The 49429-nt window shown below is 58.7% G+C and carries 48 protein-coding genes and 1 pseudogene; 16 read left to right on the top strand and 33 right to left on the bottom strand.

All coding sequences use genetic code 11. The annotated features are described in order from the left end of the window. Window positions 1–180: 180 nt before the first annotated feature. Both F591_RS28360 and F591_RS0117470 read left to right on the top strand, forming a co-directional pair. Entirely contained in the window at window positions 181–717 is a 537-nt protein-coding gene (locus F591_RS28360) for a transposase (protein ID WP_019535909.1), read from the top strand. 344 nt (window positions 718–1061) lie between these two features. Further along, a complete protein-coding gene (locus F591_RS0117470) occupies window positions 1062–2003 on the top strand; it encodes an SPL family radical SAM protein (RefSeq protein WP_019535910.1) in 942 nt (313 codons plus the stop codon). A 21-nt stretch (window positions 2004–2024) separates the two neighbouring features. Here F591_RS0117470 and F591_RS0117475 read toward each other — a convergent pair whose 3' ends face one another. Continuing rightward, window positions 2025–3434, bottom strand: a complete 1410-nt coding sequence (locus F591_RS0117475; RefSeq protein WP_019535911.1) for an MFS transporter — start codon at window positions 3432–3434, stop codon at window positions 2025–2027. Between the two features lie 136 nt (window positions 3435–3570). On the opposite strand from F591_RS0117475, the gene F591_RS28365 reads away from it, so the two are divergent. Then, the gene (locus F591_RS28365; protein WP_019535912.1) at window positions 3571–4767 is read left to right on the top strand and encodes an MFS transporter; all 1197 of its coding nucleotides are present in this window, start codon (window positions 3571–3573) and stop codon (window positions 4765–4767) included. 290 nt (window positions 4768–5057) lie between these two features. Then, a complete protein-coding gene (locus F591_RS0117485; protein WP_019535913.1) occupies window positions 5058–5828 on the top strand; it encodes a dioxygenase family protein in 771 nt (256 codons plus the stop codon). Window positions 5829–6009: 181 nt separating this feature from the next. On the opposite strand, the gene F591_RS0117490 is transcribed toward F591_RS0117485, so the two are convergent. Next, a complete protein-coding gene (locus tag F591_RS0117490; RefSeq protein WP_019535914.1) occupies window positions 6010–8562 on the bottom strand; it encodes a heavy metal translocating P-type ATPase in 2553 nt (850 codons plus the stop codon). On the opposite strand from F591_RS0117490, the gene F591_RS0117495 reads away from it, so the two are divergent. Then, window positions 8561–8845, top strand: coding sequence for a hypothetical protein (locus F591_RS0117495; RefSeq protein WP_019535915.1), 285 nt, complete (start codon window positions 8561–8563; stop codon window positions 8843–8845). The two genes, F591_RS0117490 and F591_RS0117495, sit on opposite strands and share 2 nt — an antisense overlap. Before the next feature lie 122 nt (window positions 8846–8967). Here F591_RS0117495 and F591_RS0117500 read toward each other — a convergent pair whose 3' ends face one another. From F591_RS0117500 to F591_RS33310, 6 genes and pseudogenes are all read right to left on the bottom strand, one after another. After that, window positions 8968–9330 carry an ArsR/SmtB family transcription factor gene (locus tag F591_RS0117500; protein WP_019535916.1) on the bottom strand — a complete coding sequence of 121 codons (363 nt, stop codon included), beginning with the start codon at window positions 9328–9330 and terminating at the stop codon, window positions 8968–8970. 236 nt (window positions 9331–9566) lie between these two features. Next, window positions 9567–10568 carry an asparaginase gene (locus tag F591_RS0117505; protein WP_019535918.1) on the bottom strand — a complete coding sequence of 334 codons (1002 nt, stop codon included), beginning with the start codon at window positions 10566–10568 and terminating at the stop codon, window positions 9567–9569. Between the two features lie 36 nt (window positions 10569–10604). Continuing rightward, on the bottom strand, window positions 10605–12020 hold the full coding sequence (aspA, locus tag F591_RS0117510; RefSeq protein WP_019535919.1) for an aspartate ammonia-lyase: 1416 nt from the start codon (window positions 12018–12020) through the stop codon (window positions 10605–10607). Between the two features lie 59 nt (window positions 12021–12079). Continuing rightward, window positions 12080–12453: pseudogene (locus F591_RS32920) on the bottom strand (malic enzyme-like NAD(P)-binding protein); the annotation flags it as partial. Between the two features lie 165 nt (window positions 12454–12618). After that, window positions 12619–13350 (bottom strand): AAA family ATPase, encoded by a 732-nt coding sequence (locus F591_RS0117525; RefSeq protein WP_019535920.1) that lies wholly within the window; start codon window positions 13348–13350, stop codon window positions 12619–12621. A 73-nt stretch (window positions 13351–13423) separates the two neighbouring features. Then, window positions 13424–13552 (bottom strand): hypothetical protein, encoded by a 129-nt coding sequence (locus F591_RS33310; protein WP_281166708.1) that lies wholly within the window; start codon window positions 13550–13552, stop codon window positions 13424–13426. A gap of 921 nt (window positions 13553–14473) precedes the next feature. Between F591_RS33310 and F591_RS0117540 the strand changes: the two genes are divergently transcribed. Next, window positions 14474–15496 carry an ABC transporter substrate-binding protein gene (locus F591_RS0117540; protein ID WP_026326695.1) on the top strand — a complete coding sequence of 341 codons (1023 nt, stop codon included), beginning with the start codon at window positions 14474–14476 and terminating at the stop codon, window positions 15494–15496. 366 nt (window positions 15497–15862) lie between these two features. Here F591_RS0117540 and F591_RS0117550 read toward each other — a convergent pair whose 3' ends face one another. Continuing rightward, a complete protein-coding gene (locus tag F591_RS0117550; RefSeq protein ID WP_019535924.1) occupies window positions 15863–16726 on the bottom strand; it encodes a TrmH family RNA methyltransferase in 864 nt (287 codons plus the stop codon). Beyond that, window positions 16723–17391 carry a potassium channel family protein gene (locus tag F591_RS0117555; protein WP_019535925.1) on the bottom strand — a complete coding sequence of 223 codons (669 nt, stop codon included), beginning with the start codon at window positions 17389–17391 and terminating at the stop codon, window positions 16723–16725. The genes F591_RS0117550 and F591_RS0117555 overlap by 4 nt, the downstream gene beginning before the upstream one ends. A 238-nt stretch (window positions 17392–17629) precedes the next feature. Here F591_RS0117555 and sspI point away from each other — a divergent pair, with 238 nt between their 5' ends. Then, window positions 17630–17836 carry a small acid-soluble spore protein SspI gene (sspI, locus tag F591_RS0117565; protein WP_019535927.1) on the top strand — a complete coding sequence of 69 codons (207 nt, stop codon included), beginning with the start codon at window positions 17630–17632 and terminating at the stop codon, window positions 17834–17836. A gap of 149 nt (window positions 17837–17985) precedes the next feature. Here the strand turns inward: sspI and F591_RS0117575 are convergent, their stop codons facing one another. From F591_RS0117575 to F591_RS0117590, 4 genes are read right to left on the bottom strand one after another with little or no spacing between them, the layout of a single operon-like run. Continuing rightward, window positions 17986–19089, bottom strand: a complete 1104-nt coding sequence (locus tag F591_RS0117575; RefSeq protein ID WP_019535929.1) for a Gfo/Idh/MocA family protein — start codon at window positions 19087–19089, stop codon at window positions 17986–17988. A 51-nt stretch (window positions 19090–19140) separates the two neighbouring features. After that, window positions 19141–19872, bottom strand: a complete 732-nt coding sequence (locus F591_RS0117580; RefSeq protein WP_019535930.1) for a ThuA domain-containing protein — start codon at window positions 19870–19872, stop codon at window positions 19141–19143. A 15-nt stretch (window positions 19873–19887) separates the two neighbouring features. After that, window positions 19888–21048, bottom strand: a complete 1161-nt coding sequence (locus F591_RS0117585) for a Gfo/Idh/MocA family protein (RefSeq protein WP_019535931.1) — start codon at window positions 21046–21048, stop codon at window positions 19888–19890. 59 nt (window positions 21049–21107) lie between these two features. Beyond that, window positions 21108–22328, bottom strand: coding sequence for a LacI family DNA-binding transcriptional regulator (locus F591_RS0117590; protein WP_051109215.1), 1221 nt, complete (start codon window positions 22326–22328; stop codon window positions 21108–21110). Window positions 22329–22539: 211 nt separating this feature from the next. Here F591_RS0117590 and F591_RS0117595 point away from each other — a divergent pair, with 211 nt between their 5' ends. Continuing rightward, window positions 22540–23250, top strand: coding sequence for a response regulator transcription factor (locus tag F591_RS0117595; protein ID WP_019535933.1), 711 nt, complete (start codon window positions 22540–22542; stop codon window positions 23248–23250). Between the two features lie 7 nt (window positions 23251–23257). Next, window positions 23258–24787: a sensor histidine kinase gene (locus tag F591_RS0117600; RefSeq protein WP_019535934.1), complete on the top strand. Its 1530-nt coding sequence runs from the start codon at window positions 23258–23260 to the stop codon at window positions 24785–24787. A 330-nt stretch (window positions 24788–25117) separates the two neighbouring features. Here F591_RS0117600 and F591_RS0117605 read toward each other — a convergent pair whose 3' ends face one another. Continuing rightward, a complete protein-coding gene (locus F591_RS0117605; RefSeq protein ID WP_019535935.1) occupies window positions 25118–25873 on the bottom strand; it encodes a YheC/YheD family protein in 756 nt (251 codons plus the stop codon). A 272-nt stretch (window positions 25874–26145) separates the two neighbouring features. After that, window positions 26146–27717 carry a peptide chain release factor 3 gene (locus tag F591_RS0117610; protein WP_156829606.1) on the bottom strand — a complete coding sequence of 524 codons (1572 nt, stop codon included), beginning with the start codon at window positions 27715–27717 and terminating at the stop codon, window positions 26146–26148. Between the two features lie 222 nt (window positions 27718–27939). Between F591_RS0117610 and F591_RS28370 the strand changes: the two genes are divergently transcribed. Further along, window positions 27940–28857 (top strand): hypothetical protein, encoded by a 918-nt coding sequence (locus tag F591_RS28370; protein ID WP_019535937.1) that lies wholly within the window; start codon window positions 27940–27942, stop codon window positions 28855–28857. A 132-nt stretch (window positions 28858–28989) separates the two neighbouring features. On the opposite strand, the gene F591_RS0117620 is transcribed toward F591_RS28370, so the two are convergent. Next, window positions 28990–30060, bottom strand: coding sequence for a metallophosphoesterase family protein (locus tag F591_RS0117620; protein WP_019535938.1), 1071 nt, complete (start codon window positions 30058–30060; stop codon window positions 28990–28992). 296 nt (window positions 30061–30356) lie between these two features. Here F591_RS0117620 and F591_RS0117625 point away from each other — a divergent pair, with 296 nt between their 5' ends. Both F591_RS0117625 and F591_RS0117630 read left to right on the top strand, forming a co-directional pair. Continuing rightward, a complete protein-coding gene (locus F591_RS0117625; protein WP_019535939.1) occupies window positions 30357–30608 on the top strand; it encodes a hypothetical protein in 252 nt (83 codons plus the stop codon). 16 nt (window positions 30609–30624) lie between these two features. Next, window positions 30625–31698: an O-antigen ligase family protein gene (locus tag F591_RS0117630; RefSeq protein WP_156829605.1), complete on the top strand. Its 1074-nt coding sequence runs from the start codon at window positions 30625–30627 to the stop codon at window positions 31696–31698. Between the two features lie 59 nt (window positions 31699–31757). On the opposite strand, the gene zwf is transcribed toward F591_RS0117630, so the two are convergent. Together zwf and F591_RS0117640 are read right to left on the bottom strand one after the other, a co-directional pair. Further along, window positions 31758–33278 carry a glucose-6-phosphate dehydrogenase gene (gene zwf / locus F591_RS0117635; protein ID WP_026326699.1) on the bottom strand — a complete coding sequence of 507 codons (1521 nt, stop codon included), beginning with the start codon at window positions 33276–33278 and terminating at the stop codon, window positions 31758–31760. A gap of 144 nt (window positions 33279–33422) precedes the next feature. Continuing rightward, on the bottom strand, window positions 33423–34235 hold the full coding sequence (locus tag F591_RS0117640; protein ID WP_019535942.1) for a YwmB family TATA-box binding protein: 813 nt from the start codon (window positions 34233–34235) through the stop codon (window positions 33423–33425). Window positions 34236–34421: 186 nt separating this feature from the next. Here F591_RS0117640 and F591_RS0117645 point away from each other — a divergent pair, with 186 nt between their 5' ends. Continuing rightward, on the top strand, window positions 34422–34757 hold the full coding sequence (locus tag F591_RS0117645; RefSeq protein ID WP_019535943.1) for a hypothetical protein: 336 nt from the start codon (window positions 34422–34424) through the stop codon (window positions 34755–34757). A gap of 56 nt (window positions 34758–34813) precedes the next feature. Here F591_RS0117645 and F591_RS0117650 read toward each other — a convergent pair whose 3' ends face one another. The 8 genes from F591_RS0117650 to F591_RS0117690 all read right to left on the bottom strand — a co-directional run bounded on the left by F591_RS0117650 (window position 34814) and on the right by F591_RS0117690 (window position 40582). After that, entirely contained in the window at window positions 34814–35287 is a 474-nt protein-coding gene (locus tag F591_RS0117650) for a GNAT family N-acetyltransferase (protein ID WP_019535944.1), read from the bottom strand. 425 nt (window positions 35288–35712) lie between these two features. Beyond that, window positions 35713–36360 (bottom strand): response regulator, encoded by a 648-nt coding sequence (locus F591_RS0117660; RefSeq protein WP_019535946.1) that lies wholly within the window; start codon window positions 36358–36360, stop codon window positions 35713–35715. Continuing rightward, entirely contained in the window at window positions 36341–37417 is a 1077-nt protein-coding gene (locus F591_RS0117665; RefSeq protein ID WP_019535947.1) for a HAMP domain-containing sensor histidine kinase, read from the bottom strand. Before F591_RS0117665 ends, F591_RS0117660 begins: the two co-directional genes overlap by 20 nt. Window positions 37418–37444: 27 nt before the next feature. After that, window positions 37445–38098, bottom strand: a complete 654-nt coding sequence (gene liaF, locus F591_RS0117670) for a cell wall-active antibiotics response protein LiaF (RefSeq protein WP_019535948.1) — start codon at window positions 38096–38098, stop codon at window positions 37445–37447. A 145-nt stretch (window positions 38099–38243) separates the two neighbouring features. Continuing rightward, window positions 38244–38942, bottom strand: coding sequence for a PspA/IM30 family protein (locus tag F591_RS0117675; protein ID WP_019535949.1), 699 nt, complete (start codon window positions 38940–38942; stop codon window positions 38244–38246). Between the two features lie 78 nt (window positions 38943–39020). Further along, the gene (locus F591_RS0117680) at window positions 39021–39569 is read right to left on the bottom strand and encodes a PspC domain-containing protein (RefSeq protein ID WP_019535950.1); all 549 of its coding nucleotides are present in this window, start codon (window positions 39567–39569) and stop codon (window positions 39021–39023) included. Further along, window positions 39566–40246, bottom strand: a complete 681-nt coding sequence (locus F591_RS0117685; protein WP_019535951.1) for a PspA/IM30 family protein — start codon at window positions 40244–40246, stop codon at window positions 39566–39568. The genes F591_RS0117680 and F591_RS0117685 overlap by 4 nt, the downstream gene beginning before the upstream one ends. A 36-nt stretch (window positions 40247–40282) precedes the next feature. Continuing rightward, on the bottom strand, window positions 40283–40582 hold the full coding sequence (locus F591_RS0117690) for a LiaF transmembrane domain-containing protein (RefSeq protein WP_019535952.1): 300 nt from the start codon (window positions 40580–40582) through the stop codon (window positions 40283–40285). A 312-nt stretch (window positions 40583–40894) separates the two neighbouring features. On the opposite strand from F591_RS0117690, the gene F591_RS0117695 reads away from it, so the two are divergent. Next, entirely contained in the window at window positions 40895–41470 is a 576-nt protein-coding gene (locus F591_RS0117695) for a hypothetical protein (RefSeq protein WP_019535953.1), read from the top strand. Window positions 41471–41577: 107 nt separating this feature from the next. On the opposite strand, the gene F591_RS0117700 is transcribed toward F591_RS0117695, so the two are convergent. Then, window positions 41578–42756, bottom strand: a complete 1179-nt coding sequence (locus tag F591_RS0117700) for a GNAT family N-acetyltransferase (protein ID WP_019535954.1) — start codon at window positions 42754–42756, stop codon at window positions 41578–41580. Between the two features lie 183 nt (window positions 42757–42939). Between F591_RS0117700 and F591_RS30550 the strand changes: the two genes are divergently transcribed. Further along, on the top strand, window positions 42940–43035 hold the full coding sequence (locus tag F591_RS30550) for a hypothetical protein (protein WP_019535955.1): 96 nt from the start codon (window positions 42940–42942) through the stop codon (window positions 43033–43035). A gap of 58 nt (window positions 43036–43093) precedes the next feature. On the opposite strand, the gene F591_RS0117710 is transcribed toward F591_RS30550, so the two are convergent. From F591_RS0117710 to F591_RS0117730, 5 genes are all read right to left on the bottom strand, one after another. Continuing rightward, a complete protein-coding gene (locus F591_RS0117710; protein ID WP_019535956.1) occupies window positions 43094–44353 on the bottom strand; it encodes a molybdopterin molybdotransferase MoeA in 1260 nt (419 codons plus the stop codon). Window positions 44354–44356: 3 nt separating this feature from the next. After that, complete coding sequence (moaA, locus tag F591_RS0117715; protein WP_019535957.1) at window positions 44357–45361, bottom strand: GTP 3',8-cyclase MoaA; 1005 nt, start codon at window positions 45359–45361, stop codon at window positions 44357–44359. Window positions 45362–45452: 91 nt separating this feature from the next. Further along, window positions 45453–46151: a molybdenum cofactor guanylyltransferase gene (mobA, locus tag F591_RS28375; protein WP_019535958.1), complete on the bottom strand. Its 699-nt coding sequence runs from the start codon at window positions 46149–46151 to the stop codon at window positions 45453–45455. Window positions 46152–46309: 158 nt separating this feature from the next. Beyond that, the gene (locus F591_RS0117725) at window positions 46310–47116 is read right to left on the bottom strand and encodes a pyruvate, water dikinase regulatory protein (RefSeq protein WP_019535959.1); all 807 of its coding nucleotides are present in this window, start codon (window positions 47114–47116) and stop codon (window positions 46310–46312) included. A gap of 8 nt (window positions 47117–47124) precedes the next feature. Further along, window positions 47125–47817: a helix-turn-helix transcriptional regulator gene (locus F591_RS0117730; protein WP_019535960.1), complete on the bottom strand. Its 693-nt coding sequence runs from the start codon at window positions 47815–47817 to the stop codon at window positions 47125–47127. A 193-nt stretch (window positions 47818–48010) separates the two neighbouring features. On the opposite strand from F591_RS0117730, the gene glpX reads away from it, so the two are divergent. Further along, window positions 48011–48991 carry a class II fructose-bisphosphatase gene (gene glpX / locus F591_RS0117735; RefSeq protein ID WP_026326700.1) on the top strand — a complete coding sequence of 327 codons (981 nt, stop codon included), beginning with the start codon at window positions 48011–48013 and terminating at the stop codon, window positions 48989–48991. The last annotated feature ends 438 nt before the right edge of the window (window positions 48992–49429 follow it).

Here is a 49429-nt window from a genome sequence, read left to right on the forward strand (position 1 = left end):
CTATGAAAGGGGAGCGATCCGGCGTGAAACTGCATGTATCTCTCCTGGCTGATGAAGGCAAACTCCATCAAGTAACGGAGTCGATAGGCAGAGAGCATGATCTGCCCTTTTGTCAGGATGTGACGGATTCCCAGTTCATTCTGGTGGCGGATCGCGCCTACGGCAAACATAAACAATTTGATGCTTACATGGAAGCAGGACGAGCGCCAGTACTTTGTAATCCGGCTACGGGACAATACGATTTTGCATCAACCCATCCCGAGAGAACGCAAACGCCCATTCAAAGGCACGATCGAGCAAGACGTGACGTGCCAATTGGGAAGCAAAGCCACGCTGACCCAACATCGATTTCGGGTCGTGAAATTGAAGGATCCAGCAGGTCGTCCTGTTGTCCTTGCAACCAATCTGCACAAGCCATCGGCCGAACGTATTGCAGAAATCTATCGGCAACGGTGGCAGGTGGAAGTATTTTTTCGTTGGATCAAGCAACACCTGAATGTGCCCAAGCTTTTCGGCACTACGCCAAACGCGGTTTATGGTCAATTGTACAGCGCTTTAGTGGTATATGTGCTTCTTCAATTTTTGTATGTTCAAGGCAACCAACTCGTTCATCCTTCCGCGCGAATATCTTTTGCGGATTTCGCTCGGCTGATGAACGAAGCAAATTTACCGATCGAATGGATCGTTTATTTGGCTAACCATGTTGCTTTCCCTTGACTAAAATTGGAAAATCAACAGGCCTACACTTTGTACAACATTTCGGGCGCTGTTCCCGGGTTTGAAGTCAATCGTGCCCAAATTATCGCACAAAATACAACATTCCCCTGACTCTAGCACGAAGGATACGAAAAATGTTGTATTTTTTGCAGGATTCGTCGCTTCATGTGCCCGGAGAGGGCAGCGCTAAAGCGGAGGCCGCATGCCAACGCGGAGTCTGCACGCCAATGCGGAGTTCGTGCGCCAATAACTTCCAGTTGTATTTTAGCAAAAGTATGGTAAGCTTAAATAAAAATGCGAACGTATGTTTCCGCAAGAAGATCACAAGCTTGCCGAGGTGTCCTATGCCGAAAAAAACATACGAACCGGTGCGCACGAAGCACACTCTCAACAAGGTCAAAGCGGAGCGCATGCCATTCGACTGGTCGATCAATCCGTACCGGGGCTGCGCTCACGGATGCAGCTTTTGCTACGCGAGGCAGTTTCAGTCGTTTATCGGTATGGGGGCGGAGGATGAGTTCCAGAACCATATTTTGCTGAAAATGAATGCGGCTGAAGCGCTGGAGGCCCAGCTGGCGTCGATGGCGCGGCGCATGGGCTGCAGACCGGAGAACGCAGGGCCGAGGATCGGCGCGGTGGCGATCGGCACGGCGACAGACCCGTACCAGCCGATTGAGGGAAAAGCGGGCATTACCCGCGCATGCTTGAAGGTACTCGCCAAATACCGGGTGCCGACCACGATCACGACCCGTTCCCCGCTCATTTTGCGGGACGCGGACCTGCTCGCGGAGATGCACGTGACCTCGGTGAACATCAGCATCAATACGACGGACGCCGGGCTTACGCGCAAGCTGGAGCCGGCCGCCCCGCCGCCGGCCAGGCGGCTCGCCACCGTCCGGGAGCTCGCGGAGCGGGGCATCCGGGCCGGCGTCTTCATCGCTCCGATCCTCCCGTATTTGACGGATTCGGAGGAGTCGCTGGAAGCGCTCGTGGCCGCGGCTCAAGAGCATCGGGCCGCCTTCGCCATGGCGTCGGTGCTGCGGCTGTCTTCGGACGTCAAGCCGTGGTTCTTCCATACGCTGAACACTTATTTTCCGCAGCTCGTCGGCCCATATGCGAAGCTGTACCGCTCGGCCTACGCCGATCATGAATACATCGAATCGCGGCAGCGGTTAGCCCGGCGCCTGCTGGTCAAGTACGGCTTGGCTGCAGACGTGCCGCAAGCGCCAAAGCAGCCTCCCGCATCGTACTGTCCGGAACCCGTGCAGCTGGCCTTCGAATTTTGACGGGGGACAGGGCGAACCGTTTCAGGAGGCCGATGATTCGCCCGTATGCCGGACTTCTCTCCCGAACTGCATGTAATACAGAACGGCGACAACAACGGCCAGCAGCGCGAGCACGAAGAATATGTTGCTGTAAGTAAACACAGCCGGGTCGTGGACGGCCGGATTCAGATGGAAGCCCGGCTCCCCGAAGTCCAGCAGCTTGCCGATCAGGCTCGTCGCCGTCGCTCCCGATATAAAGTTCAGCATGGAATACATCCCCATCCCGACGCCCGTCTGCTCTTTGGGCAGCGTGCGGGATATCGTATTGGACATCGCAATCTGCATGAACGTCTGGCCCAGGTTGCCGAAGATCAGAAGCAGCACGATCACGAGCGGCGGCACGCCGACGAACGTGGACAGCAGGACGAAGCAGGCGAACAGCAGCAAGGCGGCCAAAATCATCAAATACGAATTCCCCTTCTCGTCGGCCAGCTTGCCTCCCTTGCGGCCCATCAAAGCGGAGGCGAGCGCTCCCGGGAACATGACCAGACCGATCAGCGCAGGCGTGAGATGGTTCACCTTGTCAAGAAACTGTGGCGTAACGAACGGCAGTCCGAAGCTGTTGAACGTCGCCAGAAAAGCGACCGCCAGTCCGAAGGAATAGCTCTTGTTACTGAACAGCGCCGGCTGCACGAACGGTACCGCGGCGGTGCGGATGCGCCAGGCAAAAAGCAGCAGCAAAGCCAGCCCGATGAAAAAGAACAGCGCGCTGCTCTGGGTAATAGCCAGCAGCAGCAGGGCGACGGTTCCGGCCAGCAGCGACCCTCCCAAGTAATCGATGGCGCTGTCTTCCCCCCGCTTGTCGTCCAAATATTTTCGGAAAAACGGCAGTGTCAGGAGAGGAAGCAGCGACAGGAAGAACAGAAAACGCCAATCGGAGAAGCTCGTAATGACTCCGGACACGATCGGACCGAGGGCCGTTCCCAGCGCTAGTCCGATAGCCGAGGTTCCGAGCGCCCGCCCTCTTTTCTCCGGCGCAAAATAGCGGACCGGGATAATCATCGCCGTCGCCGGGATGACTGAAGCTCCGGAAGCCTGAAGCACGCGGCCGAGAATGATCATCCAATATTCGGTGGCCAGCAGTCCGACAACCGAACCCGCCGCAAAAAACAACAGGCCAAACGTAAGCAAATCCTTCAGGCGATATTTGTCCGCCAGCTTGCCGAATGTGACGGAGCCGATCGCGTAAACAATCATATAGGAAGTCAATATCCAGCTTACTTCGGACGGAGATAACCCGAATTCAGCGCTAATGACAGGCAGCACGACATTAAACATCGAGGCGTTCATTACCGAAAAAATGAGCGTAAACACTAATACCTTCAGCAGCTTCTCTGCGTTGCGGTTCTCGTTGTCGATTCCAGTCTCCACCCGGATTCCTTCTTTCTGCATGTATTTTGGTCGGTTCAAGGAATGATTCCTATGGTAGCCTCGACGCTCCGCTTTGGTCAACGCGCCGGTTTTGTCTTGTCAAATTGCCGCTTCTGTACCACAATAAAGAAAACGCCGCGAAAGAAGCGAATATCTCATGCCTGCCAATCTGGCCTATTTCTTATGGTTTTATATCGTTATTTATATGGGTAATGCGGTTTACGGCACGTTTATTCCCGTTTATTTCACCGACATCGGCTTCACCCCGTCGCAAATCGGGACGCTGCTCAGCCTCGGGCCGCTCGTCGCCATATTGGCCCAGCCGGTTTGGGGCGCGCTGAGCGACCGGGCCAGGTCAAAAAACCGGATTTTGCAGCTGATGATCGTCGGCAGCGGAATATGCATGCTGCTGTATCCGATATCCGACCGATTCGTCTATCTGCTCGTCATGATTTGCATCTTCACTTTTTTCCAGACGTCCATCTTCGCCGTCAGCGACGCGATTACACTCGAGACGCTCGACCGGGACAAGCGGAAGGCGGGAACGTTCGGCCTGATCCGCATGGGCGGGACGATCGGCTTCGCCGCGATGTCCATCGGCTTCGGGCTGATCGCCAGGGACAGCATCGGCTCGCTGTTCGTCGTCTACTCGCTGATTATGGCGGCGGCGGTGCTGTTCACCTTGCGCTTTCCCGCTGTGGAAGGCCACCAATCGTCGGGACGAAAGATGCAGGTCTGGGTGCTGTTCAAAAACCGCCGGCTCGTCCTGTTTCTGGCCATCAATTTCGTGCTGCAGGTAACGCTCGGCTATTATTACTCCTTTTTCCCGATTTATTTCAAGGAAATGGGCGGCGACAACGTGCTGCTCGGCTGGTCGATGGTTATCTCCTCGCTCAGCGAAATCCCGTTTTTGCTGCTGTCGGGGTGGATATTAAGCAAAGTCAAGGTGCCGTATATTTTGCTCGGGGCGGCTGCGGCGATGGCGCTGCGCTGGTACTTGTTCTCCGTGATCGACAATCCGTACTGGCTGCTGCCGGCCCAGGCGCTGCACGGCCTGGCGTTCATCGTGCTGGCGGTGACGATGGCCACCTTCATCAACAACGAGGTGCCGAGCGAGCTGAAAGCGAGCGGCCAGACGCTCAACGGCCTGCTCAGCCTCGGCGCCGCCCGGGTCATCGGAAGCTTCGCCGGCGGCGTCGCCACCGAAAGCTTCGGCATGCGCAGCGTCTTCCAGTACAGCGCCGTCGCGGTGCTTGTCTGCATAGCGGTATCGGCCGTTGTGATCCGCACTATGCTGCCGGGCGGCGGGGCGGCTCACGACCGCCCATCGACAGGAGAGTCCGGACGTTCTTGAGACGAAGACGGCGAATAACCGGGCCCGCTGACAAAAATTTTCTATACTTATAGATTAGCACCTTCACGTCATTCGCTGCATGAAGATTAGATGAAGATTGCGCGCTAACAGACGCCTGTGCCGAGCGATTCCTTGGTCATTGGCTGTCACCTGAGGCATGGAATTTTGTCGGCGGGTGCGCCAGCTTGGCTGGCGACGGCTTCGCGCAGAAGCGGGTCTCTTGACATTTATGAGCGCCGATCTTATACTTACTAACAGTAAGTAACTAAATAACAAGGAGGCGTCAGCTTATGATGCCCGCTTTATTTTTGGCGCACGGTTCCCCGATGCTGGCGATCGAGGACACGGAATATACGGCATTCCTCGCACAGTTGGGGACAAGTCTGAAACCGGACGCCATCGTCGTATTCACCGCCCACTGGGAAAGCGAAACGTTGACGATCTCTTCGACCGATAAAATATACGAGACGATCTACGACTTCGGCGGATTCCCGGATGAATTATATGCCGTGCAATACCCTGCCACAGGCTCGACCCGGATCGCTGCCTTTCTGAAAAGCCGTTTCGAGCAGCACGGCATCCCCGTCCGCCTCGATCATACCCGCGGCCTCGACCATGGCTCGTGGACGTTATTGCACCGGCTGTATCCGGCGGCTGACATCCCCGTCGTGCAAATTTCGGTCAATCCGTTTCTTCCGCCACAGGATCAGTACCGGATCGGCGCGGCGCTGCGCGGGCTGGGCGCAAACAATATACTGGTGATCGGCAGCGGCGTGACGGTTCACAATCTGCGCATGCTGAATGGGGGAGCCGCCGCCCCCGAACGCTGGGCCGTCGAATTCGACGACTGGCTTCTTGACCGCATCAAGGAGCGGGACCTTAAGTCTCTGTTCGCTTATGAACGTTTGGCGCCCCATGCGCGGCAGGCTGTCCCGCGGGCGGAGCATTTCGTCCCGATGTTCATCGCCATGGGAGCGGGAGGCGACGAACTGAACGGTCGTGCCATCCACCGCAGCTACCAATACGGAAGCTTGAGCTATCTTTGTCTGCAGTTCGACTGACAGGCCTGTCGGCCGGTGCGAGCATACATCAATGATAAATCCCTGGGAGCGAATGTCCCAGGGATTTGCCGTATTGCTCCTTGTAATTTTTAAGAAGGTTGCGCACGAAGGTAGGCCTAACTTAGACGCCTATGGCTTATGTCAAACGTGCCTTCGTCATCGGTCGTCGCCTTGGCTACGATCATCCGCCGATGGCACTCGTTGAACGATCGGAATCGGCCGACGCCCTTTCCTTGAGCAACCTCATGCCGTTGGCGATAACAAGCAGCGAACTGCCCGTATCGGCCAGCACAGCCATCCACAAGGTTGAATAACCGGCGAAAATCAGCAGCAGAAAGACCGCTTTGACCAGCAAGGAAAAGGCGATATTTTGCTTAATAATCCGCAGCGCCTTGCGGCTGAGCCGGATCGCATACGGCAATTTGCCCAGATCATCGGCCATCAGGGCGACATCCGCCGTTTCCAGCGCCGTATCCGTGCCGGCCGCCCCCATGGCGATGCCGACCGTGGCAGTAGCGAGCGCCGGGGCGTCGTTGACGCCGTCGCCTACCATCACCACCTGGCCGTGGCTTGCCATCAGCTCCTTGACGGCGGCGACCTTATGCTGAGGCAGCAGCTCTGCCCGGTGCTCGATGCCGCCGAGCTTGGCCGCTACCGCTGCGGCCGTGCCGCGGTTATCGCCGGTCAGCATGACCGTGCGGGCGATGCCGGCCCGGCTAAGCTGCCGCAGCAGCTCCGCGCTTTCGGCGCGAACTTCGTCCGACACGGCGAAGACAGCGTACAGCTCCGCCGCGGTGCCTAGCACGACGACCGTTCGCCCTTCCCGCTCCAGCCGCCGAATCGTCTCCAGGGCATCGCTCATCGGCGTACCCAGCTGTTCGAGGAACCACTTGGGACTGCCGATATAAAGCTCCGTACCGTGTACGACTGCCTTGGCCCCTCGGCCCGCAACCGAGGTGAATTCCGAGACGGCAGGAAGTGGCACGGCCCGTTCCTCCGCCCTGCGGACGATCGCCTGCGCGATGGGATGCTCCGAGCGCTTCTCGATCGCCGCGGCGACGGCCAGCACCTCTTCCTCCGTCCGCGATCCGAAGGATCGCAGTTCGGTCAGCTCGGGGACGCCGCGGGTTAACGTGCCCGTCTTGTCGAAGGCGACGACAGATACGGCTCCGAGCCGTTCCAGGTATGCGCCGCCTTTGATCAGCACGCCGTTTTTGGCTGCATTGCCGATCGCCGCAACGATCGCGACCGGCGTCGAGATGACCAGGGCGCACGGACATGACACGACCAGCATCATTAACGCCCGGTAAAACCAGACGTCGAACGGCTGCCCCAGAAAAAGCACGGGAATCACGGCGATGCCGACGGCGACGACAAGCACGGCAGGGGTGTAATATTGGGCGAACACATCGACGAACCGCTGGGACGGCGCTTTCTGCGCCTGCGCTTCTTCAACGAGGTGAATAATTCTGGACAGCGTATTATCCTCGGAGCGGCGCGTGACCTGCACCTCCAGAGCTCCATGCCCGTTCACGGTGCCGGCGAACACCTCGTCCCCAGGCTGCTTCTCAACGGGAACGGACTCTCCGGTAATCGGCGCCTGGTTGACCGCCGATGTGCCGCTTGTAACGATGCCGTCCATGGCGATCTTGGAGCCTGGCTTGATCAGCATCATGTCGCCGATCTCGATGCGGTCGACGCTCAGCGTCAGCTCGCGGTTATCGCGCCGGACAGTCGCTTCCTTGGGGGACAACTCCATCAAGCCGCGAATCGATCTCCGGGTGCGATCCATCGTGAGCGCCTCCAGCGTCTCCCCGAGCGAGAACAGGAAGACGACCGCCGCGCCTTCCTCCCATTCCCCGATCAAAGCTGCTCCGACAGCAGCCACCGTCATCAAAAAATCCATGCCGATCGTTCGGGACTTGAGTCCGTGCAATCCCGTCCAGGCAATGCGGTACCCGCCCGCAATCATTGCCGCAGCGTACAGCGCGTCCGCCATCGGCTGCGGAATCAGCTGCGCGAAGGAGAGCAGCCAGCCTATCGCAAACAGCGCGCCGGAGACGAGTGTCGACAGCGCTTTGCGGTTTTTGCGCCAAAAGCGGGCTTCTTCGGAAGAGGCAGCCGCCGCACCCTTCTCCGGTACGGCCGTATAGCCCGCCTGCCGGACCGCCTGAATAATGGCGCTGTCCGCAATTCCGCTGTGCAGCACCGTCATTTTGGCGGCGCCGTAATTGACGACCGCTTGCTGTACGGCCGGCAGCGCGCCGATTCGCTTTTGCAGCTTCATCGCGCAGTCCGCGCAATCCATGCCGTCGATGCGAAAGACCGACTTGAACGCCGCAGCTCCGTCGGCCCGGCCTGACGCGAATGAATGACTGCCTGCCGCTATCTCGCGCTCAGCCTCGCCATGATCGTGGCCGCAGCCGCACTCGCCATCGTCATGCGGCGCATGCGGCTTAGCTGCCTCATGCTGGGGCCCATGCGCATGCTCGTGGCCGCAGTCGCACTCGCCATCGCCATGCGGCGCATGCGGCTTAGCTGCCTCATGCTGGGGCCCATGCGCATGCTCGTGGCCGCAGTCGCACTCGCCATCGCCATGCGGCGTATGCGGCTTAGCCGCCTCATGCTGGGGCCCATGCGCATGCTCGTGGCCGCAGCCGCACTCGCCATCGCCATGCGGCGGAAGCGGCCCCGTTTCCGCTCCGTCGCTGCGGGAGGAAGATTTCGGCTTCATGCTGGCCCAACCCCCTTTTCGTAAAAATTATCATATGATTAATTATTCATTTATTGATTTTATCATATGCCTCCCGCTGTTTATTGTCAATCGGTCTTTTGCCGCTATCGGCTTGATCTTTCTTATTATGTGTATTGTCGGGCCAAAAGGTACGGAGCGGGCTTTTCGACAGGACATTGGCGATGCGAAGCGGGTGCGGGCAATGGAATCATTTTGGGGGCTGAAAAGGAAGAGAGAGGCGCAAGAGGCAGGTTTCGTTCACCGCAACGGGCGGAATAACTAGAGAAGGAGAATATGAGGCCAGGAAAACGATGGGGCTCCAGCCAGGAGCTAAAGCATGCTGCTTGAGGCGTCCTTAGCTAGGCTTTCGGCCTATAGCATGGCGAGCCCCCACCATCACCGTGTTCAATGATGCTTGACGTGCTGAAGCATTTGCACATAGATCTGCTCGATATGATCGTCGTCGAGCGAATAAAATACGGTCTTTCCCACCTTCCGCCGCTTGACGATCCGCAAATTGCGCAAGTACCTGAGCTGGTGGGAGACCGCGGATTGCCCCATGTCCAGCACGACCGTCAAATCATGCACGCACAGCTCTTTTTGAAGCAGCGAATGAATGATCTTCAGCCTGGTCGGATCGCCGAGCGCTTTGAACACATCGGCCACCCGGACCGCGATATCGTCGGAAATCAACTGATCCTTGACGTCATCGATATGAGCCGTGCCGCCGCACGTTTCGTCGCATTGCTCCTGGATCGTCTTTTCCATCACTGTTCCGCCTTTCGCCATAAATCTTACGATTAGACCTTATTATAGCAGAAAACGCGTTCCGTTGCCGAGCTTTCCGGCGGCGGCCGCGAACGGTGCGGAAAGATAGCAGCACACAATCGGATTGCGGTTTGCCGGCAGGCTGGCGCAACCCCGAAGCAACAGCAGGCCGATGGCAACGGCCCCAGCCGCGCGAAACGCAAGGGCCAGGGCCGCTACTCGCACAGCAGCTCCGGTTAATCCGGTATCGTCATTTCATCCGCCACATTCGTCCCCATAATGCCCTTGACGGTGCCGATCTCGGAGGACTGCCCGATAGCCCACATCAGCTTAGCCACCAGCGCCTCCGTCGTCATGTCGTAGCCGGGAATCGCGCCGGCGGCCAGCGCGCTGCGGCCGACCTCGTAGACGGTAAGGTCCGAGCCTTCGTACAGGCACTGGGTCGTCACCGCCACGCAGATACCGGCCCCGATCAACCGCTCGATTGCGGTTACGAGCCCTTGCTCGCGGTTAGGGACGCCGCCGAGGCCAAAGCCCTCGATGACGACCCCCTTGTATCCGAGCTGCCGGATCGCCTCCAAAATATCCGGCTTGATGCCGGGCACCAGCTTGAGCAGGAACACCTCGGGAGCGAGCCGGTCGCTGTATGGCAGCGGCTTCATGCCGCCGGGAGCGGGGGCGGCGGGATTGCGCTCCAGCCGCCCATCCCGAATGTATCCGAGATCGGGGTAGTTGACGCTTTCGAAGGCGTCGAAGCTCTTCGACCTGACTTTGGTCACGCGGCAGCCCTTCATCACCTTCCCGTGAAACGCCACGAGCACGCCGGCAATATCCCCGCACGCCGCAGCGAAGGCGTCGAGAAGATTTCGGCGCGAGTCGCCGCCGGCGCTGCCGATCGGCTGCTGCGAGCCGGTCAGCACGACCGGCTTGTCCAGGCTTCCCAGCATGAAGCTGAGCGCCGCGGCCGTATACGCCATCGTGTCCGTCCCGTGGGCAACGACGATGCCGTCGTACTGCTTCAGCCCTGCGCGCACGGCCTGGGCAAGCACCGCCCAATGCTCGGGCTGCATATTCGTGCTGTCGACAGACATCAGCGACATCGCTTGGGCGTCGCACAGCCGCTTCACTTCCGGAATTTGCTCAAGCAGATTGGCGGAGCTGAGCGCCGGGACGAGGCCGCTGCCCGACGGCGAGGAGGAGATCGTGCCCCCCGTATTGATCAATAAGATCCGTTTCATGCCGACGTCAACTCCATTAAGAGAAAATGCATTTTGTTATGACTGGGTTAACAAATGGGCGCCAGCGATGCCCGGGCGCGTCATTTCGAACGGATCGAGGATGACGTCAAGCTCCTCTTCCGTCAGCACCTGATACTCCAGGCAGAGCTCGCGGACGGACCGGCCGGTTTCGATCGCTTCGCGGGCGATGCGGGCCGCCGTCTCGTAGCCGAGATGAGGATTGAGCGCGGTGATGATGCCTACGCTGTTATCGACATATTCCCGGCATCTCGCAGCGTCAGCCTCGATCCCGTCGAGCGCGTATATTTTGAACACCTGGAACGCCCGGTTCATCATGCTTATCGACTGCAGCAGATTGAACACGAGCACCGGCTCCATGACGTTCAGCTCCAGCTGCCCGGCTTCGGAGGCCAGAGCAATCGTGTGATCGTTGCCGATGACCTGGAACGCGACCTGGTTCACGACCTCGCACATGACGGGATTGACTTTGCCCGGCATGATCGACGAACCCGGCTGCCTGGACGGCAGCTTGAGTTCGCCAAGCCCCGTCCGCGGTCCGGATGAGAGCAGGCGCAAATCGTTCGCGATCTTGGACATGTTGATCATGCATATTTTCAGCGCCGCGGATACCTCGGTGTAGGCATCCGTATTTTGCGTCGCGTCGACCAGATCGGCCGCCAGGCGAAGCGGAAAACCGCTCAATTCGGCGATCAGCTCGTTCACCCTTTTCATATATCGCGGGTCCGCGTTCAGCCCGGTGCCTACGGCGGTAGCGCCGAGATTCACCTCGTACAGCAGCTCCCGCGAGCGCGAGATCCGGCGGATATCCCGCGACAGCACCGCCGCATACGCGCCGAACTCCTGGCCGAGACGGATCGGTATAGCGTCCTGCAGATGGGTGCGCCCCATCTTGATAATCGCCTCGAACTGCTTCGCCTTGGCCGCGAACGACTGATGCAGCTCCTCCATCGTATGCAGCAGCTCTTCGATCAGCGAAAGGGCGGCGATATGTACCGCGGTGGGAAAAGCGTCGTTCGTCGACTGGGATTTGTTCACATGGGAATTGGGACTGACCTTGAAATAATCCCCTTTCGTCCCGCCCAACAGCTCGATTGCCCGATTGGCGATCACTTCGTTGGCGTTCATATTGATCGAGGTGCCCGCCCCGCCTTGAATCGGATCGACGATAAACTGATCGTGCCACTGGCCGCCTGCGACTTCTTCCGCCGCCTGCACGATGGCGTTGCCCAAGCCCGGGGGAATGAGCCGGATCTCCATATTGGCCATCGCCGCCGCCTTCTTGACGAGAGCCAGGGCGACAATCAGCCGCTCATGTATACGATACCCGGTTATCGGAAAATTTTGCGCCGCCCGCAGCGTCTGGATGCCGTAATAGGCATCGGCCGGCACCTCCATTGAGCCTAAAAAGTCTTTTTCTGTACGGGTTTTCACGTTGTGAACTCCTCCTCCCGGCGTCCGCGTCGAACGTAAACGGCGTCCGAACCGGCTCCTTAGCGAAGATCAGCCGGAATTTTGCCGGCCTCGCCGGGCAAAATCGCCGTTTCAATGATCGCGTGGCGCACTTTTTTGACGACCTGGTCGCTCAACAGGCTGGATATAATGTAATGCTCTTTCAGCTCGTTCTCTGCGATCACCGAAGCGATTCGCCCGCTTGGGCGGCCAGCTTCATCGGCTCGTTGATCCGCTTCGCCCGGCAGTCGGGCGCGCCCCGGAAAATGCCGGGAAAAGCGAGCCCGTTGTTGATCTGGTTCAGGTAATCGCTGCGACCTGTCGTATATACCCTAGCATAAAACAGCCCGTCCCCTGGCGCAATCTCAGGCTCCGGATTAGCCATCGCGAAGACGATGCTGTCCGCGTTCATCCGGCCCCCCTTCGCATAGCCAGGCAGCGGCGGCGGCAATCGCTGAGGGTGGCGGGCGCATCCTCCGCGCCGCCTAGCACGTTGAAGGTCGCGGACGAGGGCGGCCGCCTTATTTGGCCTTTTTGGAGCTATGATTGGACGGCTGCAAGCTAGAGCTGTATTTGCGATTCACCGGCAGCCTTCCTGTTCCTCTTCGTCGCTAAATACCTCTTCCAACACCTTGTCCCGGTTTTCGAGAAAACGCCGCGTTATAATATAATGCATCGTCTGCTCGTAGGCGATCTCCGACACCGGCTGGTCGTCGAAGTTCAATATTTGCGCCTGCGGGTAGCCGAGCAAAATCGGCGAATGCGTCGCAATGATGAACTGGGCTTCCCGTTCCAAATCCTTGATGACGCGCAGCAGCGCCAACTGCCTGGCTGGCGAAAGGGCCGCCTCCGGCTCGTCCAGCAGGTAGATCGCCTTTTTGCCAAAACGGTGCTTGAACAGCGACAGGAACGCTTCGCCGTGCGATTGTTTATGCAACGATCGTCCTCCGTAATAGCGAAGGCTTTCCGGCATCGTATCCAGGTGTGAGGCGAACTGGTAGAACGTCTCCGCTCTCAGAAAGAAGCCGTTCGTAATTTTGGGCAGCCACGACAGCCGAATATGATCGCCCAATACCGCCTGGGAGGCATTCACTTCGTACTGGTTGTTCCGGCTGCCGCCCGCCGTGTTAAACCCGCATTGATAGGCGATCGCCTCCAAAATCGTCGATTTTCCCGAGCCGTTCTCGCCAACGAAAAACGTAACGTTCGTCTTGAACTCCAGGGTGGTCAGCTGCGCGATCGCCGGAATGTTGAACGGATACTTGCCGGGATCCGCCTGCTTTCTCCTAATTTCAAGACTGCGCAAAAACATGTCTCTACCTCCTGCGTCAGTATGACTAGCGCCGCATTATCGACAAAAGCCCGTTCCAGGCGCGATTTCATCATTATTTGGTAAAGCCGATGAACGAGACGACCAGCGTCTGGGCCAAAGCTTTGGCATTGACGTTCGGCTGCAGCTTGCCCGACACGGATTCCGCGCTAGCGGTCCCCTCCCCAGGCTCAACCGGGCACATAAAGCGACGAATCCTGCAAAAAATGCAACATTTTTCGTATCCTTCGTACAAGAGGATGGGGACCGGCATCGGTCGTTGTCATGAATCGATATCCGGTCTGCCAATTTCTAAAACGCGCAATGGTCCGCATCTCGAGCTTTCTTGCATGCTGCTTGTACACCACATAGCTCATTTGGCTTAAGTTCACCAGGGCGAGACCTCTCCCCTCCTCGAGAAAATACGTATTGCTCCCGAGGTCGCAATTCATCCTTACCGCATCGTAGTAAATGCGCTCGACCGGCGTATGGCTGTGGACAACGGGCTTCCCGCGAGTCAAGCTCAGCAGGCGATCCTTCGGGATGCCGTAAAAAGTTGCTATGGAGAAAATAGCGTCTTGCTCTCTATAACAGTTTGCCATGAATTTCTCGAACCCCAAAAAAGGTGCGCAGCCGATTCTATGAACGTATAAGAGGAGCTTCCCTCTGAAAAGACTAAAAAACCCGGACCTGCTAGGCACAGTTCCGGGCCACAGCGCCCACATCGATAGTCGCCCTTCAAGGCGGACCGGCACCAGATGGCTGAGAAGGACCATTTACTTTGGAGAAAGCGGGCCGGTTCTTTTCTTTTTATGCGAAATGCTCCGATAACTATTTATTATACCATAAAATTAGATTGCTTGTTCTTTTTTTCCATAATAGACGCCCAAGCCGCTAGCACGGCACCATCAGATGATGAAAATGAGCCGCGGCGCACCAAGCGCTATTTTCAAGATAGACGCCTATGACCAGCGATTCCTTCGTCATCGGCCGTCATCTGCGGTGCCAAAAAAATTTGCCGAAGGACTTAAACAATCGGGCGCGGATGATGCTCTTGACTACGACAATGAGAATCATTATCATTAATGAGTGCTATCTTAATTACACATCAAGTGGAGGCGTATCCATGACATCGTACCAAGCTGTTTCTCATCGTCTCCGGCGAATGATGACGATTTTGCTCCTCGTGCTGCTCGCCGTCCTCTCTGCCAGCTGCGCGTCATCCGAAGCAGGGAAAGCGCCCGTGCCGGTGGAAGCGGACAAGCCTGCCGCGAGCCAAACAGCGGCGAGCGAACAGCCCGCGCAAAGAATCGTTCAACACGATGCCGGCCAAACAACCGTTACCGGCGAACCGCAAAAAATCGCCACCCTGGACTACAGGCTGGCCGACCAGCTGCTGGCGCTCGGCATCAAGCCGTATGCTTCCGCTACCTATATGGGCTCTCTGGAGCTTCCGTATTTGGATCGCGATGCGCTGACTGGAGTCATCCCGCTCGGCGACACTCCCAATCTGGAGGCTGTGGCGGAAGCGGAGCCCGATCTGATCCTGTCCCGGGATGCTAAAGTTTACGATGAACTGAGCAAAATCGCTCCGACCGCGATCCTCGAAACGCCCGACGATTGGCGAGAGGGCTTCTTGAAAATGGGAGACGTTTTGAACAAGCAAGAGGAAGCCCGGAAATGGCTGGAGCAATACGATCAACAGTTGACCGAAGCCCGCAAGCGCATCGCCGAGCATGTGAAACCGGGGGAAACGTTCATGTATTTGCGCATTCAGCCGAAAGTCATCCGGGTATACGGGCCGAATCACGGATTTGCCGAAGTGCTGTTTTCCGGTCTGGGACTTACGCCGGCGCCCGGGATTGAAAGCATCGAACGAGCGGAACAAATTTCCTTGGAATCGCTCCCTAATTACAATCCGGACTATCTCTTTCTGGAGGTAGGGAACTCCGACGAAGATGCGGCGGCGCAGGCCGATTATGAGACATATGCGGCTACCTCTGTCTGGAGAAATTTGAACGCCGTGAAGCAAGGACGGGTCTACAGCGTGCCGCACTGGACTATCAGCGATTACCCGCTGATTAAAGAGAAATCGCTGGAGCTCATTGTGCACGAGTTGACGGAGGCGTCCTGGGCTGCTCCGAAGTGATCGGCCCCTCCTCTTCACGTCCGCTCCGCCAGGCATTCCCTTATGGGCGGTTTAGCAGAGGGTGGACCCCGAGCATGCGGTCCATCCCCTGCCGTGGACAATAACTCCCGCCAAAACGTCGAATACTGCGAGAAGCGCGAACGCGAACCTGCCTGTGCATGCAGCGTTCCCTCCCCCATCGCCCGCCAGAGCCGCAGTCAGGTTGCCAGCGATGCGCCCAAGGCGAAAGCCCCGAGAGTTCGTCCCTCTTGTTCCCGGTCCCGCTCTTTGCTCCTATGGATTTCACCGATGAATTTTCTTACGAGCCACTCATTGAACTTGCCGCTAACCATTGTTTCTCGCCAAACGTCGCAGCCACTAGCTCCCCTATTCCGATTGACCAGGGGTAGTCATCCGCTGCCGCATCGCCTCGAACAGCACGACTGTCGCTGCCATGGCGGCGTTGAGCGACTCGGAACGGCCCTGCATCGGGATCGTCAAATGCCCCGTCGCCAGCGCCTGAACGGCCGGGGACACGCCCTGCCCTTCGTTGCCGATAACGAACCAGGTCGGCTGGCGGAAGTCGTATTCATAACAGCTCACGGCCTGCTCCAGCCGCGTCGAGACGACGGAGATGCCGGCCTGCGCCGCCCGCGGCAACCACTCGCCCAAATCGCCCTGGGCGATGGGCAGATGGAAGAGCGAGCCCATCGTCGCGCGCACTGTCTTGGGGTTGTACAAATCGACCGTGCCGCGGCCGATCAGCACGCCCGTCGCGCCGACCGCATCGGCGCTGCGGATGATCGTGCCGAGGTTCCCCGGGTCCTGAATCCCGTCGATCACGGCGACCAGCCCGGCGGACAGGCTCGCCTCCAGCAGGTCGCCTGGCGTCCGGGCCAGCTTCGGCATGACCGCGGCAATCGGCTGCGGCGTCTCGGTGTCGCTGCACTTGGCCAGCACCTGCTCCGATACCGCCACGCATTCCACGCCGCGCTCTTGCGCCAACGTGAGCAGCCTGGCCGGCAACAGCCCGGCCCTGTCCGCCGCGTAAATGACCGTCTCCGGAATATATCCGGAGGCGAGCGCTTCCTCGACCAGATGAATCCCTTCCAGCAGAAATTTCCCTTGTTTGTCCCGTCCTTTGCGCTCCAGCAGCTGCGCCCATTCCTTCACCCGCGGATTTTGCGCAGAGTGAATCGCTGCAGGAGACGTCTGCGGCCCTCGGCCGCCCGCTTGCTTATTCCATGTCATCGCTCATGCTCCGAAAACGTCATTTCGAAATTTTGCAAATCCTTGTTGCGCCCGACCACGACCAGCACGTCATGCTCTTGAATAACATCGTCCGCATAAGGAGATATATTCATCTTGTCTCCGGTTTTAATCGCCATCACGTTGCAGCCATATTTGGCGCGGATGTCCAGCTGCCGCAGGTTCAGGCCGACCATCTGGCGGGAAGCCTCGATCTCCGCGATGCTGTAGTCCTCGGACAGCTCGATATAATCGATGATATTGGAGGAGATAAGATGATGAGCGACCCGTTGGCCCATATCCCGCTCAGGATAAATCACTTTATCGGCGCCGACCTTTTTGAGCACCTTGCCATGCAGTTCGTTCTGCGCCTTGACGACCACCTTGGGCACGCCGATCTCCTTGACGATGATCGTGGTCAAGATGCTGGATTGAATATCTTGGCCGATAGCGACGATGACGACGTCGAAATTGCGAAGCCCCAGCGTGCGCAGCGCCTCCTCGTCCGTCGAATCGGCCTGCACGACATGCGTGACCATATTCGAAACCTCTTGAATCCGGTGCTCGTCGCTGTCGATCGCCAGCACCTCGAAGCCGAGATTGTACAGCGTCTTGGCCACGCTGGAGCCGAAACGCCCCATGCCGATGACCGCAAATTGCTTTTTCATCCGCCCGTCCCCCTTCCGGTATTAAAATCCGCTTTCCTTACGCACATGTACCGATTATACCAGAATTGGCGCGCCCAGACCAAAATCGTTAGGATGAAGCGGCCGAAAATTGCGCATATTACCGTAAGGAACGAACGGAGAACGTACCGTAACACGACTAGCACCCGAAGGTGACGACCGATGCGGAAAGCTTCGTTCGTCATAGACGCCCACTCCCAAGTAAAGCGAGGAATTGTCCATGAACCTGAACTTACGGCAGGCGATTATTCAGCGTGTGCAGGATAAAAACGACGAAGAACTGTACGGCGTTATCGCGGATTCGGTCGGAGGCGAAGAAAGGCTGCTTCCCGGCCTCGGCGTGCTGTTCGAGATCATATGGCAGCACAGCGAAGCGGACCTGCAAAATCAGATGGTTCACAAGCTGAAGGAGCATCTTCCTCATTAAAAAACGTTGCGGCCGGATCGCAGCATGCTTTTTTCGCCTGGCATCGCGACCGCGGGCAACAAAAAGCCGCAGAACCGTCAGCCCTGCTTGCGGGCGGACGACCTGCGGCTTTTTGACCATGTCATGACCCAAAATAAGATGATGCCCCGTTAATCCAGAACGCCCCGAACCAGCTGCTGCGGCATCGGTGCCGGGCGTTCGCACGACGATTGCATGATATAGTGCCTGCCTTCGTCCGAAGAATCATGGAAGCCGTGCATCGCCTCAAGCACATGATAAGCAAGCTCTCCGCTCGCCCGATGAGGGCGGCCGTTTCGGATCGCATAGGCCATATCGAGCACGCCCAGGCCGCGGCCGTTCTCGGCGTAGCCGTGGGACAGCGGAATCTCCTTCCATTCCTGCGCGTCATGCCGCTTCAGCAGCACAGGACCGCCGAACGTGTTCGGGTCCGGAACGGATAGCGTGCCGAGGCTGCCGTATACCTCGATCCGCGGCAGCTGATGCCCGCCGAAGACGTCGAAAGAAGTGATCATCGTGCCGATGACGCCGCTGTGAAAATCCATCACGCCGGCGACATGGGTCGGCGTCTCCACCGGGATGACCTTGCCGAATTTTTTCTCGCTCGTGATCGTGCGTTCCGGGTACGACACCTTCGTCGCCCCGGCGATCCGGCGAATCGGACCGAGCATGGCAACGAGCGCCGTCAAGTAATACGGCCCCATGTCGAACATCGGCCCGCCGCCCTTGGCGTAGTAAAACTCCGGGTCGGGGTGCCAGTGCTCGTGGCCGCGGCCGAGCATGAAGGCGGTTGCCGCCACCGGCGTGCCGATCCAGCCGTCCTCGATCAGCTTGACGCACGTCTGAATGCCGCCGCCAAGGAACGTGTCCGGCGCGCTGCCGACGAGCACGCCCTTCGCCTTGGCCGCATCCAGAATGCTCCGCCCTTCCTCGCGGGTCACCGCCAGCGGCTTTTCCACATATACGTGCTTGCCGGCATGGATCGCCTGCAGGCAGACTTCGGCATGAGCCGCCGGAATGGTCAGATTGATAACGATATCGATGCCGGGATCATCCAGCAGTTCCTGAACGCTGCACGCCTTCGGCACGCCGTGCTCCTCCGCCGCCGCGCGCGCCCGCTCCAGGTCGAGATCGGCGCAGGCCGCCACCTCCACCATAGGGAAGGATCGGCAATTTTTGAAATAAATGCCGCTGATTTTTCCGCAACCGATAATGCCCACTTTGACTTGATTCATCGCTTTTCCCTCCAACGTATGCCCGCGGCATCGATCGCCGGGGCTGCCGCATCAATAGAAATTGCCCGCGCCCGCAGGCTTGTTGTCGCTTCCAAGCAGCGACTTGTTCGCCTCGGCCGCCTTCGCCTTGCCTTCCGCCGCCCACAGGAAGCCGCGGCGCATGATTTCTTTGACAACCGGCATCTCGATAATATTCGCCTGGTGGCCAAGCGAATTGTAGAAGACGCGGCCGACGCCCCAGCGCTTCGTCCAGACGACCGGCATATCGACGGCCCTGTTCAGCGAGTGCGGACCGGGGACGGTCGGGAAGCGCGTCGTCGCCAGCACCTCCACCGCCGGATCGACGTGCAGGTAATACTGCTCGCTTTTTACCGTGAAATCGTCGATGCCTTCCATGAGCGGACTCGAGTTGTTCTTGATATTGACGACATACTCGACGCCGTCGCCGCCGGGATGGGAGACCCAATTGCCGCCGGTCATGAACTGCCACTGCACATTGTCGCGGAACGCGTCGCACATGCCGCCGTGGCAGCCGGCCAGGCCGACGCCGCTCTGCACCGCCTCCGATACGTTGTTGGCCAGCTCCTTGTCGATCTGCCCCATCGTCCAGACGGGAATGATCAGCTCGAGCGATTTCAGCTTCTCTCCGTCGCGAAACGCCTCCAGCGTGTCGGACACCTCGACCTCGAAGCCTTCTCCCTCCAGCACCTGCCGGAAAATCGCCGATACCTGCTCCGGCTCGTGTCCGAGCCATCCTCCCCATACGATCAAAGCTTTTGGCATCGCTCTCACGCTCCCTTAAAGTTCGTTGGTTTGAATCCAGCGCTTCTCGGCGATGGACAAGTCGACAGCCTCCAGCACCTGCTGGCATTTGACGCCGTCCCGGAAGTCCGGCACCGGCTGGCGGTTCTCCTGAAGCGCCTGCATCAGTTCGACCACCTCGTGAATGAACGTGTGCTCGTAGCCGATCGTATGCCCCGGCGGCCACCACGCTTCGGCGTAGGCATGCGCCGGGTCTGTCGCCAGCACGCGCCGGAAGCCCTGCACATCCTCCGCGTCGTCCGTAAAATACACCTGCAGCTCGTTCATCCGCTCGAAGTCGAACTTGACGCTGCCTTTGCTGCCGTTAATCTCGAACGCATTCGTGCAGCGGTGCCCCGGCGCAAAGCGGCTCGCTTCGAAGCTGCCGAGCGCGCCACCAGCGAAGCGGGCCAGGAACAGCGTGGCGTCGTCGACCGTCACCGGCCCGCGCGGCGCGTCCTTGCTTCCCCTGGCGCTTAAGCCCGTCATCGAGGACGGCATCGGCCGCTCCTTGACGAACGTCTCGCTCATGCCGATCACTTCCTGAATATCGCCGACGAGATAATGCGCCAGGTCGATCAGGTGCGCGCCCAGGTCGCCGTGCGAGCCGGAGCCCGCGACCTCCTTCTGCAGCCGCCAGACAAGCGGGAACTCGGGATCGACGATCCAATCCTGCAGGAACCAGGCGCGGAAATGATAAATTTGGCCGAGCCGCCCTTCCTCCACCAGCTTCTTGGCCAGCCGTACCGCCGGAGCGAACCGGTAGTTGAAGCCGACCATATGCTTCACGCCGGCCCGCTCCGCCGCCTGCAGCATTTCCCGGGAATCGGCCAAGGTCAGGGCGAGCGGCTTCTCGCAGAACAGATGCTTGCCGGCCGCCGCGGCGGCAAGGGCGATCTCCTTATGCGCGTCGCTCGGCGCGTTGATATCGATCAGATCGATATCGTCCCGCTTCAGCAGCTCGCGCCAGTCGGTCGTCCAGCTCTCCCAGCCGAATTGCTCGGCTGCCTGGGACACGCCCTTCTCGTCGCGCCCGCAGATCGCTTTCATGACCGGCCGGCCCACCTGCGGAAAAAACATCGGCAAATCGCGATAAGCATGACTGTGCGCCTTGCCCATGAACTTGTAGCCGATCATTCCCACATTGACTTGCTTCATCCCTGAATCAACCTCCCATAATGGCTCTAAATTGCCGTCATTCCGCAGCCTGGCAGCCTTTAGGAGCCGCAAGACTGCCGGATAACGAGCCGCGTATCCAGCTTGATCTGAAAACTTCCTGCCCCGGCTCCCGCCTTGCCATCCGTCTCCGCCGCTTCCAAGCGCCCTGCAGCCTCACATTCCGCCGCTTGCGAACGCTCTGCAATCTCACGCCCTGCCGCTTGCGAGCGCTCTGCTACCTCACGCACCGCCGACGCTTCGCCAGCGGCCCCTGCTCCGCGGTCGTCCGCCCCTTTGACGCCGATCGCCTGTAGCAGCCGCTCCGCCGCCGTCCGCCCCATCTCGAAGAAGGGGACGCTAACGCTCGTCAAGGGAGGATCGGTCACCCGCGCGGCATCGGAATCGTCGTAGCCGATGATCGCGATATCGCGCCCTGGCTCTACGCCGCGCTCGCGCATTCCCTGCATGAGCCCGATCGCCATCCGGTCGTTCGCCGCGAATACCGCGTCGATTCGCCCCCGGTTCGCGCACAGCCGCTCCGCCGCCCGGTAGCCGCTGGTGCGGCTGTAATTGCCCTCGTAGTACAGATGGGCGGGCACCGCCGAAGCGTCCCACGGCCCTTCGGGGAGCGCCCCGGCCTCTCTCATGGCAGTCAGATATCCCTGCAGCCGATCGCGGCTGTTGGAGAACTCCGCCGAGCCGTTCAGAAAGGCGATGCGCCGCAAGCCTTTGCCGAGCAAATGCTTCACGGCCATATAGCTTCCTTGCACATGATCGGCTTCGACCTCGTTGAACGATGCCCCGGCAAAATGCTGGTTGACCAGGCAAAAAGGATGCCCCGCCGCCTGCAGCCGGTCAAGCGAAGCCCGCTCGCCTGGCGTATCGGTTGCGCCGAGAATGATGCAGGCATCGACCTTTTGCGATAGAAACAGCTTGCTGTAATCGTTTTCCAATCCGGGAGTCCGAAACTTCAGCAGCATATCGTACCCGCTCTCCATCACCTGTTTGCCGATTCCGCTGAGCACTTCCGAGAAATAATAGGTCGAGAAAATATGCACCTTCGGCACGTAAGGAAGCACAACGCCCAGATTGCCGCTCCGCCGGCGGGCGAAGCTTTGAGCGATCGCGTGGGGATGATAGTTCAGTGTTCTGGCTGCCTCAAGCACCCGCTGCTTCGTCTCCTCCTTCATCGGCCCGACGCCGTTGAAGACGCGGGAAACGGTCGCCTCGGATACTCCCGCCAACGCGGCGACTTCCTTTCGGGTTACGATGCTGGCCACCTCCAGTCTTTTGCAATGTACGCGCGTTCATTATCTCATGACGCTCTGCATCTGTCAACGATGTTTTATTCTGCTTCGCCCTCTGTAATAGCCCCGAAGGAACGAATTGTTTAGCGCACTTGCCTTCCGGACGCGAACAGAATATGCTTGAATTACGCCTGTAGGAATTGCTTTTGCCAGTATACGAATTTTTTAGAAGGAGATCCGAGCCATGAAGCTGTTGATTGCCGAGGACGACATATCCGTGTGCGAGATGCTGCGGCTTTTTTTTCAGAAGGAACAGTTCGACGCGACTTTTGTCCACGACGGTTTGAACGCTCAGGCCCGGCTCGAGGCGGAACCATGGGACTTCGTGATTCTCGACTGGATGCTGCCCGGCAAGGATGGCATTACCTTATGTCAGCAAATTCGCGCGAATGCCGATACGCCTGTCATTTTGCTGACCGCCCGGGATGAAGAGCAGGACCGCATCCGCGGGCTGGAGCAGGGAGCGGACGATTATGTCACGAAGCCGTTCAGCCCGATGGAGCTGATCGCCCGAATGAAAGCGGTGCTCAGGCGCTATAAAAGCTCTTCCGGAGGCGAAGCCGGCGACTCCGAGGCGGGTGCGGGGTCTTCCGACAGCGACATCCTCAGCTACAAAAATATTGCGGTCAACTTGTCCACCCGCATCGTCACCGTCGGCGACCGCACCGTCTCGAACCTGACGCCGAAGGAATTCGATCTGTTCGTCCTGTTCCTTCGCTATCCGAAGCGGGTGTTTACCCGCGAGCAGCTGCTCGAAAATATATGGGGCTACGATTACATCGGCGAGGAGCGAACGATCGATGTGCATATCCGCAGGCTCCGCAACAAAGTATCGTCGCCCGAATACCCGCTGATCGTCACCGTTTGGGGCGTCGGCTACAAGCTGGAGGATTGAGGAGCACGTGACAGCGCAGCGCGAACCCAGGCACCGGTTTACCTTCTTCCAGCGGCAGTTCCTCAGTCACTTGCTTGTATCGCTGCTCATTCTGGCGCTGCTTTCCAGCGCCTTGTCCTACTATATGCAGCAGTATATTTACACTTCCAAGACCGACGAGCTAAGCAGCGTATCCAAGGCGATCACCAAGCTATTGTCGGAGCAAACCGAAGACCCGTACGCCTCCCTGCAGGCTTTTCGCATCCTGCTGGCCGAGCGCAAAATTTCCTTTATCATGCTGGACAAGTCCGGAGAGATCGTCTACCGCGACCGGGCCGGCGGACCGACCCGCAGCCGGAAGTTTCTGGACAGCCTCCGCGCTCATATGCAGCTGGACCAGGAGCTGGACAGCTTTACGATCAGCACCAACACCGACGAGCCGCTCGTCGTCGTCCCGCGCACGATCAAGCTGGCGAGCGACCAGTCCGAGGAAGGCTATCTGTTCGTCGTCTCTCCGCTGCTCGGCATTCAGCAAACGCTGCAGACGCTCAACAAGGCGATGCTGTATTTGGTCCTGTTCGTCTTCGTGCTGGCTGTGGCGGTCAGCGGCTTGATCTCGCGCAGCATGAGCCGCAGCATCCTGTCGCTGCGCGCGACGACCCGCCAGCTGGCGGCCGGCAATTATGCAGCGCGTTCCGAGGTATCCCGCACCGACGAGCTCGGCGAGCTCGCTTCCGATTTTAACTCCATGGCCGAGCGGCTGGAGGCGACCTCCCACAAGCTGGAGCGGTTCGAGCAGCGCCGCAGGCAATTCGTGATGGACGTGACGCACGAGCTGCGCACGCCGCTGACCTCGATTCGCGGCATCACCGAAGCGCTCAAAAACCATATGGTCGATCAGCCCGAGGAGCGGGACAAATATTACGATATTATTGAAAAAGAAACGTTCCGCCTGATCCGGCTCATCAACGAGCTGCTCGATACGGAAAAAATCGAAAGCGGCATGGTCACGCTGAACAAGAAGCTCGTGCCGCTGCGCGAGCTGTTCGATATTGTCGCGGAATCGCTGGATGTGCTGATCGAGAAGAAGCATCTGCAGATCGCCATCGACTGTCCGGACGATCTCGTCATCTACGGCGACTACGACCGGCTGATGCAAATCTTGATCAATCTCGTGAAAAACAGCATTCAGTTTACCGATACCGGCACGATCCGAATGAAGGGCTCGGAGACGGACACGCATACGCGAATCGAAATTTCCGACACCGGCCGGGGAATGACCGCGGAGGAGCAGGCGCTGATCTGGGAGCGCTTCTATAAGGCCGACCCGGCCCGCTCGAAGCTCGGCAGCGAGACAGGCCTCGGCTTGTCCATCGTCAAGCAGCTGGTCGAAGCCCACAAAGGAACGATCGCGGTGGAGAGTGAGCCGGGCTCCGGCTCAACGTTTACTATCCTTACGCCGAAGCCTGCAGCGGATATGAAGCAGGACAAGCCGCCGCGCCGCCCCGGGGAAGCGCGCGGCGGACATGCGAAGCGGGGAAGAACCACCGAGCGGTAACCTCGCTTCCGGCTCGCACTACCGCTTATGACAGGAAGGACGGAATGCGCAGCTTCCGTGCGGACCGCATCCGCCGCATATTTTGCTGTCCTACGGCAAGTCGATTCGGGTGCTGGGCCCTCCCCTTCTGAAGGAACGGATGGCTGCGGTCAGCGCGGAGCTGGCGGAATATTACCGCTTCGCTCTTCACTGACCGTATTTGTCAGCCAAGCTCGTGTACAATGCCGTTCAGGCGGGCTGCCAGGACCGGAGCAGGCTCCGCCGTTCGGGCAGACGATCAGGCCCGGAGCAGGCTCCGCCGAAGCCGGAGTATGCCGCGCCCGCGCCTTGTTACAGCCGCCCGTCCGCTTTGCAGTATCGCATCACGGTGCGGTACATGCTCTTGTCCTTCAAGCGGTTAAAAATGTGCGGATCAGGGCATGTATTCACTTCCAATACCCACGGCCGCAGCTCCCGGTCCAGGGCGACGTCAAGACCGAGCCGCTTGACGCCGGGGTATTTTTTTCTTATCGCGCTTGCCACGTTCAGCCCAAGCCTGTACATCCCGGCGATCAGCCGCCGCCGTCCTTCCGGACCGATATGCTCCTTCAGCAGCGTCTCCACCGTCTTGACCTGTCCCCCGTTGTGAAGGTTGGTCACGACCCTGTCCGGGGCCCCGACTCTGCCGCAGATGCCGGTCGCTTCCCATGTCCGCTGCGGCGTGACCTGGACCATGACGCGGATATCGAAGCGGCGGCCGCGGTGCCTCAGCAGGTGAATCCCCCTCTGAACGAGATAGCGCCGACCTCCGGTCCGCCGGCGAATCGATTCGTACAAGGCATTGTAATCGGCGAAGCTGCGCTCTCTGACGCCGGCCTTGTACCGATAGGCGCCGCCGCTCCGTTCGACGCGCATCACTCCGTTGCCGTGCGTTCCCTTATCCGGCTTAATGTACACCATCCCATACTTATCAAGCAGTTCCCGCAGCGCATGACGAGTCATCACTTTGGTCTCGGGCACGCTGCTTTTGACCAGCGGCGACTGTATGATCGCCTTCGTTTTCGCCCATTTGCTGACCACATACCGGCTATAACGCTTTTTTGCCAAAATACGATCCCCGCCCCTTTCCTGACCGCTTCCCGCTAGCGTATGGCGAACACTTGACGCCGCCCGGCGCCAGCTGCAGCCTACGGCACTTTTTTCCGCAGTGAATCAGCCAGTATTCAACACCACGTTATTGTATGCCGCGGCGCCTTCGGAAGGTCAGATATACTTGCCCAAATACGCAGCGGGCGTTCGCCTGACGCTCCAGGCGAAAAGCGAAAAAGCCCCCTGGCCGCAAAAGGCCGGAGGCTGGAGCAGCGATATGAACTTTTTCGTTACGGGGCCGTCTCCAGAAACTTGACATTCGGAAATTTCTCCATGGCGGTGCGCAGCGCGTACTCGTTCTCGAACAGTGCCACGAGATTGTCCTTTTTGTCTCTGACAGCCTGGGAGTTGATGCGGAACTTGCTCGGATCGATGTCGTCCCCGACGAGCCAGCGGGCGAACTGATAAGTCATCCGCGACAGCTGCACATCGACCCCGTACTCGTTCTTCATCCGGTATTCGAATACCTCGAACTGCAGCTGGCCGACGACGCCGAGAATCAGATCCTCGAAGCCGATCGTCCTGAACACCTGAATCGTGCCTTCCTCCGTCAGCTGGTCGATGCCTTTCTGGAACTGCTTATGCTTCAGGGCATTTTTCACCGTCACCTTGGAGAAAATTTCCGGCGAGAACGTAGGCAGCTCGTCGAACACGACGTTCCCCCCTTGGCACAGCGAATCCCCGATCTGGAAAATGCCCGGATCAAACAGGCCGATAATATCCCCGGCAAAAGCCTCCTCGACGATATCGCGGTCCTGCGCCAAAAACTGCTGCGGCTGCGACAGCTTGATCTCTTTGCCGGCACGCACGTGGCGCACCGACATCCCGCGCTCGAATTTGCCCGAGCAGATGCGCAGGAAGGCGACCCGGTCGCGGTGAGCCGGATTCATATTCGCCTGAATTTTGAAGATATATCCGGAGAACTTCTCGTTCAGCGGCTCAATCAAGCCTTGATCGCTCTTCCGCGGCGTCGGCGAAGGCGCCAGCTCAAGGAAGTTCTCGAGGAATGTCTGCACTCCGAAATTGTTGATCGCGCTGCCGAAAAAGACCGGCGTCAGCTCGCCCTGCCGCACTTTCTCGAAATCGAACGGGTCCCCGGCCACGTCCAGGAGCTCCAGATCCTGAACAAGCTGCTCGTACAGGAAATCGCCGGCGATCTCCTTCACGACGGGATCGTCGTACCCGCTCACCTTGCGCAGCTTGATTTCCTTGTGATCGTCGCCCTGGAACAGCTCCACCTGCGTCAGCTTTCGGTCATAGACGCCGCAAAACTGCTTGCCCATGCCGATCGGCCAGTTCATCGGATAAGACCGGATGCCGAGCACTTGCTCGATCTCCTCCAGCAGGTCGAACGGATTTTGCCCTTCGCGGTCCAGCTTGTTGATGAAGGTGAAGATCGGGATGCCCCGCTTGCGGCATACCTGGAACAGCTTCTTCGTCTGCGCCTCGACGCCTTTGGCCGAGTCGATCAGCATGACCGCGCTGTCCGCCGCTGTCAGCGTGCGGTACGTATCCTCGGAGAAGTCCTGGTGGCCGGGCGTATCGAGAATGTTCACGCGGTGGCCGTTATAGTCGAACTGCATGACGCTCGAGGTCACGGAGATCCCTCTCTGCTTCTCGATCTCCATCCAGTCGCTCGTGGCGTGCCGGTTCGCCTTGCGCCCTTTGACCGTACCGGCCAGGCGAATGGCTCCCCCGAACAGCAGCAGCTTTTCGGTTAACGTCGTTTTCCCTGCGTCAGGGTGGGAAATAATAGCGAATGTGCGCCGTTTCTGCACTTCTTGCTTCAATAAATTAGACATGAGCTTCCTGATTCCCTTCATGGCGGCAATTTGTCTGTCAGACGCCCGCCGCGGCGAATCGCGTTCGGCGTCATCGGTCGTCACCATTATACACCGATCCGCCTGGATAAATCTACGCCGGTCCCGCGGCGCTCCGATGCCGCCCAATCCCGCGCGGCCTGTGCGAATGGTATGATGAAAGGCCGCCGCTTTATGCGAATAACGGCCGAAAGGGGCTAATTCATGATCCGGCTGCAAAGAAAATACGTGCTTCCCGCCCTGTTGGCCGTGGCGATGACGGCGGGCGTGTGCCTGACCTATACGCCTCCTCCGCTCGTGGCGACCTGGATATGGGACGCGAAGCTCGCGGCAAGCGGCAGCGAGCCCGTGCTGTCGTTTGCCAAGCGCCATAACGTACGATGGATTTATTTGCAAATCGACCCGCAGATCGATCCGAACCAATACCGATCCTTTATCGAAAAAGCTCGCTTATCGGGCATCGAGGTGCATGCGCTGGACGGCGATCCGTCGTGGGCTGCGGGCAACGGCCCCAGGCATATCGAGCGGTTAACGGAATGGGTCCGCTCGTTCAATGAAGCCGCCCCGGCGGAATCGCGTTTCAGCGGCATCCATGTCGATATCGAGCCTTACAATCTGCCTGCCTGGGAGACGGAGCAGAGGCAGGAGCTGATCGACGGCTGGCTTGCGGCCATGGACCGTTTCGCGCAATTAACCGCAGGCTGGGAAGGCATCGAGACCGGGGCAGACCTGCCCTTCTGGCTCGAGCAAATTCCCGTCACTTCGGAGCAAGGCGCTCCGTCTGTCCTGGAGTGGATGATCGCCAAGCTGGACCACGTGACGATCATGGCTTATCGGGACCGGGCCACAGGGAGCGGAGGCATCGTCGACGCCGTCAAGGACGAGATCCGCATTGCCGACAAGCTGAGCAAGCGAGTCATCGTCGCCGTCGAAACGAATGCGGTCAGTCCCGGGTATACGACCTTCCACGGCAAAGGGGCAGACTACATGCGCCATCAGCTGCTCCGGGTGCATCGCTTGCTGCGCCGTCACGCCTCGTACTGCGGCATCGCTGTGCACGATTACGCCGCCTGGAGCCGGCTGGAAGAGGCGGGCCCGCCATCGGCTTCCGGCGGCCGGTGACCTGCGCCTGCTTCGCTTCGTTCCCGATGAAGAACAGGCCCGGCCTGCGTGCCGGCTTCCCCTCCGCGTGCCGCCCCGAAGCAGCGTCCTGCGCCGCCGCGGCAGCCTGAGCTTTCGCCAGCCGGTGATACGTTACTTCAGCGGAATCGTCCAATCGGCTTCCGGCAGCCAGGCGCCGGCCGCGAAGTCGCGGCCGCGGACCGTGACCTTGTCCCTGTACACTTGAACGAACAGTCCTTGCGAACGGTTTTTATCGACCGACCGGAACTGGCGGTTCATGACGCGGCCGACGGACGAGTTGTGAAAATAATGGAACGTTTCCTTGACGTAATGATCGAACGTGCCGACAAAATCTTGATGCCTGTGCCCGCAGAAGACGAAGGCATTTGGGTAAGGCTTCAGCAGCTGGCGGAATTCCTTGGCCCGGATCAGCTGATGGGACTTGCCGTCCGTTCCAGCCGGCGGCAGCGGCTGATGAGTCATGACGAAGACAGGCTTGCCGCTTCCCTCATGCTGCTTCAGCTTCGCGGCGAACCAGTTCATCTGCTCGTCCGAGTACCAGGCTCCTTCCCCGACCTCAGGCTTCTCCTGCACATACGCCTCCTGCGACAGCAGGATGATGTGGCTGTCGCCGATCCATACGTCGTGGTACGGCTTCTCCAGACCGAAAAACTGCGTAAACCGCTCGCGCGATTGCCAGTCGGTTTTCCCGTTCGGCATCGTATCCTTGTTGAAGGCTCCCTTGCGATCGATCCAAATATCGTAATAATCGTGGTTGCCCATATTGGCATACACCGGCGGCAGCTGATAATCGGACAAAATGCTTCGCAGTTCCTGATAGTCCCGCTCCGTCCCGTATTCGGTCAAATCGCCCGTAAAGATAAGCGCATCCACCGGCGAGCCGAACCGGGCGAGGTCGTCCAGCGCCTTGCGCAAATTGCTCTGCGTGTTCGGATCATAAGGCGTAATATGCAGGTCGCTCAGCAGCATGAAGGAGTTCAGCGGCCGGTTCTGCTCCGCCGATGCCTGCACGATATTCGCTCCCGCGGCGCGCTGATGATCATGATCGGCAGCGGCCGCCGCTGCCTTCGCTTGGCGCTGCGATTCGATCGAATGCTTTAGCAGCTTGTACAGTCCCGTCAGCATGACTCCGATCATGGCACAAAGCCCCAGCATCCAACGGATAAACGCCCTTCGCGACATTTTTGCTCCCCTCCTATGCAGTCTCTGCCGGCGCTGCCGGCCTGCGTCGCTCTTATTGGCGACTCCGTTCGAACAAGCCCTTTGGCTTGAAGTACCAATCGTATTATATCCCGTCCGTTACTTGAAAAAAAGAGCTTTTGCCGCGTTGTCCCGGGGCGCGGCAGCCTGCCGGGCGGCATACGTCAAAATTTTCAAAGTCTATGCATGCAACGCTGCGCATTCTATGATACAATTTGTATCGTAAATTCATATAAGGAAAGGGAATAAATCCAACAAGAAAAAGGTGGAAGATTGATATGGCTTTATGGTTTCGCAAATGGCTAAGCCCCGAATTCGGCCTGGCCCTGATCTTGGCCGCTGCATTGTGGGGCATCGCTTTTCCGGATGGCATTGCCGTTATATATCTGTTGCTTGTGGTCTATTTAGCCATACTCATCCCTCAAGGGAAGATCCGAATCCGAATCCATCCTTTCTCCATTATGTTTTACTGCTGCATCTTCTTGTTTTTTTTGGGGATTGCTGCTTTCGGACGGCGCGCTGGATTATAAGGTTGTTGAAGTCGATATGAACCGAATCAAGTGGTGTCTCGTTTTTATGGCCATTGTCTACGGAGGGCTGCACGAGCTAAACTTCCAAAAATTCCTGCACCTTTCCAAAAAGGTTGTTGTCTTCTTTATGTTCATTCTTTCCGTGATCGGGCTGTATAAATTTTACTTGCTGCTGCATGGGGTACATTTGCCTCTGTTTTATTTTCGCGAGCGGTATGCTTACGGAACGGTGTTATCTTCAGATATGAACATGTTTTCGCTGGCTATGCTGATTGGCCTGGTGATGGCGCTGTCATTATTCCATCGTGCCGACAAATTGAAATATCGCCTCATGTATCTGGTGCCTGTTCTCTCTCTTACCGCCACGATTTTTTTCTCGGGGTCCAGGAGAGGATTCATCTTAACGATGCTCGTATTTGCCATCGTCATGTTCAAACTCATTCGAAGCCATATGCATAAAATCAGATTGGCCCGCTGGATTCCTTTTTTGTATAGCATCCTTTTCATCGGAACGATCGCGTTCGCTGCGGCTTATATTTCGGACAACAATGTGATTTCCAAATTGATGGCGTCCATGGACCAGAAGCAGTTCTCTTATACCATCTCGAGATTTACGACCATCAGCCCTGATAATATTGACAGCACCTTCTCTTCGCGGTCGGATCGCTGGACGTATGCGCTGCAAATGCTGCACCAAGATACACCACTGCTGAAGTTTCTTTTTGGCAGCGGATTCGATTATGTCGGCATATACAGGGATGTATTTACAACAACTTATATCGAAGATTATCCGCATAACCCTATTCTCTCCGCGCTGCTATATTCCGGAGTGGCAGGGGGACTGATGCTTTCCCTGATGCTTGTCTATACCTTCTACAATTTGTTCAAGTACAGAAAACATACCGGTCTGCATTTCGTTTTGATTTACTGCATAGCGTTCTTTTATAATTCCATTTTCTCATATCTGATATTTGTTTTTCTCATGATCCTGGTGAATGAAGTGCCGTATATCGTTGGGGAGAAAAAGCTGAAGACCTCGACCTTCATGTTCCCTCGCCCTCAATCGGAACGGAATTTGCAGCATGTCTAAAACCAGCAAAAGTGGACCCGCAAAATGCATGTCCACTTTTCGTTTGAGATGCCTTTTCATTATCGCTGTACGAACTCCCAAGTGACCTCGTCCTCTTCCTGCCCCTGCACGGGCCACCAGCGGAAGCCGTCCTCGGCGAGCATTTGCTGCGCCCGCTCCGGTCCCCAGGTGCCGGCCGGGTACAAATAAAGGTCGTCTGTCCGTTCGCCCCAACCGGCCGCAATCTTGTCGACGTATTTCCAGGCGAGAGCCACTTCGTCCCAACGGGTGAAATACGTGGAATCGCCCCGCGCGGCGTCGTACAGCAGCCGTTCGTACGCCTCCGGCGTGTTCAGGCCGACCTGGCAGCTTTGGCAGAAATCCATGGCCACCGGAATGATCGTGCCCTCAGACCCCGGCTGCTTCGCATTCATCTTGAGATAGATGCCCTCCATCGGATTGACCCGGAAGACGAGCAGGTTGGAGTCGAGCTTGTGCTTCTTCGCCAAATATACGTTGTTCGGGACATTTTTGAACTCGACGACGACCTCCGTCGTCTTCACCGGCAGCCGCTTGCCCGTGCGGATATAGAACGGCACGCCGGCCCAGCGGAAATTGTCGACGAACACTCTGGCGGCAAAGTACGTTTCGGTCGTCGATTCCGGGTTCACCGAATCTTCCTGGCGATAGCCGGGCACTTGCCGGCCCTTGATGTTGCCGCTCGCGTATTGGCCGCGGACGGTGTTCGCCCGCACCTCGGAAGCTGACTGGAAGCCGCGCAGGCTGCGCAGCACCTTCACCTTCTCGTCGCGGGTATCCTCGGGATGCAGCCGGCTCGGCGGTTCCATCGCCATGACCGCCAGCATCTGCAGCATATGGTTTTGCCCCATGTCGCGCAGCGCTCCGGAACGGTCGTAATACCCGCCGCGCTCCTCGACGCCGACCGTCTCGCTCAGCGTAATCTGAATGTTGGATATGTACTTGTTGTTCCACAGCGGCTCGAAGAACGCGTTGGCGAACCGCACGACATTGATGTTCTGCACCATTTCCTTGCCGAGATAATGGTCGATGCGGTAGATGTCCTGCTCGTCGAACACTTCCCGGATTTCGGCATTCAGCTTCTCCGCCGACGGCAGATCGTAGCCGAACGGCTTCTCGATGACGAGCCGGTGCCAGCCTTCCGAATCCAGCATGCCTCCGGCCTTCAGATTGTGCGCTACACTGCCGAACAGCTCGGGCGCCAGTGCCAGGTAGAACAAGCGGTTGCCGCCGACGGCGAACTTGGCATCGAGCTGGTTCGTCAGCTCGCTTAGCTGGCGGAAGCCGTCCACGTTATTGATATCGAGCGACATGTACTCGAAATGGTTGGCAAAAGTCGACCACTGCTCGTCTTTGGTCACATTATAGCGGGCAAATTCCTGAATCGATTCCAGCAGATCCTCGCGGAACTGCTCGTTGGTGCGCGGACGGCGGGCAAGGCCGATGACGGCGAACCGGTCGCCGAGCTTGCGCTCGCGGTACAGGGCGTAGAAAGCGGGGAACAGCTTGCGCCGCGCCAGATCGCCGGTTGCGCCGAATATGAGAAATACGGCATTGGTCATAGGACTCTTCCTCATTCTTTCTTAGAATATTTTGCTACTAGCATATCCAAAAAGAGCGGCGTATTCAACCTCTGAATTGCCGGCCTATCCTCCGTCTCATCCCGCGCTCTCCCACGCCCTCCCGCCACGCTCTACGGCCGGGTTTCAATATTCGCTCGTAATCACCGGCGTGCCGAGCGTCAAGCGCCAATGCGCAGCCGCTGTGTCCCAATGCATGGCCGCTTGCAGGTGCACATCCTCGCCGGCGGAGCGGACCGACTGGCGCAGCGTCCGGGAAGCATACGAGACGCTCAGCGTATTCGCGTCCTCGTAGCGCTCGACCTCCTCCGCCTGCAGCAGCTTGGCCGCCCGGGAGAGCGTGCGCTCGGCATGCGGCTTGCCCTGGCTGGAAGCGGCCGGATCTCCCGCCTGCCCCTGCACCATGACGTTCCACGTTCCCGCGGATGCCAGTCCGCGGAGCTGCCGGTCGACCTCCTGCTGCCACCCGGCCGCCTGCTGCACAGCCTCCTTATCCCGCAACGTGCATTCCCGCTTCAGGATAGCGTACCCTTCCCCATGCTCCAGCCCGGCAACAAGCAGCGAGTCGCGGCAGCCGCCTGTCGTCTCCCGTTCGTTCCGGTAGACGATCTTATCCGGCTCGGCCGATACAAAGCCGCCTGATTCCCATCCGAGGCGGGCGCTGACCGCTTCTCCGAACCGCCGGATCTCTGCGGCGTTGCGGTAAGGCGCCGCATAGGCTCCCGCTTTCTTCATCGTCAGCTTCCAGCCGGAATCGGAAGGCTCCATGAGCGCCATCGCGGCGCTGACGAGCTTCCGCGTATCCGAATATGCGTCGCGGCTTGCGGCCTGTCCCGCTGCGCTGGCAGAGGGGCGCTCCGGCAACTGCACCATCCAGACCGCGGCCATCACCAGCGCAGCGGCCAAGCCGATCGCATAGCTCCATCCAGTTCGCTTCATGCCGGGACACCTCCACGGGAATCGTTTGTCCGAATCTATCATTCTATCAACCATTGTACCCGTAAGCGGCAGCAGCTATACATCCGCAAAAAATAGGCCTGTCCCGACAGGGCATTCGTCCAATCCATAGGGCAGCCGCCGCATAGTCTGAAGTGAAACTGATGATTCAATCGGAGGAATGCGAACATGGTGCCGATAAACCCGATAAGCGAAGAAACGTGCCGGCCGCATTACGGCAAGCCCGTCTGCGTCATCCTGCGCGACGGCACGGAAATCGTAGGCATTCTCAGCCGCGTGCACGAGGGGAGCCTGATTTTGAACGAGGAAGACGGCGTTGACAAAGCCGATACCATGAAAACGCGGAACGGCAAGTCCCTTCCGGCCAAAGGCAGAGGCAAGAAGACGGCCGGCACGCAAGCGAAAGCAAGCGTCAACGCGGTCCCCTTCTTCGGAGCAGGTCCCGGCTTCGGCGGGCCTCTTACGCTGGACCTTGGCCTCGTCGCGCTCCTGTTTTTGCTCTGATCAGCGCAAACGCCGGTCAGCCACACCGAAAAGGCGCGCCAGAATTAGGCGCGCCTTCACCGGGGCGGCGCCTGTTGCCGCTGCCGGCCAGCGATTGGCTTGCTCATCAAATAGCAGCGAACCGATTGCTCGTAATAGACCGGTTCGTACCCTCGCGACCGATAAAACTGCTGGGCCGGGGTGTTCGCCTCATCGACCCACAGCCGCATCTCCCGGCAGCGCAGCTCGCGGGCGCGATGCTCGGCCAGCGCCAACAGCCGGCTGCCGATGCCGCGGCCCTGCTCGCGGGCAGCGACGGCCAGCATCTCGACAAGCATCACGTCTCGCCCGGCGCGAAAGGAGATGAAGGCGGACGGCATTCGCGATCCCGCCGCGTATACGTACGTCGTGCACGGCTTCAGCCGCTCGCGCAGGATGGGCATGCTGAATTTCAGATCCGGCTTGGTATCCCGGGCGAAAGGAATCAACAGCTCGTCAACGAGCCGGTATATCGCCCTGTCGTCGCGGCCTGCGACCCGCTTGCGCAGCATAGAACAAAACCGCCTTCCTATAACCGATTCCCTACATCGTATGTCGATGAGCGAAAATTGGTTAAGGCGGCGGTTTTAGGCAGCCCGGCGCTTATTTCAAATATTTTTTGCCGACGAATATTAGAAAAATGATACAAGCGATGATCGTCATTCCGATCACAATGCCCTTGGTCCAATCCATGGAGAGTGTCTCCTTTAGCTTATGCACATTGAATGTCATCATACTGCAAGCGCCGAGCCCTGTCAAGAACTTCCGGCTTCTGGCCCCGCTTCCCGACTTCGGTTCCTGACCCCGGCTTCTAGCCCCGCTTCCTGGCCCCGGCTTCTAGCCCCGCTTCCTGGCCCCGCTTCCTGATCCGGGTCCCCCGGCCAACTCCCCGCAATCTCCTTGCCGCCTCAGGCCGCGAAAGGAACAGGCCGCCCCGCTATTTGACAAGCCCATGCTTATATGCGTATATCGCCGCCTGCGTCCGGTCTTCCACGCCTAATTTGGCCAAAATGTTCGTAACATGGAACTTTACCGTCTTGATGCCGATGAACAGCTCGTCGGCCACGTCCTGATTCGATTTGCCCGAGGCGATGAGACGCAGCACTTCCATTTCCCGCTCGGTCAGCTCCTCGTGGGGAAGAGCGGCCGGTTTCGGCTGCCGGAAACGATTCATCAGCTTGGAGGCCACCTGCGACTCCAGTACCGACTGCCCTTTGACTGCAGCGCGGATCGCCTGGGCTATCTCGGCCGCGCGGGACGTCTTGAGCAGGTAGCTGAAGGCCCCGGCTTCAATGACGGGATAAATTTTCTCGTCGTCGATATAGCTGGTCAGCACGATCACCTTGCAGTCCGGATGCAACTGCAGCAGCTTGCGCGTCGTTTCGATGCCGTCCATCCCTTCCATGACCAGGTCCATCAGAACGACATCCGGCTTGTACTGCTGGGCCAGGCGAATGCCCTCCTGGCCGCTGGAGGCCTCCCCTACCACTTCGATATCCTCCTCCGTGCCGAGCACCGCCGCCAGCCCGATGCGCACCATCTCGTGATCGTCGACCAGCAGCACCTTAATCGTCGCTTCCTTCATCCTCGTATCCTCCTTCCGCCATTATCGGAATGCGTATATCGATGCGGGTCCCTTTGCCCGGCGCCGTAATCAGATTGATCGACCCGCCGATCTCGTTAACTCGCTCCCGCATCGTCATCAAGCCGTATGAGCCGTGCTTCTTTTCATCGAGATTGAATCCGACGCCGTTATCCCTGATCGTCAGGCGCACCGCCTCCGCCGACGGCTTCGTCAGCCGCACCTCCAGCTCCGTAGCGCGGGAATGACGCAGTGCGTTGGACATCGCCTCCTGTACGATCCGGAACAGATGGTCCTCGATTCCTCTGGGCAGCCGCACGTCATCGGCAAGATCCCACGTCATGTTCATCGGCACCTTGGCCGCCAGCTCGTGCATCAGCTCGACCAGCCCTTCCGACAGCCGCTTGCCTTCAAGATGCACCGGCCGCAAATGCAAGAGCAGCGCCCTCATCTCCGACTGGGCGACCGATGCCATCTCTTCGATCAAATAAATTTGCCGCTGGGCCTTCTCGAAGTCCCGGTCGAGCGTGCGGCCTACGGCGGTAGCCGTCATCGAGATGGCGAACAGCTGCTGGCTTACCGCGTCGTGAAGCTCCCGCGCCAGCCGCTGCCGCTCTTCCACGATCGCCGAATATTTGGCCTTCTGCGCCAGCTGGGCGTTATTGTTGGAGAGGCGCTGCAGGGAAGTGACCTGCTCCTCCCATTTCTTCGTGATGGCGTTCAGCTGCTCGCCGAGACGGCCGATTTCGTCGGCGCCGAGCGGCGGGACGGAGCGCGTCAGGTTGCCCTTCTCCAGCGAGAGCATCGCATCGCGCAGCGTCTCCAGCCGCGACTTGATGCGGCTCGCGTACCACAGCCCGTACATCCCGCCGATGATCGACACGATCGCAATCAGCGTCAAGCTGATATAGACGCCTTCGCGCCAGGAAGCGAAAGGCTTCATGTATCCGCCGGAATGCAAAAAGTACACGATCACGCCAAACAAAACAAGGCTGAGCCCGATCGACTCCGCCATGCTTCGCCATATCATATTCGTCAGACGCGGTTCGCGGCCTTTCATGAATCGTCCCTTCTTTCATTCCAGCTGTTACACGATTTTAATATCGACATCGGCGACAATGTACGAAATCACCAGCTTCACCTTCCGGTCGGCCGACCAATAATTGGGCGATTGCCAATCGATCCGGTTGAGCAGCCCCGCCTGCTTCTCCTCCCCGATGCCGGTCTGGCCGAACAATACCGAGGAGCTGACTGAAATTCCGATATCCTCAGGCACGATCAGGTCGATATCAGCCATCACGCCCTGCAGGACAATCGTCGTTTCCTGCTGTTCCACAATCGCATAGGTCAAGTCGAGCTCCAGCTCGCCAAGCACATTCCAGATCGACATGTCCCGCAAAATCCACGGTTCGCGGCCCCAGCGAATGCTTTCGACAAGGCTTTGCTTGCGGAAGTGGGTTTCGTTCTGGTGAACTTGCCGCGATTTAATATAGAACAGGCCGAGCGAAATAAGCACGATCGCCGCGATCAGCGTCAGGTTGCCCCCGACCAGCAGGAACAGGCCGATCGCCATCAACACATATCCTTTGCGCACCGCTCCCGACCGCACTTTGTGGACGCCGTATAGCAATAAGAAGAGAGCGACGACGGTAAAAAAACCGAAATGATTGTTGATCGCAAGCATGACGAGGCCTGCGCCAACCAGCACGAGCGCGATGTTGCGGTTTCGTTTGCGGTCCATCCGTGCCGCCCCCCTTTCCGTTTCATCCTGCTAATTTCATAGCATATCATACAAGCTATACAGCCTCCAAGCTATTTTCACCGGGAAATGCGCCGAAAGTCTCCGGCCGCCTGGCGGAGACTTTCGGGTCGCTCTCGCAGTTCGTTCACTGATTCTTCTCAGCGCTCAGCTTCTCCTTGAGAACCTGGAGCTGGTCGTCGATCTTTTGCTGCTTGGCCGGATCGATCGAAGGCTCACTGCGGTATACATTCGTGGAGTATACGCCGCCGACATAAGGCTTGCGGGCGATCTCGGCTTCGACCTCGAGCTGCATAATTTTGTCTTCCATGCGGCGGAAGCCTTTGACCGCCTGGCCGCCTTCGATGACATTGCTCGCCGTTACCTCGGCCATCTGCTTCTTCGCCTTGGCCAGCTGCGCCCGGGTGACGAGCTCGCTGCGCTTGTTGCGCATTTGATAGAAGGCGTCCTTCATCTCATGCAGCTGCTGTACCAGCTCCGCGGCTTGCGCCTTCGCCTGCTCGTGCATTTCCGTATACTCGGAAATTTTGCTCTCGTAGTACAGCTTTTGCTCCAGCGCTTGGCGGGCGGACGCTTCATGGCCGTTGCGCAGCGCTTCCTTGGCCTGCTCCTCGTACTGCGCAGCGAGGCGCACCGCTTCCTCCTGACGCTCCTTCAGCTTGCGCTCGCTGGCGATTTGACGGGCAACCGTCACTTCCGCCTGCGCAATCTCTTCCTCCATGTCGCGGATGTACTGGTTCAGCATAATGATCGGATCTTCCACTTTGTCGAGCAATTCGTGCAGCGATGCTTTTGTCATATCTTTAATCCGGGAAAAAACGCCCATGATTTCCATCTCCTTTTAGTTTAATTTCATCGTCTTTTTCAAGCTGATGTCTTCCGTCGTCACGGCCAAGCTCTTCCGTTACTCGTTGCCGGAAGCTTTGTCCCTGTTTTGCTTCTCATACTGGGCCACCCGGGCCCGCAGCTGCTCGATTTCCTTCTTCATCGCTTTCTTCTCGATATCGGCCATCATATCGTCCAGCGGGCTCGACTCTTCTGCTGCGAAGCTCGCCCCCGGAGCGGCCGGTCCGTACGGCTCCTGCCGATACGCCTGTTCTCCCGGAGGAGTCCAGCCGTACTTTTGCGCTTTGCGGTAATGCTTCTCGGCGCGCTTCCATTCTTTCCAGCTTCCGTAGCCGTGGCCCCCGCCGCTGCAATGCGGGTCCCAATGTCCGTATCCGTCATACCCGCCGTATCCGGGACCGGGACCGTAAGGGCTGCCCGACCACGGTTCGCTCGGCACGACCAGCGCGGCGATAAAATAGATCGGAATGGCGACGCCGCTCGTTACGAAGATGGATAGAACGGCCAGCAGCCGGACCACAGTCGCATCCATGTTCAGGCGCCGCGCGATTCCTCCGCACAATCCGGTAATTTTACGATCGTAAACAGAACGGTATAACTTCGTCATCGTTTAAGCCAGCCCTCCTGTTCCAGTTTGCTGCGGAGCTTGCCGAGCTCCTGCTCCAGCAATTGCGAAGCGGTGGACGTCGCACTGGCCCAGGCATCCCGCGTTTGCGTACGGATCTCGCGCAGCGTGCGCGCATTGATTTCCAGGTCGCTGACCCGTTCTTCCAACCGGTCGAACAGTCTGGGAGAAGGGCCGCCGCTCATCGACCGCAGCCTTTCGTTCATGCGCTGCTGCAGCCGGACCGATTCGAGCCTTGCGATGTAGTAGCTCCGCTTCGAGACCACTTCGTCATAATCCGCCTTAAGCTGCTGCAGCTGATCTTCCAGCTCGACGATGCCCATCTTGGTCTGCTCGTACAGCGCTTTGTATTGCGTCGCCCGCTCTTCCTGCTGCATCTTTTCCTGCAGCGCCAGCCGGGCCACCTCGTCCTCGCCCGCCTTGAGCGCAAGCATCGCCTGTTGCTCGCGACGCTCCTTCATCTGCTCTGCCGCGACATACTGCTGACGAACCGATGCCGCATGGCTGAGGCATTGCTGCAGCAGCCGCTCGGACTCCCGGATTTGTTGCGCCTGATCAGCCAAATATTTATCGATCAGGGCCACCGGATCTTCGGATTGCTCAAGCATTTCATTGAACGTCGCGATCGTTATGTCGCGGAATCGTTTGCCCAAACTCATGCTGGTCATACCACCTTTCGTTGGCTACTGATATATTTAATATGCGGAATTGTTGTTCCTCAGCATCGTAATGCCGTATACGATCAGGCCGATAGCGACGAGGATAACGATCAGTCCGGACATTTTCCCCAGCAGCATCAAGCCGCCCAGCACCAGCAAAACTACGCCGATTGCGGTCCGGCCGTTTTTCATGCCAATCCAGCCGAGGAAAACGAGTGCGATCGGGAACAGCCAGCTCATCATATGGCCGGTATGGAATCCCAGCTTGTTCAGCAGCAAAATGCCGCCGAAAGCAATCAGCAAGAGCGCGATGCCCAAATTTTTGTTCATTCTCATCTATGTATTCACCGCCTTTCGTCAAATGTTCCCGTTGCTATGTCTTTATTGTAGCTGCAATGACGTCCTGCCAAAACGGACCCGCGGCGGTTTTCTCAACTGGACCAAAGTCCAGTAACGCTTATGGCTGAGGTCAGGCGGAGTAGAAAGCGGCAGATCCTTCTGTATGCTTGGGCTCCCCAGCAATAAGCTCCTTACTTGCGGAAACGCTCTATATATGTCCGCCGCAAAATATGCCCGCCGCGAATTCGAATGCATGACTTGCAGGCAACAGGCGATACTAACCGCAAGTCCATTAATGGAGGAACCTTCATGCCCCTTTTCCGATTTCCGCTGCGGCCGCGGGCGATCTGCGGAGCCGTTATCGTGACGGCGGCTCTGCTTGCGGCGCCCCTCGTCCCTGAGCGCGGGCATGCCGCTGCCGCTGCGACCGATATCCGCATATCCGCTCGCGAACCGAGCCCGTCGGAGCCGGATGAACGAACGCCGGCTCCGGTTCTTATTTTTTCCGTCGAGCTGGAGCGCGTCGTCCAGGCGCTGCCGAACACGCCGGATATCCAGGCGCAGGCGGCCCGCTGGCTCAGCACGGCAGGCAGCATCTCCGGGCGCCTGCAGGTCGGAGGCAGCAGCGGCCTGATCGTCCGCATTCCGATCCATCCCGGCATTCGCGTCAAGCTTCCGACGCACGGGTTCGACTGCGAAGAGCTGCTCGTGCTGATCCCTTCTCCGGCCCGAACGCAAGAAAACCCTCAGCTGCTGGCGTTTAGCGGCGAGGGTCGGATTTATGTTTTCGATATGCGCCGGGAAGATGTTCAGCCTTTTACGGAGCGATACGAGCTGCAGCAGTGGCTGCAGCCGGCCCCGCCTTACGTCTCCTCCCCGAAATAATCGGCTGTATGTGATCTTGACAATTTGGCGGTATCCGCCGCCCAATTTTTGGGGCACCGCAGGCGACGCCGAAGACGAACGGAATCGCTCGCCACCGGCGTTTTATTTTAGAAAAAGTCGGGCAAATAGGTCTGCGCAGCCGGAATGAGGCGCTCGAGCAGCTCCAAAGCATTGTCGTCCGCCGACAAACGGCCGATATCGCGCAGCAGGGCCGGCCGCTGATAGCTCATCAGCATGGAGGTGAATGTCTGTATATTGCAGGACAGCTGCGGAATTTGAGCGACCGGGTGAGCCGCAGCCTCGATGCTGGCCGCGCCCGCCTCATATACCTTAAGGCGAAATCGCCCGGCGTTCCATGGCGCGCGCTCGTCGGTCAGCGTCAGCTCCAGCTCGCACTCGATGCCGGTCGAGAACGGGTATTCCGCCACAAAGGCGGGAGCATCGACGATGCGCGCCATAAAATAAGGAACGATCTCTTGGCCGATGCGAGGATTGCTCAGCACAAAAGGCAGCGGGTCATTCGCCGGCGCGGTCAGCGTCACCTTGTCGATCATCGAATCGTGATCGGCGATAAACCGCCAAAGCTGCAGCCTTGCTCCGTGATGCAGGCAGACGAGCTCATGAACCGTCATGGTGCGGTCCTTGACCTGGTAGATCGCATATCCCGCAGGCTCTCCCGCCGCATCGAAACATACGGCCACCGTGCCTTTCTTGGATGGCAGTACCCGGTGTTGCCACCATGCCTCGCTGCGCGCCAGCGTCCCGTTGTAGCGCCGGGCCATCTGTTCGTACAATCCGCTCAGGAGCGGAAGATCGTCCTTGATCCGGCGCACTGCGCCAGGCTGCGGCGGAAGCTTCGGCAGCAGGGCCGTCGGAATCTCATATTTCTTATATTCCGCGTAGGTTTCCCAGCCGAATTTCCGGTAAAAGCCGAAGTCGAACGGGTGCAGGAACGATACCGTTTGCCCGCGCTGCCTCATATCGGCAAGCGCCCGCTCCAGCAGCCTCGATACGAGACCGCCGCGGCGGTATTCCGGCCAGGTCGCTACTCCGGCAATGCCTCCCATATCGAATACTTTCCCTTGAATCCATGTCTTCAGCTCAAGGATCGTCAGCTTCGCCGCCAACCGTTCCTGAACGAAGGCCCCCCAGTTCTGCGACGGAAGCCTGGCTGCCCGCTTGCGTTCCCGCTCTTCCGGCGTCTGCTCGTATTGAAAAGCGAATTCAGACAGCTCCATCGATTCGATCATCTCTTCCTCAAGCAGCAGACGAATCTCCGCGTCCATTGACGTATCCCCTTCCGAGAGCAAAAATTCATTCAGTGCTATTGTACCACTTTCCAAAGGCAGGGGCGAATGGAAGGGCGTTCCTCCCAGCAAAATAGCAAGGCAAAAACGGGCATTCGTCCAATCCACAGCGCAACGAAGAACATATCATTTAATATGCTTAGCGTGAAAGGAGGATGTGCCATGAGCGCTTATGCAGGCGGCTTATACACCTCTACAGGTGTGATTCTGGTTCTGTTCATTCTGCTCGTTATCGTGTCCCGCGCATTCATCTGGTAATCGTGCGCTCCAGACGAAAACCCCCGAGCTGCAACGCTCGAGGGTTTTGTTGTGCGGCTTACAGCCGGATAATGCCTACGCGGCTTCCGGCCGGCACTCCCTGCCCTCCCGCCGGAAGACGGATGAGACAAGCGGTATCTTTGAGAGAGACCATAACGCTCGATTTGTCCCGGCCGGCCGGACGCACCTTGACCGTCTCCCCGTCCTGCAGGACAACCCCCCGCACATAGCGGGGATAGGCGGAGCCTTTGGCATAGTCGGCATCCAGCACGGCAGCGGTCTCGTCCGGAAGCGGGGAGCGGCTGCCCAGCGCCGCCTGCAAATACGGCCTGACGAACAGCTCGAAGCCGACGAAGCAGGCTCCCGGATTGCCCGACAGCGCGAACAGGGGCTTGCCGTTCCAGAGCCCTGTGGACGTGGGACTTCCGGGACGCATCTGCACCTTATTGAACAGCAGCCGCCCGCTCCATCGTGCGAACAGCTCGACGAGCACATCCTTGTCTCCGACCGAGACGCCGCCCGTCGTGATGAGCACGTCCGCTTCCTCCATCGCTTCCAGAAGCGCCCGCTCGAGCCGCTGCGGATCGTCCGGCACGATCGGCATCGTGATCGGCACGCCGCCGGCCCTTCGCACCTGGCACGCCAGCATGAAGCTGTTGCTTTCGCGAATTTTCCCCGGCTCAAGCGGCGCCGACAACGGCAGCAGCTCCGAACCGGTCGGGAAAATCGCCACCTTCGGCTTTCGGTACACCGGGACAAGCTCATGCCCGAACGCCGCCAGCAAGGCCGCTTCGCCCGGGCCGATCGCTTCTCCGGCATGGAGCAGCGTCTCTCCTCCGCCGACTTCCTCGCCGACGGAGGTGATATTTTCTCCGAGCACCGCCCGCTTCTTGACGCTGACTTTGCTTCCGGGAGCGCTTCCCGCCTGCCCTGCCAGCGCCTGCTCCGTCGCCTCCAGCATCACGACCGCGTCGGCTCCGTCCGGGACAACCGCCCCTGTCATAATGCGCGATGCTTGTCCCGGGCCGATCGCCCGCTCAGGCACCATTCCGCACAGAATCGTCTCCAGAACGTCAAGCTCCGCCGTCCGCCCAGGCCGGGCCGGCGCCGTGTCGGCCGCCCTCAGCGCATAGCCGTCCACGCCGGAGCGGCGGAAATGCGGCAGCGGATGGGCAGCTGCGACATCCGCCGCCAAATAACGCCCGTATGCCTCGGCAAGCGGCACCTTCTCTACAGGCATGGTGCGGACGCTGGCCAAAATTTGCCGCTGGCCTTCCGCTACCGTAACGGCTTTCCGATTGAAGCGCAAGCCGGACATCGGTTATCCTCCAATCTGCGACATGCGGCGCGCGGTCGGCGTATGGCTTTGTCCTTCGCCGGCCAGCGCCTTGGCCATCTCGTGGTTTTGCGGCTTGATGTCGAGCGCGCGGAAGAACAGATCGGCCAGCGCCTTCTCATCGCCGATATATTGCCTGACGTTGAACTCGTCCGCCCAATACAGGCAAGGCTTGATGTTGCCGTCTGCCGTCAGGCGCAGCCGGTTGCACGATTCGCAAAAATGGTCGCTAACCGGATGAATGAGACCGAACGAGCCGCGCGCGCCGCGAATCCGATAATTTTCCGACGGACCGTTGCCGTACACACGGCCCCACGGCTCCGCCGTCCAGCCCAGCTCGGCGCAGCGGTCGAGCACGGCCGACAGCGGGATATACCTGCTCTTCCAATCGTGACCGTCATGGCCGATCGGCATATATTCAATGAACCGCACCTGGATGTCCCGCTCCAGCGTTAGCCTCAGGAAATCGCCGATCTCATCGTCGTTGAGCCCCTTCATCAGGACGACGTTCAGCTTGATCGGCTGCAGACCGACCCGTTCGGCCGCCTCCAGACTGCCGAGCACCTTGCGGATGTCGCCGCCCCGGGTAATAAGCCGGAAGCGGTCTGCCTTCAGCGAGTCCAGGCTGATGTTGATGCGCGTAAGGCCTGCGGCCCGGAACGCCTCCGCCTTCGGGGCGAAAAAGATGCCGTTGGTCGTCAGCGCAATATCCTCGATGCCCGGAATGGCGGCAAGCTTCGCCACGAGCTGCTCCAGATTTTTGCGGACGAGCGGCTCGCCTCCGGTAAGCCGCAGCTTGCGTACGCCGTACGCGGCCAGCACCTTGACTACCGCGGCAATTTCCTCGAACGTAAGCAGCCGCTCCTCCGGTTCGAACTGCATCCCCTCCTCCGGCATGCAGTATACGCATCGAAGATTGCAGCGGTCCGTGACGGAAATCCGCAAATAGTCATGTACCCGGCCGAACTTATCGGTCAAACGCTGGGACATAGGGACACACCTCCTTCGGAGAAGCCTCGCATATCAATGTTATATTATATAACAGGATTTTAACACATCGTTGCGGGATCATAAAGAACAGTCACAGCTGACCCCGCATCAAATCGCCATAATCCGCAGGATCGTTGACATTGCGCACAAATGCCGTGTCAATGCCCTGCCGCCTGAAGTCCTCCTCGTCAATGTACATACATTGCACGTCTTCCAGCAGCCGCATCATTCGGCCGTCCTCCGCGTCCAGCTGCCTTCGCACCGCCGCCAGGCAAGTCTTCCGGTACACCGCATGCAGCGGATGCACCCGTCCGGCAATGCGCGGCGCGGCCGCCGGCAGGCCCGATTGTTCGAGGCGAAGCGCCATCAAAGCCGCAGCGTCCGCAGAGACGAGAGGCATATCGCAGCCGGTCACCCACAGATATTCGACATCTCCGGCCTCATGCAGCGCCGCTTCCAGACCGGCCAAGGGGCCGCCGCCGGGCCGCAAATCGCACACGATGCGGACGCCCGCCGCATGCCCCGGCTCCATCGCGTCCAGCTCCTGCCGCAGCCTTGCCGCGCGCTCCCGGCTGCCGGCCGCGATGATCCGGTGTTGGCACCATGAGGCCATCTCCATCAGCTGCCGCTCGAGAAAGGTGCGCCCTTGCCACATCAGAAGCGCCTTCAGCCGGCCTTCCATGCGTCGGTTCCGTCCTCCCGCCAATATAACGCCGCAGACGGCTCCCGGACGCTTCTGCCACGCAAGCCCGGCCGCGCCTTCTCCCGCCTGCTTCGGCCGCTCACCCATAAGCTATAAGCCTCATCATTCGTATCATATGCCTCCCGATCCGAGCTCTAACGCTTTTTTTGCTTCTGCCGACGATAATCTGCTTTTTTGCTTCTGCCGACGATAATCTGCAATGTGCGGGCCGCAGGTGACGGCGGGCGACAAGGTTCTAAACGGCTTTATTGCACATGCCCCATAATAATTCCCGCCGTTTCCTCTATCGCCTTGTCCGTCACATTAATGACCAGGCAGCCGAGCTCCTTCATCAGCGAATGAGCGTAGTTCAGCTCTTCGGCGATGCGCTCCATCGTGGCGTACTTGGCGCCGAACGGAAGCCCGACCGTCTTCAGCCGCTCCGTGCGGATCTTGTAAAGCTTCTCCGCATCCATCGTCAAGCCGACGACGCGGCTGCCGGGAACGAGGAACAGCTCTTTCGGCGGCTTAACCTCGGGGACGAGCGGCAGGTTGGACACTTTAATTCCCTTGTGGGCCAAAAAAATGCTGAGCGGCGTCTTGCTCGTCCGCGATACGCCGATCAGAACGAGCTGGGCTTTCAGCAGCGCGCTCGTGTCCCGGCCGTCGTCGCATTTTACCGCAAATTCGATCGCCTCGACCCGGCGGAAGTAATCCTCGTCCAGCTGGTGCAGCAGCCCCGGCTTGCGCTTCGGCGCATCGTTGAACGTCTCGATGAACGCCTCCATCATCGGCCCCATAATGTCCACGGCGCGCACCCCGAGGCGGATCGCTTCCTCCTTCATCATCTCCCGCAGCTCCGGCTGAACGAGCGTATAGGCGACGAAACCGCCCCGCTTGGCGGCCGATTCCATAATCGCCCGAATCTCTTCCTCCGTCTTGATATGGCCGATCCGCTTCGTCGTCACATGATGCCCGTCAAACTGCCGCATCGTGGCCCGGACGACCGCCTCTGCCGTTTCGCCGACGGAATCGGAGCAAATAGTAATTTCGTACGAACGGTCTTCTCTCATCTTGTTTTCTACTCCTTTTTGTCTTCCGATCTTACGATGTGGGGCGACCGATTCAGCGCAAGATCGTACAGCAATTTGGTCATCATCGTCTTGGTTACTCTTCCGGTAACTTCCCATCGTTTCCTGTCCGGCGCCTGTCCTTCCTGCCCAAACGGTACTACGACCGGCAAACTGTCGACTTGGTGGTGAATCATTTTGCCCGCCGCTTCGACGACCGAATCCTCCGGCTGCACATGCACGACGTTCGGCTCGCGCGTCATAACCATATGAACGGGCATCGCTGCCGCATTGGCGTGTCCCAGAGTAAACTTCAGCAAATCTTTGCGGGAAATGACTCCGCTTAAGCACCCTGCGTCATCGATGACGATCAAGCTGCCGACGTCTTCCATAAACAGCGTCACGACTGCGTCGTTCACCGTGCTCTGCTCGCGGATGACGACCGGTATGGCCTGAATTTCCTTGACCTTCAGCGAAAGCAGCTTTTGCGAGGTCAAGGCTGAAGCGCTCACCGACGTCCCCGGCGTATAGCCGACCTTCGGCTTGGCTTCAATAAGCCCGAGCATGACCAGCAAGGCGAGGTCAGAGCGCAGCGTCGGACGGCTCAAGCCGAGCAATTCGGCAATCTGCTCCCCCGTAATAGGCGCGTGCCTTTTGACAAGCTCGACGATTTGCAGTTGGCGTGCCGTCAATTCGATGGCCAATCCCACCCTTCTTCACGCAGCATATCGATCTATACGACCATTGTACCAAATAATGCAGCGATCGAATACAACGCGAATGTGCCGCATTAATTATTCAAAATACCCTCTATTTATTATGTCACATTTATATTATAATGCATTATATTAACTGGTTTCTCATTTTTAACAGGCATCTTTGGGAGGATGATTGGTTGTGGAGAGAGAATTGGCATTGGAAATCGTTCGCGTGACCGAGCTGGCGGCGCTGTCTGCTGCCCATTGGATGGGCCGAGGCGACAAAAACCGTGCGGATGAAGCGGCCACTTCGGCCATGCGCACGATGTTCGATTCCGTGTCCGTACAAGGAACCGTCGTGATCGGGGAAGGGGAAATGGACGAGGCGCCGATGCTGTACATCGGGGAAAAGGTAGGGAATGGCCAAGGACCGGAGGTCGATGTGGCGGTAGATCCTTTGGAAGGCACGGAATTGGTCGCCAAAGGCCTGAACAATGCCTTGGCCGTCGTCGCTGTCGCCAATAAGGGCCAGCTGCTGCACGCTCCGGATATGTATATGGAGAAGCTGGCCGTCGGTCCGTCCCTCGCCGGCAAGCTGTCGCTGGACGATTCTCTCGACGTCACTCTGGAGAAGGCGGCTGCCGCCTTGAACAAGCCGCTGGCCAATTTGACGGTGATGATCCTCGACCGCGAGCGTCACCGCAAGCAGATCGAGCTGCTTCGCCACGTCGGCGTGCGGATCAAGCTGCTGAGCGACGGCGATGTGGCGGGAGCGATCGCGCCGGCCATGCCGGAATCGGGCATCGATCTGTACGTCGGCTCGGGGGGCGCTCCGGAAGGCGTGCTGGCCGCCGCGGCACTCAGCTGCCTGGGCGGAGAGTTGCAAGGAAGGCTCCTGCCGGCCAACCAGGAGGAATATGAGCGGTGCCGGAAGATGGGACTGAGCGATCCGACAAAGCTCCTGTCGATGCAGGATATGATCGGGTCGGAGGACGTCATCTTCGCGGCGACGGGCATCACGCCGGGCGAATTTCTGGGGGGAGTGCGGTATTTCGCCGACCAGCGCGCGGAGACGCATTCCATCGTCATGCGCGCCAAAACCAGAACCGTCCGTTACATCCGTTCGCTGCATTATTTGCCTAACAAACCATTGACGATGATCGGCTCCGCAGCGGAATGACAAGATAGACGCCTATGACAGCAATTCTATCGTCATCGGTCGTCACCTGCGGTGCTGGAAATTCAGCGTGTGGATACCGCTGAATTTTCAAGATAGACGCCCATGACGCTGGCGCGGCACCATCAGATGGTGAAAACGGGCCGCGGGGCCGGGGGCTATTTTCAAGAGAGCTAGCAAATGTTGTATTTTGTACAACAAAAACGGGGCAATACCCCAAACTCGCGGCTCAATGTTGTAGAAAGTGCAACATTTCGGGAGATATTCTTCGATTTGAAGCCAAACTCGCCCAAATTGTTGCACAAAATACAACATTCCCCTTCCTTTTGTGCGAAGGGGGCAGAAAAAGTTGCATTTTTTGCAGGATTTGTCGCCTCATGCGCCTGGGGTGTGCCCGGGGAGGGGCCGCGCTAACGCGGAGCTCGAACGCTGACGTGGAGC

The organism is Paenibacillus ginsengihumi DSM 21568 (assembly GCF_000380965.1).
In the GTDB taxonomy this organism is placed as follows: Bacteria; Bacillota; Bacilli; order Paenibacillales; family NBRC-103111; genus Paenibacillus_G; species Paenibacillus_G ginsengihumi.

Bases quoted from the DNA above. Each gene is read 5' to 3' on its own strand.
- F591_RS28360 (WP_019535909.1), top strand. From the start codon at position 181: ATGCTTACATGGAAGCAGGACGAGCGCCAGTACTTTGTAATCCGGCTA.
- F591_RS0117470 (WP_019535910.1), top strand. From the start codon at position 1,062: ATGCCGAAAAAAACATACGAACCGGTGCGCACGAAGCACACTCTCAAC.
- F591_RS0117475 (WP_019535911.1), bottom strand. From the start codon at position 3,434: ATGCAGAAAGAAGGAATCCGGGTGGAGACTGGAATCGACAACGAGAAC.
- F591_RS28365 (WP_019535912.1), top strand. From the start codon at position 3,571: ATGCCTGCCAATCTGGCCTATTTCTTATGGTTTTATATCGTTATTTAT.
- F591_RS0117485 (WP_019535913.1), top strand. From the start codon at position 5,058: ATGATGCCCGCTTTATTTTTGGCGCACGGTTCCCCGATGCTGGCGATC.
- F591_RS0117495 (WP_019535915.1), top strand. From the start codon at position 8,561: ATGCTGGCCCAACCCCCTTTTCGTAAAAATTATCATATGATTAATTAT.
- F591_RS0117490 (WP_019535914.1), bottom strand. From the start codon at position 8,562: ATGAAGCCGAAATCTTCCTCCCGCAGCGACGGAGCGGAAACGGGGCCG.
- F591_RS0117500 (WP_019535916.1), bottom strand. From the start codon at position 9,330: ATGGAAAAGACGATCCAGGAGCAATGCGACGAAACGTGCGGCGGCACG.
- F591_RS0117505 (WP_019535918.1), bottom strand. From the start codon at position 10,568: ATGAAACGGATCTTATTGATCAATACGGGGGGCACGATCTCCTCCTCG.
- F591_RS0117525 (WP_019535920.1), bottom strand. From the start codon at position 13,350: ATGTTTTTGCGCAGTCTTGAAATTAGGAGAAAGCAGGCGGATCCCGGC.
- F591_RS33310 (WP_281166708.1), bottom strand. From the start codon at position 13,552: ATGTGCCCGGTTGAGCCTGGGGAGGGGACCGCTAGCGCGGAATCCGTG.
- F591_RS0117540 (WP_026326695.1), top strand. From the start codon at position 14,474: ATGACATCGTACCAAGCTGTTTCTCATCGTCTCCGGCGAATGATGACG.
- F591_RS0117550 (WP_019535924.1), bottom strand. From the start codon at position 16,726: ATGACATGGAATAAGCAAGCGGGCGGCCGAGGGCCGCAGACGTCTCCT.
- F591_RS0117555 (WP_019535925.1), bottom strand. From the start codon at position 17,391: ATGAAAAAGCAATTTGCGGTCATCGGCATGGGGCGTTTCGGCTCCAGC.
- sspI (WP_019535927.1), top strand. From the start codon at position 17,630: ATGAACCTGAACTTACGGCAGGCGATTATTCAGCGTGTGCAGGATAAA.
- F591_RS0117575 (WP_019535929.1), bottom strand. From the start codon at position 19,089: ATGAATCAAGTCAAAGTGGGCATTATCGGTTGCGGAAAAATCAGCGGC.
- F591_RS0117580 (WP_019535930.1), bottom strand. From the start codon at position 19,872: ATGCCAAAAGCTTTGATCGTATGGGGAGGATGGCTCGGACACGAGCCG.
- F591_RS0117585 (WP_019535931.1), bottom strand. From the start codon at position 21,048: ATGAAGCAAGTCAATGTGGGAATGATCGGCTACAAGTTCATGGGCAAG.
- F591_RS0117595 (WP_019535933.1), top strand. From the start codon at position 22,540: ATGAAGCTGTTGATTGCCGAGGACGACATATCCGTGTGCGAGATGCTG.
- F591_RS0117610 (WP_156829606.1), bottom strand. From the start codon at position 27,717: ATGTCTAATTTATTGAAGCAAGAAGTGCAGAAACGGCGCACATTCGCT.
- F591_RS28370 (WP_019535937.1), top strand. From the start codon at position 27,940: ATGATCCGGCTGCAAAGAAAATACGTGCTTCCCGCCCTGTTGGCCGTG.
- F591_RS0117620 (WP_019535938.1), bottom strand. From the start codon at position 30,060: ATGTCGCGAAGGGCGTTTATCCGTTGGATGCTGGGGCTTTGTGCCATG.
- F591_RS0117625 (WP_019535939.1), top strand. From the start codon at position 30,357: ATGGCTTTATGGTTTCGCAAATGGCTAAGCCCCGAATTCGGCCTGGCC.
- F591_RS0117630 (WP_156829605.1), top strand. From the start codon at position 30,625: ATGAACCGAATCAAGTGGTGTCTCGTTTTTATGGCCATTGTCTACGGA.
- zwf (WP_026326699.1), bottom strand. From the start codon at position 33,278: ATGACCAATGCCGTATTTCTCATATTCGGCGCAACCGGCGATCTGGCG.
- F591_RS0117640 (WP_019535942.1), bottom strand. From the start codon at position 34,235: ATGAAGCGAACTGGATGGAGCTATGCGATCGGCTTGGCCGCTGCGCTG.
- F591_RS0117645 (WP_019535943.1), top strand. From the start codon at position 34,422: ATGGTGCCGATAAACCCGATAAGCGAAGAAACGTGCCGGCCGCATTAC.
- F591_RS0117650 (WP_019535944.1), bottom strand. From the start codon at position 35,287: ATGCTGCGCAAGCGGGTCGCAGGCCGCGACGACAGGGCGATATACCGG.
- F591_RS0117660 (WP_019535946.1), bottom strand. From the start codon at position 36,360: ATGAAGGAAGCGACGATTAAGGTGCTGCTGGTCGACGATCACGAGATG.
- F591_RS0117665 (WP_019535947.1), bottom strand. From the start codon at position 37,417: ATGAAAGGCCGCGAACCGCGTCTGACGAATATGATATGGCGAAGCATG.
- liaF (WP_019535948.1), bottom strand. From the start codon at position 38,098: ATGGACCGCAAACGAAACCGCAACATCGCGCTCGTGCTGGTTGGCGCA.
- F591_RS0117675 (WP_019535949.1), bottom strand. From the start codon at position 38,942: ATGGGCGTTTTTTCCCGGATTAAAGATATGACAAAAGCATCGCTGCAC.
- F591_RS0117680 (WP_019535950.1), bottom strand. From the start codon at position 39,569: ATGACGAAGTTATACCGTTCTGTTTACGATCGTAAAATTACCGGATTG.
- F591_RS0117685 (WP_019535951.1), bottom strand. From the start codon at position 40,246: ATGAGTTTGGGCAAACGATTCCGCGACATAACGATCGCGACGTTCAAT.
- F591_RS0117690 (WP_019535952.1), bottom strand. From the start codon at position 40,582: ATGAGAATGAACAAAAATTTGGGCATCGCGCTCTTGCTGATTGCTTTC.
- F591_RS0117695 (WP_019535953.1), top strand. From the start codon at position 40,895: ATGCCCCTTTTCCGATTTCCGCTGCGGCCGCGGGCGATCTGCGGAGCC.
- F591_RS0117700 (WP_019535954.1), bottom strand. From the start codon at position 42,756: ATGGACGCGGAGATTCGTCTGCTGCTTGAGGAAGAGATGATCGAATCG.
- F591_RS30550 (WP_019535955.1), top strand. From the start codon at position 42,940: ATGAGCGCTTATGCAGGCGGCTTATACACCTCTACAGGTGTGATTCTG.
- F591_RS0117710 (WP_019535956.1), bottom strand. From the start codon at position 44,353: ATGTCCGGCTTGCGCTTCAATCGGAAAGCCGTTACGGTAGCGGAAGGC.
- moaA (WP_019535957.1), bottom strand. From the start codon at position 45,361: ATGTCCCAGCGTTTGACCGATAAGTTCGGCCGGGTACATGACTATTTG.
- mobA (WP_019535958.1), bottom strand. From the start codon at position 46,151: ATGGGTGAGCGGCCGAAGCAGGCGGGAGAAGGCGCGGCCGGGCTTGCG.
- F591_RS0117725 (WP_019535959.1), bottom strand. From the start codon at position 47,116: ATGAGAGAAGACCGTTCGTACGAAATTACTATTTGCTCCGATTCCGTC.